The organism is Bordetella genomosp. 7 (assembly GCF_002261415.1).
Classification (GTDB): domain Bacteria; phylum Pseudomonadota; class Gammaproteobacteria; order Burkholderiales; family Burkholderiaceae_B; genus Bordetella_A.
On the sequence record NZ_NEVI01000014.1, the window covers coordinates 111,278 to 167,097 of the forward strand.

Annotated in this window: 55 protein-coding genes (2 of these 55 running past the window's edge); 26 read left to right on the top strand and 29 right to left on the bottom strand. The window is 66.9% G+C overall.

Annotated features, from left to right (window positions below; genetic code table 11):
- The 4 genes from CAL18_RS07465 to CAL18_RS07480 form a co-directional block, all read left to right on the top strand.
- Nucleotides 1-425, top strand: the 3' end of a protein-coding gene (locus CAL18_RS07465; RefSeq protein WP_026637910.1) for a TRAP transporter substrate-binding protein. It extends 700 nt beyond the left edge of the window; the window shows 425 of its 1,125 coding nt (coding positions 701-1,125); the start codon falls outside the window, past its left edge; its stop codon occupies nt 423-425.
- 124 nt (nt 426-549) lie between these two features.
- Complete coding sequence (locus CAL18_RS07470) at nt 550-1,173, top strand: TRAP transporter small permease subunit (protein WP_026637911.1); 624 nt, start codon at nt 550-552, stop codon at nt 1,171-1,173.
- Nucleotides 1,170-3,095 (top strand): TRAP transporter large permease, encoded by a 1,926-nt coding sequence (locus CAL18_RS07475; RefSeq protein ID WP_026637912.1) that lies wholly within the window; start codon nt 1,170-1,172, stop codon nt 3,093-3,095. Before CAL18_RS07470 ends, CAL18_RS07475 begins: the two co-directional genes overlap by 4 nt.
- A gap of 27 nt (nt 3,096-3,122) precedes the next feature.
- Nucleotides 3,123-3,917 (top strand): enoyl-CoA hydratase/isomerase family protein, encoded by a 795-nt coding sequence (locus CAL18_RS07480; RefSeq protein ID WP_094796604.1) that lies wholly within the window; start codon nt 3,123-3,125, stop codon nt 3,915-3,917.
- A 36-nt stretch (nt 3,918-3,953) separates the two neighbouring features.
- On the opposite strand, the gene CAL18_RS07485 is transcribed toward CAL18_RS07480, so the two are convergent.
- The 10 genes from CAL18_RS07485 to CAL18_RS07530 all read right to left on the bottom strand — a co-directional run bounded on the left by CAL18_RS07485 (nt 3,954) and on the right by CAL18_RS07530 (nt 13,058).
- Nucleotides 3,954-4,922: an LD-carboxypeptidase gene (locus CAL18_RS07485; RefSeq protein WP_026637914.1), complete on the bottom strand. Its 969-nt coding sequence runs from the start codon at nt 4,920-4,922 to the stop codon at nt 3,954-3,956.
- Nucleotides 4,919-5,368 (bottom strand): tRNA adenosine(34) deaminase TadA, encoded by a 450-nt coding sequence (tadA, locus tag CAL18_RS07490; RefSeq protein WP_051423596.1) that lies wholly within the window; start codon nt 5,366-5,368, stop codon nt 4,919-4,921. Before tadA ends, CAL18_RS07485 begins: the two co-directional genes overlap by 4 nt.
- A 46-nt stretch (nt 5,369-5,414) precedes the next feature.
- Nucleotides 5,415-6,263, bottom strand: a complete 849-nt coding sequence (locus CAL18_RS07495) for an HAD family hydrolase (protein ID WP_026637916.1) — start codon at nt 6,261-6,263, stop codon at nt 5,415-5,417.
- 85 nt (nt 6,264-6,348) lie between these two features.
- The gene (locus tag CAL18_RS19820; protein ID WP_094817627.1) at nt 6,349-6,972 is read right to left on the bottom strand and encodes a hypothetical protein; all 624 of its coding nucleotides are present in this window, start codon (nt 6,970-6,972) and stop codon (nt 6,349-6,351) included.
- An 85-nt stretch (nt 6,973-7,057) separates the two neighbouring features.
- Nucleotides 7,058-7,429 carry a monovalent cation/H(+) antiporter subunit G gene (gene mnhG / locus CAL18_RS07505; protein WP_026637918.1) on the bottom strand — a complete coding sequence of 124 codons (372 nt, stop codon included), beginning with the start codon at nt 7,427-7,429 and terminating at the stop codon, nt 7,058-7,060.
- Nucleotides 7,426-7,707 carry a K+/H+ antiporter subunit F gene (locus CAL18_RS07510; protein ID WP_026637919.1) on the bottom strand — a complete coding sequence of 94 codons (282 nt, stop codon included), beginning with the start codon at nt 7,705-7,707 and terminating at the stop codon, nt 7,426-7,428. Before CAL18_RS07510 ends, mnhG begins: the two co-directional genes overlap by 4 nt.
- Entirely contained in the window at nt 7,704-8,180 is a 477-nt protein-coding gene (locus CAL18_RS07515) for a Na+/H+ antiporter subunit E (protein WP_038851853.1), read from the bottom strand. The genes CAL18_RS07510 and CAL18_RS07515 overlap by 4 nt, the downstream gene beginning before the upstream one ends.
- Nucleotides 8,180-9,805 (bottom strand): monovalent cation/H+ antiporter subunit D, encoded by a 1,626-nt coding sequence (locus CAL18_RS07520; protein WP_026637921.1) that lies wholly within the window; start codon nt 9,803-9,805, stop codon nt 8,180-8,182. Before CAL18_RS07520 ends, CAL18_RS07515 begins: the two co-directional genes overlap by 1 nt.
- Entirely contained in the window at nt 9,802-10,146 is a 345-nt protein-coding gene (locus tag CAL18_RS07525; RefSeq protein WP_026637922.1) for a Na+/H+ antiporter subunit C, read from the bottom strand. The genes CAL18_RS07520 and CAL18_RS07525 overlap by 4 nt, the downstream gene beginning before the upstream one ends.
- Nucleotides 10,146-13,058 (bottom strand): monovalent cation/H+ antiporter subunit A, encoded by a 2,913-nt coding sequence (locus CAL18_RS07530; protein ID WP_094817628.1) that lies wholly within the window; start codon nt 13,056-13,058, stop codon nt 10,146-10,148. The genes CAL18_RS07525 and CAL18_RS07530 overlap by 1 nt, the downstream gene beginning before the upstream one ends.
- 272 nt (nt 13,059-13,330) lie before the next feature.
- Between CAL18_RS07530 and CAL18_RS07535 the strand changes: the two genes are divergently transcribed.
- Complete coding sequence (locus CAL18_RS07535) at nt 13,331-14,284, top strand: Bug family tripartite tricarboxylate transporter substrate binding protein (RefSeq protein WP_432759139.1); 954 nt, start codon at nt 13,331-13,333, stop codon at nt 14,282-14,284.
- 229 nt (nt 14,285-14,513) lie between these two features.
- Here the strand turns inward: CAL18_RS07535 and CAL18_RS07540 are convergent, their stop codons facing one another.
- From CAL18_RS07540 to CAL18_RS07550, 3 genes are all read right to left on the bottom strand, one after another.
- Nucleotides 14,514-17,138 carry an AAA family ATPase gene (locus CAL18_RS07540; protein ID WP_094817629.1) on the bottom strand — a complete coding sequence of 875 codons (2,625 nt, stop codon included), beginning with the start codon at nt 17,136-17,138 and terminating at the stop codon, nt 14,514-14,516.
- A complete protein-coding gene (locus CAL18_RS07545; RefSeq protein ID WP_026637926.1) occupies nt 17,135-18,253 on the bottom strand; it encodes a metallophosphoesterase family protein in 1,119 nt (372 codons plus the stop codon). The genes CAL18_RS07540 and CAL18_RS07545 overlap by 4 nt, the downstream gene beginning before the upstream one ends.
- Before the next feature lie 103 nt (nt 18,254-18,356).
- Nucleotides 18,357-19,661, bottom strand: a complete 1,305-nt coding sequence (locus CAL18_RS07550; protein WP_094817630.1) for a D-amino acid dehydrogenase — start codon at nt 19,659-19,661, stop codon at nt 18,357-18,359.
- A 138-nt stretch (nt 19,662-19,799) separates the two neighbouring features.
- Here CAL18_RS07550 and CAL18_RS07555 point away from each other — a divergent pair, with 138 nt between their 5' ends.
- From CAL18_RS07555 to CAL18_RS07570, 4 genes are all read left to right on the top strand, one after another.
- Complete coding sequence (locus CAL18_RS07555; RefSeq protein WP_026637928.1) at nt 19,800-20,270, top strand: winged helix-turn-helix transcriptional regulator; 471 nt, start codon at nt 19,800-19,802, stop codon at nt 20,268-20,270.
- A 10-nt stretch (nt 20,271-20,280) separates the two neighbouring features.
- Nucleotides 20,281-21,036, top strand: a complete 756-nt coding sequence (locus CAL18_RS07560; protein WP_432759137.1) for a DUF502 domain-containing protein — start codon at nt 20,281-20,283, stop codon at nt 21,034-21,036.
- A gap of 45 nt (nt 21,037-21,081) precedes the next feature.
- Nucleotides 21,082-21,675, top strand: coding sequence for a restriction endonuclease (locus CAL18_RS07565; RefSeq protein ID WP_026637930.1), 594 nt, complete (start codon nt 21,082-21,084; stop codon nt 21,673-21,675).
- 61 nt (nt 21,676-21,736) lie between these two features.
- A complete protein-coding gene (locus CAL18_RS07570; protein WP_231494509.1) occupies nt 21,737-22,888 on the top strand; it encodes a hypothetical protein in 1,152 nt (383 codons plus the stop codon).
- Between the two features lie 325 nt (nt 22,889-23,213).
- On the opposite strand, the gene CAL18_RS07575 is transcribed toward CAL18_RS07570, so the two are convergent.
- The 6 genes from CAL18_RS07575 to CAL18_RS07600 all read right to left on the bottom strand — a co-directional run bounded on the left by CAL18_RS07575 (nt 23,214) and on the right by CAL18_RS07600 (nt 29,214).
- Nucleotides 23,214-24,944, bottom strand: coding sequence for an ABC transporter substrate-binding protein (locus tag CAL18_RS07575; RefSeq protein WP_026637931.1), 1,731 nt, complete (start codon nt 24,942-24,944; stop codon nt 23,214-23,216).
- Between the two features lie 99 nt (nt 24,945-25,043).
- Nucleotides 25,044-25,352 (bottom strand): DUF2160 domain-containing protein, encoded by a 309-nt coding sequence (locus tag CAL18_RS07580; protein ID WP_026637932.1) that lies wholly within the window; start codon nt 25,350-25,352, stop codon nt 25,044-25,046.
- Nucleotides 25,353-25,369: 17 nt separating this feature from the next.
- Entirely contained in the window at nt 25,370-26,182 is an 813-nt protein-coding gene (locus CAL18_RS07585; protein ID WP_094796609.1) for a carbohydrate ABC transporter permease, read from the bottom strand.
- On the bottom strand, nt 26,175-27,056 hold the full coding sequence (locus tag CAL18_RS07590) for a carbohydrate ABC transporter permease (protein ID WP_026637934.1): 882 nt from the start codon (nt 27,054-27,056) through the stop codon (nt 26,175-26,177). Before CAL18_RS07590 ends, CAL18_RS07585 begins: the two co-directional genes overlap by 8 nt.
- The gene (locus tag CAL18_RS07595) at nt 27,053-28,138 is read right to left on the bottom strand and encodes an ABC transporter ATP-binding protein (RefSeq protein WP_094817632.1); all 1,086 of its coding nucleotides are present in this window, start codon (nt 28,136-28,138) and stop codon (nt 27,053-27,055) included. The genes CAL18_RS07590 and CAL18_RS07595 overlap by 4 nt, the downstream gene beginning before the upstream one ends.
- Nucleotides 28,138-29,214: an ABC transporter ATP-binding protein gene (locus CAL18_RS07600; RefSeq protein WP_094817633.1), complete on the bottom strand. Its 1,077-nt coding sequence runs from the start codon at nt 29,212-29,214 to the stop codon at nt 28,138-28,140. The genes CAL18_RS07595 and CAL18_RS07600 overlap by 1 nt, the downstream gene beginning before the upstream one ends.
- A gap of 136 nt (nt 29,215-29,350) precedes the next feature.
- Between CAL18_RS07600 and CAL18_RS07605 the strand changes: the two genes are divergently transcribed.
- From CAL18_RS07605 to CAL18_RS07645, 9 genes are all read left to right on the top strand, one after another.
- Nucleotides 29,351-30,166: a DeoR/GlpR family DNA-binding transcription regulator gene (locus CAL18_RS07605; RefSeq protein ID WP_170940301.1), complete on the top strand. Its 816-nt coding sequence runs from the start codon at nt 29,351-29,353 to the stop codon at nt 30,164-30,166.
- 37 nt (nt 30,167-30,203) lie between these two features.
- Nucleotides 30,204-31,802 (top strand): glycerol-3-phosphate dehydrogenase/oxidase, encoded by a 1,599-nt coding sequence (locus CAL18_RS07610; RefSeq protein ID WP_094817635.1) that lies wholly within the window; start codon nt 30,204-30,206, stop codon nt 31,800-31,802.
- Nucleotides 31,803-31,921: 119 nt separating this feature from the next.
- Nucleotides 31,922-32,623: a TetR/AcrR family transcriptional regulator gene (locus CAL18_RS07615; RefSeq protein WP_094817636.1), complete on the top strand. Its 702-nt coding sequence runs from the start codon at nt 31,922-31,924 to the stop codon at nt 32,621-32,623.
- Nucleotide 32,624: 1 nt separating this feature from the next.
- Nucleotides 32,625-33,617: an HlyD family secretion protein gene (locus CAL18_RS07620; protein ID WP_094796614.1), complete on the top strand. Its 993-nt coding sequence runs from the start codon at nt 32,625-32,627 to the stop codon at nt 33,615-33,617.
- On the top strand, nt 33,614-34,561 hold the full coding sequence (locus CAL18_RS07625) for an ABC transporter ATP-binding protein (protein ID WP_026637941.1): 948 nt from the start codon (nt 33,614-33,616) through the stop codon (nt 34,559-34,561). The genes CAL18_RS07620 and CAL18_RS07625 overlap by 4 nt, the downstream gene beginning before the upstream one ends.
- Nucleotides 34,558-35,703 (top strand): ABC transporter permease, encoded by a 1,146-nt coding sequence (locus CAL18_RS07630; RefSeq protein WP_026637942.1) that lies wholly within the window; start codon nt 34,558-34,560, stop codon nt 35,701-35,703. The genes CAL18_RS07625 and CAL18_RS07630 overlap by 4 nt, the downstream gene beginning before the upstream one ends.
- 33 nt (nt 35,704-35,736) lie before the next feature.
- On the top strand, nt 35,737-37,272 hold the full coding sequence (locus tag CAL18_RS07635) for an efflux transporter outer membrane subunit (protein ID WP_094817637.1): 1,536 nt from the start codon (nt 35,737-35,739) through the stop codon (nt 37,270-37,272).
- Between the two features lie 59 nt (nt 37,273-37,331).
- Nucleotides 37,332-38,108, top strand: a complete 777-nt coding sequence (locus tag CAL18_RS07640; RefSeq protein ID WP_094817638.1) for an NRDE family protein — start codon at nt 37,332-37,334, stop codon at nt 38,106-38,108.
- A gap of 181 nt (nt 38,109-38,289) precedes the next feature.
- Nucleotides 38,290-38,727 (top strand): carboxypeptidase-like regulatory domain-containing protein, encoded by a 438-nt coding sequence (locus CAL18_RS07645; protein ID WP_094796616.1) that lies wholly within the window; start codon nt 38,290-38,292, stop codon nt 38,725-38,727.
- 65 nt (nt 38,728-38,792) lie between these two features.
- Here CAL18_RS07645 and CAL18_RS07650 read toward each other — a convergent pair whose 3' ends face one another.
- Nucleotides 38,793-39,488, bottom strand: a complete 696-nt coding sequence (locus tag CAL18_RS07650) for a DUF2238 domain-containing protein (protein WP_094817639.1) — start codon at nt 39,486-39,488, stop codon at nt 38,793-38,795.
- A 36-nt stretch (nt 39,489-39,524) separates the two neighbouring features.
- Nucleotides 39,525-39,941 carry an alternative ribosome rescue aminoacyl-tRNA hydrolase ArfB gene (arfB, locus tag CAL18_RS07655; RefSeq protein ID WP_026637946.1) on the bottom strand — a complete coding sequence of 139 codons (417 nt, stop codon included), beginning with the start codon at nt 39,939-39,941 and terminating at the stop codon, nt 39,525-39,527.
- A gap of 101 nt (nt 39,942-40,042) precedes the next feature.
- On the opposite strand from arfB, the gene queE reads away from it, so the two are divergent.
- Nucleotides 40,043-40,675, top strand: coding sequence for a 7-carboxy-7-deazaguanine synthase (gene queE, locus CAL18_RS07660; protein ID WP_026637947.1), 633 nt, complete (start codon nt 40,043-40,045; stop codon nt 40,673-40,675).
- Between the two features lie 28 nt (nt 40,676-40,703).
- On the top strand, nt 40,704-41,147 hold the full coding sequence (gene queD / locus CAL18_RS07665) for a 6-carboxytetrahydropterin synthase QueD (protein ID WP_026637948.1): 444 nt from the start codon (nt 40,704-40,706) through the stop codon (nt 41,145-41,147).
- A 19-nt stretch (nt 41,148-41,166) separates the two neighbouring features.
- On the opposite strand, the gene CAL18_RS07670 is transcribed toward queD, so the two are convergent.
- Both CAL18_RS07670 and CAL18_RS07675 read right to left on the bottom strand, forming a co-directional pair.
- On the bottom strand, nt 41,167-42,252 hold the full coding sequence (locus CAL18_RS07670) for a TRAP transporter substrate-binding protein (protein ID WP_094817640.1): 1,086 nt from the start codon (nt 42,250-42,252) through the stop codon (nt 41,167-41,169).
- Nucleotides 42,253-42,264: 12 nt separating this feature from the next.
- Entirely contained in the window at nt 42,265-43,053 is a 789-nt protein-coding gene (locus CAL18_RS07675; RefSeq protein ID WP_094817641.1) for an aldolase, read from the bottom strand.
- A 199-nt stretch (nt 43,054-43,252) separates the two neighbouring features.
- Between CAL18_RS07675 and CAL18_RS07680 the strand changes: the two genes are divergently transcribed.
- Nucleotides 43,253-43,852 (top strand): helix-turn-helix domain-containing protein, encoded by a 600-nt coding sequence (locus tag CAL18_RS07680; RefSeq protein ID WP_094817642.1) that lies wholly within the window; start codon nt 43,253-43,255, stop codon nt 43,850-43,852.
- Between the two features lie 29 nt (nt 43,853-43,881).
- Here the strand turns inward: CAL18_RS07680 and ypfH are convergent, their stop codons facing one another.
- On the bottom strand, nt 43,882-44,580 hold the full coding sequence (ypfH, locus tag CAL18_RS07685; protein ID WP_094796620.1) for an esterase: 699 nt from the start codon (nt 44,578-44,580) through the stop codon (nt 43,882-43,884).
- Between the two features lie 137 nt (nt 44,581-44,717).
- On the opposite strand from ypfH, the gene imuA reads away from it, so the two are divergent.
- From imuA to CAL18_RS07700, 3 genes are read left to right on the top strand one after another with little or no spacing between them, the layout of a single operon-like run.
- On the top strand, nt 44,718-45,422 hold the full coding sequence (gene imuA, locus CAL18_RS07690) for a translesion DNA synthesis-associated protein ImuA (protein ID WP_094817643.1): 705 nt from the start codon (nt 44,718-44,720) through the stop codon (nt 45,420-45,422).
- Nucleotides 45,352-46,818 carry a Y-family DNA polymerase gene (locus tag CAL18_RS07695; protein WP_094817644.1) on the top strand — a complete coding sequence of 489 codons (1,467 nt, stop codon included), beginning with the start codon at nt 45,352-45,354 and terminating at the stop codon, nt 46,816-46,818. Before imuA ends, CAL18_RS07695 begins: the two co-directional genes overlap by 71 nt.
- Nucleotides 46,815-49,976 (top strand): error-prone DNA polymerase, encoded by a 3,162-nt coding sequence (locus CAL18_RS07700; protein ID WP_283163497.1) that lies wholly within the window; start codon nt 46,815-46,817, stop codon nt 49,974-49,976. Before CAL18_RS07695 ends, CAL18_RS07700 begins: the two co-directional genes overlap by 4 nt.
- Before the next feature lie 331 nt (nt 49,977-50,307).
- On the opposite strand, the gene CAL18_RS07705 is transcribed toward CAL18_RS07700, so the two are convergent.
- From CAL18_RS07705 to hmpA, 3 genes are all read right to left on the bottom strand, one after another.
- Entirely contained in the window at nt 50,308-51,555 is a 1,248-nt protein-coding gene (locus tag CAL18_RS07705) for a D-amino acid dehydrogenase (protein WP_094817645.1), read from the bottom strand.
- A 134-nt stretch (nt 51,556-51,689) separates the two neighbouring features.
- Nucleotides 51,690-52,127, bottom strand: coding sequence for an Rrf2 family transcriptional regulator (locus tag CAL18_RS07710; RefSeq protein WP_026637956.1), 438 nt, complete (start codon nt 52,125-52,127; stop codon nt 51,690-51,692).
- A 17-nt stretch (nt 52,128-52,144) separates the two neighbouring features.
- Entirely contained in the window at nt 52,145-53,362 is a 1,218-nt protein-coding gene (gene hmpA / locus CAL18_RS07715; protein ID WP_094817646.1) for an NO-inducible flavohemoprotein, read from the bottom strand.
- A 140-nt stretch (nt 53,363-53,502) separates the two neighbouring features.
- Here hmpA and CAL18_RS07720 point away from each other — a divergent pair, with 140 nt between their 5' ends.
- Nucleotides 53,503-53,964 (top strand): GatB/YqeY domain-containing protein, encoded by a 462-nt coding sequence (locus tag CAL18_RS07720; protein ID WP_026637958.1) that lies wholly within the window; start codon nt 53,503-53,505, stop codon nt 53,962-53,964.
- Here the strand turns inward: CAL18_RS07720 and dinB are convergent.
- Nucleotides 53,945-55,063, bottom strand: a complete 1,119-nt coding sequence (dinB, locus tag CAL18_RS07725) for a DNA polymerase IV (RefSeq protein WP_094817647.1) — start codon at nt 55,061-55,063, stop codon at nt 53,945-53,947. The two genes, CAL18_RS07720 and dinB, sit on opposite strands and share 20 nt — an antisense overlap.
- Nucleotides 55,064-55,182: 119 nt before the next feature.
- On the opposite strand from dinB, the gene CAL18_RS07730 reads away from it, so the two are divergent.
- On the top strand, nt 55,183-55,596 hold the full coding sequence (locus CAL18_RS07730) for a PaaI family thioesterase (RefSeq protein ID WP_026637960.1): 414 nt from the start codon (nt 55,183-55,185) through the stop codon (nt 55,594-55,596).
- A gap of 17 nt (nt 55,597-55,613) precedes the next feature.
- On the opposite strand, the gene CAL18_RS07735 is transcribed toward CAL18_RS07730, so the two are convergent.
- On the bottom strand, nt 55,614-55,820 hold the 3' portion of the coding sequence (locus tag CAL18_RS07735; protein WP_038851857.1) for a BPTD_2524 family lipoprotein. The gene runs 243 nt beyond the window's last position; only the last 207 of its 450 coding nucleotides appear in the window; its start codon lies off the right edge, out of view; it ends in the stop codon at nt 55,614-55,616.

Sequence of the window (55,820 nt, forward strand, 5' to 3'; positions counted from 1 at the left end):
AGGATGTGTCCAAGATCTGCATGTTGCAGAGCTTTCACCAGAGCGCCGAACAGTTCGAGGTGCTGTTCAATAAAAAGCGGTATGAAGCGCTGCCCCAGCACCTGAAGCACATCCTGGCATATGCCGCGCAGGCCGCCAGCGCCGATATGTCGTGGAAGGCGGCCGACCGCTATTCGTCCGACTACATCAAGCTGCAGAAGGATCACAACGTCAAGTTCTACAAAACGCCCGACGCGATCCTGCAACAGCAGCTCAAGATCTGGGACCAGATGATCGAGAAGCGGTCCGCCGAGAATCCGTTGTTCAAGAAGGTGCTGGACTCGCAACGCGCCTTTGCCGAACGCGCGGGGCGCTGGCACAACGACGTATCGGTCAACTTCAGGATGGCGTTCAACCATTACTTCGCTCGCAAGCCGGCCGCCTGAACTGCCGCGGGCTGATGGATCGCCGCGGCTGTGCACCCGCCCCTACCCGCGCCCCCGACATTGAGCGGCGCGGCGGGCGGGTGCGTTGTTTTGCACGCCCTGTTCACGACCTGGATGGCATTCGATGCTCAAGCTGATACGCATGGTAGACCGGCTGTCTACCTTCGTGGGCCAGGCCTTCGCCTGGCTCATCGTGGTACTGACCGTACATATATGCTGGGAAGTGACGGCCCGGTATGTGTTCAACACTCCCAGCGCCTGGGCATTCGACCTGCAGCTGATGTATTACGGTGTGCTGTTCATGATGGCCGGAGCCTACACACTGGCCAAGAACGGGCACGTGCGCGGAGACATCCTGTACGGCTTCCTGCCGCCGCGCGTACAGGCCACCCTGGATATCGTGCTGTACATCGCGTTTTTCATACCCGGCGTGGTGGCCCTGGTCTGGGCCGGGTGGTATTACGCGGGCGAGTCGATCGCCATACGCGAGCATTCGTCGCTGATGGCCGATGGCCCGCCCATCTATCCGTTCAAGGCGTTCATTCCCATTGCGGGGGCATTCCTGCTGTTGCAAGGGCTCGCGGAAATCGCCCGTTGCGCCCTGTGCCTGCGACAGGGCAAGTGGCCATCGCGCGAAGAAGATGTGGAGGAAGTCGACGTCGACAAGCTCAAGGAATTGGTGCAGGTCAAGGATGAGGATATTGCCGAGCTGGACCGATACGTTGTAGATGAGGAGAAGGCCAAATGAGAATCCACAAGGCACTGTGGTTTGGCCTGAGCTGCATAGGCATCGTTCTTGCGCTGATCGGTTTTCTGACACCCTGGTCGGACATCACCACCGGACACCTGGGGCTGCTGATGCTGGCCCTTATCGTGGTGGCCATCATGCTGGGCTTTCCCACGGCGTTCACCCTGATGGGCATGGGCGTCATCTTTACCTTCCTGGCCTATTTCCTGCAGAACCCCGACGCGCAATTGTCGTTGCGGCAGACCCTGGACCTGATGGTGCAGCGAACCTACGCCACCATGACCAACGACGCGCTGATCTCGGTGCCGTTGTTCGTGTTCATGGGCTACCTGGTCGAGCGCGGCAACCTGATCGAAAAACTGTTCCGCTCCATGCATCTGGCCCTGGCCCGGCTGCCCGGCGCGCTGGCGGTGGCCACGCTGGCCACCTGCGCCATCTTCGCGACAGCAACCGGTATCGTCGGCGCAGTGGTCACCTTGATGGGGCTGCTGGCCATGCCGGCCATGCTGAAGGCGGGTTACAGCGTGCGCCTGACGGCGGGGTCGATTACCGCGGGTGGCTGTCTGGGCATCCTGTTGCCGCCATCCGTGATGCTGATCGTGTACGGGGCCACGACGGGCGTATCGGTCGTGCAGTTGTACGCAGGCGCGTTCTTTCCCGGCCTGATGCTGACCGCCCTGTACGTGGGCTATGTGATGGTGGTGGCAAAGTTGCGGCCCGACATGGCGCCGCCACTTACGGCAGAAGAGCGGCGCCTGCCCCTGCCCGCCGACGCGGACACCCTGACGCGCCAGGGCTATACGCACGCCGTGACAGGCATGCTGGCGGCCATGTTCAAGGGGCGGCGCAACAGTTCGGTGTCGTTCGCCTTCCTGAGCCGCAATATGGCGGCAGCATTGTTGCCGCTGCTGGCATTCGCGGTGCTGACGGGCAGCGTATACCACGTCGTCACCAAGCCCCCGGTCGTGTACGAGATTCCTGACGAACTGCGGCTGGGCAGCGGTCAGGATTATGACTACGGGCTTGCCGAGCCCCCCATAGAGGGCGGCTCGCTGGCCGAACCGCCGGCCGATGGGGGCCTGAGCGAGCCGCCGGGCACCCCGTCCGCCGATGGCGCAGGCGCCGCTGCCCCGGACACGCCCCAGGCGGATGAAGGCCCCGCACGCCTGCCGGCGCCGGCCGGATACTGGATTTTCTTTGGCGTATGCCTGGCTTTGCTGGCGCTGTTCTACGCGCTGCTGACATGGGTGCGGCTGGAAGTCTTCAAGATGCTGCTGGGCTCGTTCTTTCCCCTTAGCATGCTGATCGCCGCCGTGCTGGGCACTATCACCTTTGGGCTGGCGACGCCCAGCGAGGCGGCCGCGATGGGCGCGATGGGCGGCGCGCTGCTGGCGCTGGCATACCGGCGCCTGAACATGCCGATGCTGAAAGAGTCGGTGTATCTGACCGCCAAGACATCCGCCATGGTGTGCTGGCTGTTCGTGGGGTCGTCGATCTTCTCGGCGGCCTTTGCCTTGCTGGGCGGACAGCGCCTGATCGAGGAATGGGTGCTGTCGATGGGCCTGACGCCCGTCGAGTTCATGCTGCTGGCCCAGATCATCATCTTCCTGCTGGGATGGCCCCTGGAATGGACGGAGATCATTGTTATCTTCATGCCGATTTTCGTGCCGCTGCTCGTCAGCTTCGATATCGACCCGCTGTTCTTCGGCCTGCTGGTGGCGCTGAACCTGCAAACCGCCTTCCTGTCGCCGCCCGTGGCCATGTCGGCGTTCTATTTGAAGGGTGTGTCGCCGCCGCACGTGACACTGAACCAGATCTTCCTGGGGATGATGCCCTTCATGGCCATACAGGTGGTTGCGATCTTCCTGTTGTACATGTTTCCGGGCATCGGCATGTGGTTGCCCACTGTGCTCTACCGTTGATTCACCGTCATTTGAAGGACGCTGCATATGCTGCAAACCGTGGAAGTTGCGTATGGCCCCCAGACTGCCGTGGTCTGGCTCAACCGGCCGGAGGTGCGCAACGCGCTGGATGCGCGGATGATCGCCGAGCTGACCGACGTGTTCGCGACGCTGGAACAGGACGCCGAAGTGCGCGCCATTGTGCTGGCCGCACGCGGCAAGGCCTTTTGCGCGGGCGCGGACCTGAACGCGATGCGCCAGAGCGCACAGGCGAGCCAGGACGAGAACCGCGCCGACGCCATGGGCCTGGCCAACTTGCTGCACAGCATCTACACGTGCTCCAAACCCACCATCGCGCGTGTCCACGGGCCCTGCATGGCTGGCGGCATGGGGCTGGTTACCGCGTGCGATATTGCCGTGGCCGGCCGCGAGGCGCGATTTGCGCTGACCGAGACACGGCTGGGCCTGATACCGGCAATGATCTCGCCCTATGTATTGCGCGCGATCGGCGCGCGCGCGGCCAGCCGCTGGTTCCTGACCGCCGAGACCTTCGATGCCGCCGAAGCGTGGCGCCTGGGCCTGGTGCAGGAACTATGCGAGACAGACGAACTGGACTCGCACATCAATGCCCTGCTGGGGGCCTTCATGTTCGCTTCGCCGCACGCCGTGGCGCAGTGCAAGCGGTTGATTCGCGACCTGGCTGGCCGCGCTATCGACGCCGACGCAATAGGCGACACGGCCGCCCGGCTGGCGGCGCAGCGCGCCAGCGACGATGGCCGCGAAGGCATTGCGGCATTTCTGGAAAAGCGCCGGCCGCGCTGGGCTCCGCCCGAAGCGTCGTAATGACGCCGAGCCGCGCCGAGCGGCAAACCGGTAAGGTCAATGGTGGTGTTCGTCGATCACCAGGTGCGCCATGCCCGGCTCGGTGGCCAGGCCCACCTTCTTGCCGATGGGCAGCGTGGCCTTTGTGTCGATGTGGCCGTAGGGCAAGCCGGTGACGACCGGAACCTTGACGGTGCGCCGCAGCCACTTCAGGACTTCCGGCATGTCGTACCCCGCGTCATGGGGCGCCAGCCTGTAATTGCTGAAATGCCCCAGCACGATGGCCTTCTGGCGCTGCAGGATGCCCGCCTGCCACAACTGCGCCAGCATGCGCTCGACCCGGTAGGGATGTTCGGCCACGTCTTCCAGGAACAGGATGCCGCCGCGTATCCTGGGCAGGTACGGCGTGCCCACCAGCGACACCAGCGTGGCCAGGTTGCCGCCCCACAGGATGCCCCGGCAATCGACCGGATCGGCGTCGGGCGTTTCGAAGCTGAGAATCTCGAGTTCGCCGCGCATGAGTTCGCCAAACAAGGCCGGCGTCAGGTCGTCGACCCGAGTGCCGCCGAAATCGGCCACGGCCGTGGCGCCGGTATAACTGACGGCCCCGGTTTGCGCCAGCAGCGCGAGGTTGAACGCCGTGAAATCGCTCATGCCCACGAAGCGCTTGCCGCTGTCGGCCATGGCGCGCCAATCGATGTCGGGCAGCAGCCGGCTCAGCCCATAGCCGCCGCGCGTGGCCATCACAATGGGATGCTTCTGGCGGATGGCGCGCGCCAGGCCAGCCAGGCGTTGCTTGTCGGTGCCGGCAAAGCGCTGGTGCACCGCCAGCGCGGCGCGGTCCACAGTGGTCTTGAAACCCTGTTGCGCGAGTCGCTGGCAGGCCCGCTGCAATGCGGCCGGATCGCCCACCGCCGACGATGGCGAGATAAGGTAAATGCCACCGGCCGGCGCCTGGTGGTGCTCGCAGCCGTCGGTGCAGGCGTGGTCATGATGCCCGTGAGGCGGGTGTTGGGCGGTACTCATGCAGTGGATTCCTTGGCGCGGCGTTCGCGAAAGAACCGGCGCAGCAGGTCGCCGCAAGGTTCAGCCAGGACGCCGCCGGTGATTGTGGTGTGGTGGTTCAACCGCTGGATAGCGGCAACATCGAGAACGCTGCCGCAGGCGCCGGTCTTGGGATCGGATGCGCCGTAGGCCACGCGCGCCAGCCGCGCGTGCAGCATGGCCCCGATGCACATGACGCACGGTTCGAGCGTGACATACAGCGTCAGGCCGGGCAGCCGGTAATTGCCCATATGCGTCGCGGCCGCGCGCAGGGCCACGATTTCGGCGTGGGCCGTGGGATCGCTATCGGTGATGGTGCGGTTGTAGCCGACCCCCAGCACCCTGCCCTGCGGATCGGCCACGACGGCCCCCACCGGCACCTCGCCGGCCTGCCATGCGGCCTGGGCCTGTTCGAGGGCCAGGGCCATCATGTCGGTGTCCAGGGAAGATGCGGCGCCTGTCGCCCCTGCGGGCTCAGCCACGGTACACCCGCGACTTCAGCGCGATGCGGCCGGCCAGGCTGACCACCGCTTCTTCCAGCCACTGATACAGTTCCGCTTGTTCGTCGTAGCGGGCCTGGTTCAGGTTCGAGACCCGCCCTTCCTCGATAAAACCCCATGCGCGGCTGCGCTTGTCGCGGTGCTTGGGATCCCACACGCCGAAGGCGAACCCGCCGGCGCGGCGTATCAGCGAAAAGCATGGAATATCGGTATAGCCATCGCCCACGAACACCATCTGGTCGAACGGCACGCGCAGGCGGTCTTCGGGCACCTTGCGGTTGACCTCAAAGGGTTTGTTGCGAAATTCGCGGCCAATGATGCCTTTCTGAATGTGGAACAAGTAGCGGGTCTTGTCGGTAAAGCTGACCAGGCGGCGGGGAAACACAATGCCCTGGTCCGGGCCATACACGAATTCCGATGCCCAGATCTCGGTAAATTCATGCGCAATGGGCGTGGCGCGCACGACATCGCCAATACCGCTGGAAATCAGGTAGAACTCGAGCTGCACTTGCGGATGTTCGGCGCGCACGGCCGCGCGCAGCCGCTGGAACAAGGTGTCGACCCCATCGTGCAGAGGCAGGCGGGCGCCCCAGTCGGCCAGCCTCTGCCGGGTGATGAGCCCGTTGGCGCCGCTGCGCGAGAGCTCGATCATCTGATACAGGTAGGCGGGCACCGGGTCCCAGTCTTGGTCGGAAAGCAGCGGCCCCACCTTGTCTTTCCAGAAGGCGGCCGTATCCACCCCAAGGCTGTCGAGGAAGCCGGACGTGCTGTCGGGAGCCAGCGTGTCGTCGAAGTCGAAAATCAGGGCAATGACGTCGGACATGAAAGCGGCGCAAAGTCGGCAATAGCCGACATTTTGCCTGATTGCGGCCCCGGGCGTGGCCGGGAACCGCAATCAGCACGCCGCGTTAACGCGCCGGCACGGGCGTGACGGGCGCCGGCGGCGGCGCGACAGTGCCCGGCGCGGCGCCCGGCGACACGGGAGCCGGCATGGGGGCCCCAGGCGCCGTGGCCGGCGGCAAGGGCGTTGCCGGAGCCGGCGTTGTCGTGCCAGGGATACCCGCGCCCGGCGTGACGACGCCCGGCGTACCGACGCCCGGCGTAACGACGCCCGGCGTGCTGGCGCCAGACGGCTGGGCGGGAACCTGGATCACCGTCTCGCGCAGCACCCCGCCGCTTTCCACGCTGCCTCTGACGCTGCTGGGCGAGGCCATCTGGCGCAGGCAATCTTCACGCTGGGTTGCTGGCAAGTTGTTGCAGCGCGCCGTGGCGTTGGCATCGAAGTTGGCGGACTGGTTGTTGTCCAACCGGTTGCGCGCGGCCTCTTCGCGGGCCGCTCCGGCCTCGCGCAGGCAGGTGGCGCGATCCTGGTGAGTCTGCCCCGTGTTGCACCGCTGTACATCGAGTTCATACTGGGACTGGATGGAGCCGGACGCCGCCGCGCCGGCTGCCAGGGCTGCTGGCGCACCGGCCAGGCCCGCTGCGCCCAGGGCCAGGGCGCAATACAGTTGCTGCATACGTCGCATGTTCATCTTTCGCTCCTTTTGCTGCGCCGCGCCAGGGCGCGGCCGTGCATTTAAGGTAAGGGAAAGCGCGTGCCCAAGCGGAATGCAGATGTTACAGATCCGTCCGCCCGTAACGTTCGCGGGGCGGCGCATCGGCGGGGTAGGCTTCGCCCCGTTTGCGGCGGCCGCGATAAATGGCGGCGCGCATCAGCAGCATGGCCGTGACCGGCGAGGACACGAACAGCAACAGTGTGATCAGGATTTCGTGCACCACGGGCCGGTGTTCAGTAGCGGAGAACACCAGCATCGAGGCCGCCAGTACGCACCCCGCGCCCATGGTGTTGCCCAGCGTGGGCGCGTGGATCCGGCAGAAAAAATTGTCAAAGCGCAGCAGGCCCAGCGAACCGACCAGCGCCAGCAAGCCGCCGGCCACCAAGAGGATCGCGGCAGGAATGCCCGCCCACAGGGGGATATCGGCGCTCATGGCTCGATGACCTCGCCGCGCAGCAGGAACTTGGCCATCGCCGTGGCGCCCACGAAGCCGAACAGGGCAATCAGCAGAGCCACGTCAAAGTACACGGCTGTGCCCGACCGGATGCCGAAGGTCAGGATGCCCAGCATGCCATTGACGTAAAAGGCGTCCAGGCCCAGCACGCGGTCTTGCGCCGTAGGGCCGCGCACCATGCGGACCGTGGCGCAAGCCATGCCCAGTACGAAGCACAGCAGCGCGAAGGAAGCTGCCCAGTACAGCACGGTGTTCATTCGAAGATCTCCTTCAGGGTCCGCTCGTAGCGCTGCTTGATCAGGTCGATCCAGGCCTGCTCGTTTTCGAGGTCGAGCACGTGCAGCGTCAGCGTGTTGTCGGACACATCCACCCACACGGTGCCGGGCGTGTAGGTGACGATGCACCCGAGCAGCGCCTGCGCGTGCGGATCGCGCAGGTCGAGCGGTATATGGACATAGCCCGGGTTGAATTCACGACGGTGGTCGATGATGAGCCGGCCCACGGCAATGTTGGACTTGGCAATATCGACCGCCACCCGCCACAGCAGGCCCGGAAACAGCCACAGGCGGTGCGGGCGGCTGCGCAGCGGCCGCAGCCGCGTGGACGCGTATCCCAGCCATAGCGCCAGCGCCGCGCCCAACGCGATCTGCCCAGCCGACAGAGACTGATTGAGCACCAGCCAGAGCGCCAGCAGCACCAGCGGCAACAGAAACCAGTACAGGCGCCGCATCACTTGCCCTCCAGGCTGCGCACCGTGTCGGCCGACAGCACGGCATCGATGTACTGCGCCGGCTGGTCGAGCGAACGCGCCGCCTCATCCAGGTAGGCCGAGACGGGCCCGGCCCCCGCGGCCAGCGCCACGCACAGCAGGATCAGCACCGCCACGGGGCCTGCCTCGATCACGCGCAGCCGCGGCGTGGTGCGCTCGTCGGCGCTCCAGAACACGCGCATGCCGGCGCGGCCGAATGCCACGATGCCGGCCAGGCCGGACGCCAGCACCGCCGCCACGAGAATCCAGGCATCGGCGGGTTGGGCCGACTCGTTGGCCGCGGTTACCGCAGCCGACAGCAACGAGAACTTGGCCACGAAGCCGGACAGCGGCGGCAGCCCCGTCACGAGCAAGGCGCAGGACACGAACGCCAGGCCCAGGAAGGCCATGGCGGCCGGGATCGCCACGCCCACCACGTCGTCGGACCGGTTGGGCGTCTCGGGATCGTCCAGGTCGAACATGTCCATGGTGACGGCGAGGACGTTGGCGCCGAAGGTGCGGGTGCGCTCGACGAGCTCGACCAACAGGAAAAAGGCCCCGGTGGTCAGCACCGAGCTCAGCAGGTAGAACAGCGCGGGCCCCGTCAGGGTGACGCCCGGCATGCCCAGCGCGGTCAGCAGCGTGCCGGCCGATATGATGACGCAGTAGCTCACCATCTGTTCGAGCTGCTGCGTGGCCAGCAGGCCTATCGCCCCGAACACCAGGGTGGCCAGGCCCGCGGCGAACATCCATTCGAGGCTGAAGGCCGCCGGCGCGCCGGTGGGCAGCAGCAGCGAACCGATGCGCAGCAACGCATAGATGCCGACTTTGGTCATGATGGAAAACACCGCCGCCACCGGCGCGCTGGCCGAACCGTAGCCGCGCACGAGCCACAGGTTGAGCGGCCATGCGCCCGCCTTCACCAGGAACGCCAGGCCCAGCACCGCGGCGCCTGCTTCGAACAGCAGGCGCTCGCTGCCGTCCAGCGTGCCCGCGCGCACCGCCAGGTCGGCCATGTTCAGGGTGCCGGTCACGCCGTAGATCAGGGCGATGCTGATCAGCAGCAGGAACGATGCCACCAGGTTCACGACAATGTAATGCAGCCCCGCGCTGACCCGCGCCACGCCGGAGCCGTGCAGCAGCAAGCCATAGGACGCCGCCAGCAGCACTTCGAAGAATACGAAGAGGTTGAACAGATCGCCGGTGAGGAAGGCTCCGTTCAGTCCCATCAGCAAGAACTGGAACAACGGATGGAAATGCACGCCCAGGCGGTCCCAGCGCGCCAGCGAGTAAATGAGCGCCATCAACCCCAGTACGGCATTGAGCGCGAGCATGATCGCAGCCAGGCGGTCGACCACCAGCACGATGCCGAACGGCGCGGGCCAGTCACCCGGCAGGTACACGCCGATTTCATTGGGCCAATAACCCCAGGCCCCGGCCGCGAGGGCCAGCAGCACCACCGCGGCGGCCAGCTGGGCCAGACTCGAAACCACGGCGATCGCGGCGCGCGCATTGCGGCTCGTGTCGGCCAGCAGCAGCATGGCTGCGCCGGCCACCAGCGGCACCGCAATGGGATAGATGGGAGCGTGTTGCAGCAGGTCGATCAAGATTCCGACTCCCTGCCATCAACATGGTCGGTGCCGGTGAGGCCGCGGGATGCAAGCAGCACGACCAGGAACAGCGCCGTCGTGGCAAAGCCGATGACAATGGCGGTGAGCACCAGCGCCTGGGGCAGCGGATCGGCCAGTGTGGAGGGATCGACAGCCCCGGTGGTTTCCAGCACGGGAGGCCGCCCCACCATCAGCCGGCCCATTCCGAAAATGAACAGGTTCACGGCATAGGAAACCAGCGTCAGGCCCATGATGACCTGAAATGTGCGCGGGCGCAGGATCAGCCACACGCCCGACCCTGCCATCACGCCTATCGCCGCCGCGTAAATGAGTTCCATCAGGCAGCGCTCCCCGATTCGATTGCCGCCTGGGCCTCGGCGGCTGCCTTGCGTTGCGCGCGCAGCGATTGGTGCGCCAGCGCGACCAAGATCAATAACGTGCCGCCCACAACCAGCATATAAACCCCAATATCGAACAACAGCACAGTTGAAACATGAATATGGCCAAGCAGCGGCACGGCCAGGTCCCAGGCCAGCGCCGACAGGAATGGACGAGACGCCAGTCCGGCGGCCAGCGCCGTCAGGCCGGCGCACAACAGCCCCAGCGCGATCCAGTGTTGCGGATTGAGGCGGCTGCGCGATTCCACCCAATACACGCCGCCCACCATGTATTGCAACAGAACGGCGGTTGCCATTACCAGGCCCCCCACGAACCCGCCGCCCGGCTGGTTATGGCCGCGCAGCAGCAGGTACGCCGACGCCATTGCCGCAATGGGCAGCAACAGGCGCACCAGCACAGCGGGCAGCGCGAGCGCGCCCGCAGGCAGCACCGCGTGAATATCGGGCGCGGCCGTGGGAGCGCTGGCCGGGTCTTGCTGCTGGTGCGGCAGGCCGGCGCTTTCGGGAGCCGGCCGGAAGCGGCGCAGCAGCGCATAGACCGTCAGGGCAACAATGCCCACCACGGTGATCTCGCCCAGCGTATCAAAGCCGCGGAAGTCGACCAGGATCACGTTTACCACATTGGTGCCGCCCCCTTCGGACAGCGCCTTGTCGACAAAGAACTCGGAGATTGTCTGTTGCGGACCGCGGGTCAGGACGGCATAGGCAAGCGCCGCCACCGACGTGCCCGCTACGGCAGCAATCACGAGATCGCGTGTGCGGCGCAATTGGGCGCGCGTTTCGTGGCGTTCGCCGTCCAGCCCGCCTTCGATACGGCGCGGCAGCCAGCGCAGGCCCGACAACAGCAGCACAACGGTCACCACTTCGACGGCCAGCTGCGTGAGCGCCAGGTCGGGCGCCGAGAACCAGACGAAGGTCATGCAGGTGGCCAGGCCTGCGCCCCCGGCAAGAATCAGGGCGGCAAGGCGGTGATACTTGGCCTGGAACGCTGTCCCTATTGCGCAAATGCCGCCCACGATCCAGAGCACGGCAAAGGCGGGGTCCAACGGCGTAAGGCCGGCGGGCGCGTCGTTCCAGTCGCCTGTGTGCAACGGCAGCCATGCCACCAGCAAGGCGCCCAGTACGATCAACAGCATCTGCACCTGCAGGCGGGGCGACGCCAACCGGGCCAGCAGCCAGCTGGCGGCCACGCTGGAATAGTCAAGCAGGAATTCGAACGAACGCCGGCCGTCGAAGCGGTAGATGAATGGCACACGGCCCGGATACTTGCGCTGGCGCGCGCGCAACGCCAGGTACAGCGCCACGCCGGCAACCATGGCGACGAAGCTCATCATCAAAGGCAGGTTCAGGCCGTGCCATACCGACAGGCTGTAGGCCGGCATGTCCGGGCCGAGCACGCTGCCCGCGGCCGTGTGCAGGAACGGGCCCACCGTCAGCCCCGGAATAATGCCCACCACCAGGCAGCACAGCACCAGCAGGCCGCTGGGCACCAGCATCCACCGCGGCGGCTCATGGGGCGCGCGCGGCAGGTCGTGCGCCGGCGGGCCGAAGAATACCTGCAGGATGAACCGCAGCGAGTACGCCACGCTGAACGCGCTGGCCAGCACGGCCATGGCCGGCAACCCATACTGCACAACCGAATCGCCGCTGACGAACGTGGTCTCGGCAAAGAACATCTCTTTGGAGATGAAGCCGTTGAGCAGCGGAACGCCGGCCATGGCAGCAGCCGCCACCATGGCCAGCGTGGCGGTAATGGGCATGGCGCGCCGCAGGCCGCTGAGCCGGGAAAGGTCGCGCGTGCCGGTTTCGTGGTCGACGATGCCGGCCGCCATGAACAGCGACGCCTTGAACGTGGCGTGATTGACCATGTGGAATATGGCGGCCACCAGCCCCAGCGGGCTGTTCATGCCCAGCAGCAAGGTGATCAGTCCAAGATGGCTGATGGTGGAATACGCCAGCACGCCTTTCATGTCCTGCTGGAAAATCGCCGCGTAGGCGCCCAGCACCAGCGAACACAGCCCTGCTCCTCCGATGATCCAGAACCATTCGTCGGTGCCGGCCAGCACCGGCCAGAAGCGGGCCAGCAAAAAGACCCCGGCCTTCACCATGGTGGCTGAATGCAGATACGCCGACACCGGGGTGGGCGCCGCCATGGCGTTGGGCAGCCAGAACTGGAACGGGAACTGGGCGCTCTTGGTCAGCGCCCCGAGAGCGACCAGGATGATTACGGCCGGATACCAGGGGTCGTTGCGAACCAGCTCGCCAGAAGCCAGCACCTGGTCGAGGTCGTAGCTGCCCACGATATGGCCCAGGATGAGCACCCCTGCCAGCAAGCACAGGCCGCCCGCCCCCGTGACCGTCAATGCCATGCGGGCGCCCCGCTTGGCGTCGAGCCGGTGATGCCAGTAAGCGATCAGCATGAACGAGGCCAGGCTGGTCATTTCCCAGAACAGCACGAGTTGTATCAGATTGCCCGACAGCACCACCCCGAGCATGGCCGCCATGAACGCCTGGAAAAACGAGAAAAAGCGCGGCACCGGATCTTCGGGCGACATGTAATACCGCGCATACAGCACGACCAGCGCCCCCATGGCCGACACGATCAGCGCGAACAGCCATGCAAACCCGTCCATGCGCAGCGTGAACTGCAGGCCCAGCGCGGGCGCCCATTCCAGATCGGCGCGGACGATGCCGCCATCGGCGACGTGCGGATACTGGAAGGCCACCAGCAAGGTACAGGCAAGCGCGATCAGGCCGGCCAGCCACGCTTCGGCATTGCGGGCATTGGAAGGCAGCAGCGCGGCGCATAGGCTGCCGATAAACGGCAGAGCGAGGATAAGAATCAGCGACATGTCGTTCCGGGAAGACCATCGGCGTCGCTCGCGGGCAAGAGCGGCGCCAATGGCCGGGCTGGCATTATTCGGAGACCCTGGCATGGCACGCCATTGCGGCGCCGCGGCCGCGACGCCTGCGCGTCAACGAAGCCGGCCGGGAATCCCCCCCGAAAAATATCAGATTCTAGTAAGGTTCGCACGGTGCAATAAAACCCCTTTTTACCGGCCAGTTGGCCAGCAAGCCCAGACGGAGACGTAAGTTGAAGAAGAAAACCGCCATCAAAACAGCAATTATCACCGCAGCAGCCGCGTGCTTCCTGGGAGGCGGCGCTGCCCATGCGCAAGCTTACCCCGAGCGCCCCGTGCGCCTGCTGGTGCCGTTTGCGGCCGGGGGCACCACCGACCTTGTGGCGCGCATCGTGGCCGATGGCCTGGGCCGTGAGCTGGGCCAGCCGGTGGTAGTAGAAAACCGCGGCGGAGGCGGCGGATCCATCGGCGCCGAAGCCCTGACCAACGCCGCGCCCGACGGTTACACGATAGGCGTGGCCACCGTCAGCACCATGGCGACCAACCCGGCCACCAATGCGCAGACGCCCTACGATCCGCTGAAGGACTTCGTGCCCATCATCAACCTGGTCAATGTGCCCAACGTATTGAGCGTCAACCCCAAGACGCCGGCCGGCAACCTGCAGGAGTTCATTGCGCTGCTCAAGGAGAACCCCGGCAAGTACAGTTACGCCTCGGCCGGCACAGGCAGTATTTCGCACCTGGATGGCGAGCTGTTCAAATCGTTGACCGGCACCGACATGATCCACGTGCCCTACCGGGGATCGGGTCCGGCCCTGAACGACACCCTGGCCGGGCAGGTAAGCGCGCAATTCGACAACCTGCCCTCTTCTATTGCGCACATCCAGGCGGGCAAGCTGCGCGCCCTGGCGGTGGCGTCCACGGCTCGCGTCGCCGGGCTGCCCGACGTGCCGACCTTTGCGGAAGCGGGCCTGCCCGCCATGGACAACATGGCCTGGTATGGCCTGGTGGCCCCGGCCGGCGTGTCGCCCGCCATCGTGGCTCGCGTGCACGACGCGGCCGCCAAGGCGTTGCAGGACCCGGCCATCCGCCAGCGCCTGCAAGACCGCGGCGCACTGGTCGACGGCGGCACGCCCGAGCAGTATGCGGCGCTGATCAAGCGCGAGCTTGAGCTGCGCAAGCGCATCGCCAACGAGCAGAACATCAAGCTGAACTGACGCGCCGCGCAGGCGCGCGGGTGGGTGTCTGACACCTTCGGAGTCAGACACCGCAGTACGTTGCCGCGCGTCGGACGCCGCAGTACCGTTGCCGAAACCGGTGTCTGACTCCGAAGGTGTCAGACACCGCCATACCGATGTTTGAACCGTCCTCGAAGGTGTCAGACACCGCCGTACCGACGCTTGCTCCGAAGGTGTCAGACACCGCCGTACCGATGCTTGAACCGTCCTACGCGGGAACAGACCGGATGCCCACGCCCATGTCCTGCCAGGCTTGGGGGTGGCAGGTAAAAAGCAGCACCTGGTGGCGCGATGCCGCGTCGTAGAGCGCGCGTTTCATCAATTCGCGGCGCTTTTCGTCCGCGTGCACCAGGGTGTCGTCCAGCACCAGCAAGGTAGGACGCCCGGCCTGCTGCAGCAGGTCGGCATATGCCAGGCGCGCCAGCACCCCCAGCTGTTCGCGCGTGCCGAAACTTAACGCATCGAGCGCATCTTCGCCGCCCCCGCGGGCCAGCGCCGCGGGCGTCAGCGTCTCATCCAGGCGCGATTGCGCACCGGGAAACAGCAGACCCACATAGTGCTGCAGCCGCCGCGCCAGCGGATCCAGAAGCCGCTGCGTGGCCGCCGCCCGCCCTTCTGCGAGCAAGCGCCAGAGCAGGTCCAGGGCCTGTGCGCGCGCGGCAAACTCGTCGCGACGCCTGGCCAAGCGCTGGGCATCGGCCTGCGCCTGCAGCAGCTGTTCGCCCAGCCCCTGGGCCTGCGCCTGCTCAAGCTTGCCCTGCAGCTGCAGCAGTTCGGCATGGCGACGCTCTTGTTCGGCGCGCGCCAGCACTGCCGACTGTTCGTAGCGTTGCACATCTTGCTGGATCAGTTCGGGCTGGTGCGCCTGCAGGGCGGCCTGCGCCTCGTGCACGCGACGCGCCAGCGTGTCCCGCCCCGCTCGCACTTCGACCAGCCTGGCGCTGCGCTGGTCACGCTGCTCGGCCCGCGTGGCGCTGTGGAACTCGCGCTGCTGCGCCATCCATTGGTCGTGCAGCACCTGTGCGCGCGCTCGCAGGGTATCCAGATAGGTGCGCGCATGCACCACGCCTTGCGCGGCCTGGTCGGCCTCGCCGGTTGCGTCACGCTGGGCCTGCTGCGCCTGCGCCAGATCCGCGACGGGCTGGCGGGGTTCGGGCAGGCGCTCGCGCAAGCCCTGCAGCTGCGCGCGCCGCTCCTGGGCTTGCGCACGGGCGGCATGCAGAGCGTCTGTGCCGTCCGGCGCCTGGATGCGCAGGTATTTGTCCGCCAGATCGAGATCGCGGCGTGCCTGCTCGTAGGCCGCGGCGCGCGATTCGGCAGCAGCAAGGTCGTCGGCCTGCAGGCGTGCGAGCAAGGCGCCGCGCTCGCCCAACGCCGTCTGCAACGCGGCCTGCACCGCAGGCAGGTCGCGCCCGCCCGGCTCGATGCGCAATGTACCGACGCCGGGGATGCGCAGCGCAACGGCCTCGACCAGCAGCGTGTCGCCGACTCCGGCCAGGGCGGCGCCGTCCAGATCGATTTGCTGGCCGCCTTGCAGGTCGTACTGCAGTCGCGTCGCGCCGGCGCGCTGCTGCGTCTGCAACTGGACAATGCGCTGTTCCAGTTCGCGCAACGCGCGCAAGGCCTGCATATCGATAGCCAGGCTTGCCACGGTGCGCTGCAACTGCTGTCGCTGCTCCTGGATCTGCGCGGCCTGCGCAATGGCGTCATCCAGCCTGCGCAGGTCGTCATCGAGCCGGCTCAGTTGCGCGTCGCAATCCTGCCGTTGCGCCGCCTGGTGCGCCGCGGCAACTTGCGCCTGGCACTGCGCCAGGCGCTCGCCGGCCTGCTGCTGCAATTGCTGGGCGCGCTCGAGCGCCGCGCCGGCCGGCTCGATTTCGGCGGCTGCCGCCTCGGCCTTGGCCTGCAGCTCGCGCAGCACCTCGCCGTCGCGCTGGTCGCGCTGGACCTGGTCGTGCAGCAGCGACAGCGTGTCGTCGGCTTGCGCGAGCTCGCGCTGCAAACCGGCCAGCGCCTCGCGCTCGCGGCTGATCTCGGCAAGCCGTGCGCGCGCCTGCGCGGCCCGCTGCTCGAGCTCGAGCCATGGCTGTTCTTGCTGTGCCTTGTCGTAGTCGCGCCGCAGTTCGGCAAGCCGGTCGACATCGGCGTCCAGCGCGCCCTTGGCGGCAGCGAGCGCCTCGGCTTTCTGCATCGCCTGCAGGAAGGCGTCTTCTGCGTCGCGATAAGCCCCCTTGGGCCGGCCGCTGCGCGCGTCGCGCAACGCGGCGCGTTCGGCTTCGACGCGCTCGTACAGGTAATCGCCGTCGGCGCCGGCAAGCTCGCCTGTCAGTCGCGTCAGGGCGTCGCGCAAATGCGCCTGCGCATGCGCGGCCGGCTCGGCCAGGTTCTGCCCTTCGCCTTGCGCGATCCACAGCAAGCCCGGTATGCCGCCATGTTCGGGGCGACTGCTCCCCTTGGCCGGAAATTCGAACCCCAGCAGGCTGGCCAGCGCGGTTTCGGCGGCCTCGCCTTCGTGGCGCTCGGCGCCGCCGTCGACCAGCAGCTCGCAGCGCGCGCGGCTGAGAAACGATTTGCGCAGCAGGTAGCGACGGCCGGCGTGCTCGAAATCGATCTCGATGGACGGCCGGGCGCCCTGCATGCCCCACGGAGCCAGGTCGGCCACCTTGGTGGTCTTGTAGCGTTCCAGAAACGCCGCCCGGATCGCCGCCACGAACGTGCTCTTGCCCGCCTCGTTGGGGCCGGCAATGACGTTCAGCCCGTCGGCCAGATCGTCCAGCGCCGCGCCGCTGCGAAATCTGCGGAACTCTTCAATGGCTATGCGGCGCAGTTTCATGGCGTCTGCTCCCGCTCGCGCTGGAACTGCACCAGCAGGCGCAGCGCCTGCCGGGCCGGCGCAGCCTGCGTGGGGTCATCCTGCAACGCCTGCAATTGCGCCGCGACTTCGGCCACGTAGCCGCTCGCACCCAGCGCGGCCAGATCCTGCATGTGGGGCGTCAGGGATACCTGCTCGGCGTCCAGCAGCAAGGCCCGCGCACGGGCCGTGGCGCGCGCAATGGCGTCCTGCAGTGCATCCCAGGCGTCCAGAGGCAGCTGGCCGGACAGTTCCACGCGCAGCACATCGTCCGGGCCCACGGCCTGCAGCCGGTGCGCGAGCGCTTCGGCGTCCGACGGCAACACCAGCGATTCGGCCCATTGCTGCCAGCGATACCGGGCCACCGGCAACTGCTCGACCACGGGCACTGCGCCGGGCCCGGGTATGCGCACGTCCAGCACGCAGCCGGAGGCATTGGCCCGGAACCGGTCGGGCTCCGGCGTGCCCGAATACCAGGTTCGCGCATCGATCTGCAGACATCCGTGCCAATCGCCCAGGGCCAGGTAGTCCAGGCCAGCGCGGCTGGCCCGGTCGGCGGCGACCGGGTTGGCGGAATCCACGGCATCCGGCAGCCGGCCGGCGACGCTGCCGTGCGCAAGCCCCACCCGTATGCGCCCCGCCTCGGCGGCCAGCGTATCGAATACGGCGGTGGTGTCATCGTAGGTGTGGCGTTGCGTGAGCGGCGCGGCCAGCACGGCCAGGTTCAGGTCCGGGAAATCGACCAGGGCGGGCCGCAGGGGGATATGTACGTTGGGCCTGACGCAGCCCAGCTGACGCGCCCGCGTCCAGACACTGTCGGCGAGCGCCGCGTCGTGGTTCCCGGCAATCAGCACCCACGGACCGGAATACGCGTCCAGTGCGTCGAACAGCCTGCGGATGCTGCGGTCGGACACGGCCTGGGTATCGAACACGTCGCCGGCCACCAGCACCGCATCGACCCGCCGCTGGGCAGCCAATGCCGCAATGCGGCCAACTGCCTCGTAGCGGGCCTCGGCCAGCATGGCGGCATCATCGTTATCGAACTGGCCGTACTGCCGGCCGATCTGCCAGTCGGCGGTATGTAGAAGGTGGATCACGCGTCGTTACCCGGGTAGTGCCTGCGCCTGACGGCGGCCATGCGCGATTGTGGCACAAGGCCGGCGCAGATCGCGCCGGCCGGGGAAGTTGCGTGGCGGCGCGCTACGCCGCCGAACGCGCGCCCAGCGGTTCGCGGCCCGCCCGCAGGCGCGAGGCCCCGTAGCGCGACAGGTCGAGGTCGTCGGCGCGTATGGCGGGCTGGTGCCCGGTGACCAGGTCGGCCACCAGCTTGCCGGATCCGCAGGCCATGGTCCAGCCCAGCGTGCCATGCCCCGTATTGAGAAACAGGTTGGCATAGCGCGTGGGGCCCACGATGGGCGTGCTGTCGGGCGTCATGGGGCGCAGCCCGGTCCAGAATTCCGCCTGGGACACGTCGCCGCACCCGGGATACAGGTCGGTGACCACGCGTTCGAGCGTACGACGGCGTGCCGGCTTGAGGCTCAAGTCGAACCCTGCGAGCTCGGCCATGCCGCCGACGCGGATACGGTTGTCGAAACGAGTAATGGCCACTTTGTAGGTTTCATCCAGCACCGTGGACACCGGCGCGGCATCGGCCTGGGCCAGGGGCACCGTAAGGGAATATCCCTTGACCGGGTAGACCGGCAGATCCAGCCCCAGCGGCGCCAGAAAACCCCGGGTATAGCTGCCGAACGCCGCGACATAGCGGTCGGCCGACAGCAGTTCGCCATCCACCTGCACGCCCTGCACCTGAGCGCCGGCCGTTTGCAGGCCCTGCACTTGCTGGCCATGGCGGAACTCGACGCCCAGGTCGGCCGCCATCTGCGCGAGCCGGCGCGTGAACAGACGGCAGTCGCCGGTTTCGTCGTTGGGCAGACGCAAACCGCCCGCCAGCTTATGGGCGCTGCGGGCCAGGGCCGGCTCGGCTGTCTGCAGGCGTGCGCGGTCGAGCAGCTCGTAGGGCACGCCGCAGCGCTCGAGCACCTGGATGTCACGCTGCGCGGCGGCAAACTGGGCGGGGGTGCGGAACAGCTGCAGCGTGCCCAAAGCGCGTTGTTCGTACTGGATGCCGGTCTCGGTCCGCAGTTCGCGCAGGCAATCACGGCTGTATTCGGCCAGGCGCAGCATGCGCTCTTTATTGACGGCATAGCGGCTGGCGGAACAATTGGCCAGCATCGCCGCCATCCAGCGCCACTGGTACAGGGTGCCGTCGGGCCGTATGGCCAGCGGCGCGTCTTTCTGGAACAACCATTTCAGGGCCTTGAGCGGAATGCCCGGCGCCGCCCAGGGGGTGGAATAGCCGGGCGAGACCTGGCCGGCATTGGCGTAGCTGGTTTCGCTGGCGGCCTCGGGCTGGCGATCCAGCACCGTTACCCTGGCGCCGTGCCGCGCGAGGTAGTAAGCGGTTGTCACGCCGATGACGCCGGCGCCCAGGACGATGACATGCATAAGAAATTCCGTTTTAGACAGGCCACACTGATAAACAAATAGTCTAGGAGCGATGCGGCAGTGAAAAGCACTAAAATCGGCGGCCCCGATTCAATTTTTTACTGGCGGCATGGCCTTTAAGCGCCCTGCAAGAGTGAAATGCGCGAACTCGACCGTACCGACCTGAAAATTCTCGATATCCTGCAGCGCGACGGGCGGATGTCCATTACCGACCTGGCCGAGCGCGTCAACCTGTCGGCCACGCCATGTTCCGAGCGCGTCAAGCGCCTGGAACGCGAAGGCGTCATCTCGGGCTATTACGCTCGCGTCAATCCGGCGGCCCTGGGTCGCAATTTGCTGGTGTTCCTGGAAATCAAGCTGTCGGCCAAGTCGGGCGACATGTTCGACCGCGTCAAGCAGGAACTGCTTTACGTGCCCGAAGTCATGGAATGCCACCTGGTGTCGGGCGATTTCGACTATCTGGTAAAGGCCCGGCTGACCGAAATGAACGAATACCGGCGGCTGTTGGGCGAGATCCTGAAGCGCCTGCCGGCCTCGGCCGAGTCGCGCAGCTATGTCGTGATGGAAGAAATCAAGGAAACTCTGTTCCTGCCGACCTACAGCCACTGAGGATCGCGACATGCCCGCCCCTAAGCCTTACCGGAAACTCATTTCCATGACACGCCTGTCCCGATACTTTTTTCGCGGTCTGATTACCTTATTGCCGATCGCACTGACGATCTACGTTCTGTATATCCTGCTTTCCTGGACCGAACGTGTGGCCATGGCGCTGCTCAGCCCGTTCATCGGCAGTTTCTACATACCCGGCATGGGCCTGGGCCTGGGCATACTGGGCATCCTGCTGGTGGGGTACCTGGTCTCGAAGGAACGCGTGCAGCGTGTGTTCCTGCTGGTGGAAATGCCGTTCACCAACATACCGGTGGTCAAGAGCATCTATTCGTCGCTCAAGAGCTTTGCCGACTATTTCTCGCCCAGCGCCAAGACCGACACTCAGCACGTGGTGGTGTTGCGCATCCCCGGGCAGCCCCTGGAACTGGTCGGGCTGATTACACGCCGCGGCACGGCCGGGCTGCCGGAAGGTTTTTTACCGGGCGAGCGCGTGGCGGTGTATCTGCCCATGGGATACATGATCGGCGGCTACACGGTGTTCGTGCCCACCGAATGGGTCAACCCCATCGACATGTCGGTCGAAGAAGCCATGCGCGCCTCGCTGATCGCATGGATGGCGCGCGCCCCGGACGGGTCGGCAAGTGCGGCGCCCCAACCGGCCGCTCCCGCGGGCACGCCGACGCCTGCCGCCGCCCCGGCCGAACCCGCTGAACCCGCCGCGCCGGCCCCGGGGCCGGCCGCCTCGTCGGACGCGCCTCGCCCGTGACGGGTCGGCGCCGCAGTCAACCGGAACACTGAATAGGAACATTGCATGAAGTTCATGGCCAGGAATTCGCTGTTCGGTATCTTGCTGCGCTCGCCGTGGTGGATCAGCCTAGTGATCGCGACCGCGCTGGTGGTGGTTGCGGTGGCGGCAGTGCCGCCGGCGTACGCGGCATTTCCGGCATTCGGCGCCATTCCGTTCCTTGTGATCGCCGGGATCGCCGCCTGGAAGCAACGCGGCAAACCGTCGGCGGCGCGCGTCGAGCAGACCGCCGCGACCTTGGCCGCCCTGCCCTGGCCGGCCTTTGCCGACGTGCTCGAAGCCGCCCTGCGCCGCGACGGCTGCGAGGTCACCCGGCTGGACGGCAAGGCCGCCGATTTCGCGCTGACCCGCGCCGGCGGCGCCCGGGCGCTGCTTTCCGCGCGGCGCTGGAAGGCTGCGCACACGGGCGTCGAACCTCTGCAACGCCTGCACGCCGCACTGGCGGCCGCCGGCGCCGGGGAAGGCATTTACGTATCCCTGGGTACGCCATCGGCCCCCGCGCGGGAGTTCGCGGCACGGCACAGCATCCGCTTCATGGATGCCGAGTCGCTGGCGCGCCTGTTGCCGCGGGGGATACCGCAAGTTTCCGCTCAACGGTAGAATCTGGCGCCACACGGCGCCGCCATCAGCCCCCCACTGCGCCGGCAAGCGGAGCCGACGCATGCCCCACACCGACACGCCCCCCGACATCGCCGCGCGGCAAGGCATACGCATCGAGACTGCCCACGAGCGAGCCCTGCCTGCCGAACGCGACGCCGCGCTTGCCATGTTGCGCGCATGGGGCTTGCACCCGTACTTCGTGGCGCTGCCCGACGGGCCCTGCGCCGTGCAGTTCGAGCCCGCGCCCGCCCTGCTGAAACTGGCGCCGCAACGCGATACCACCGGCCTTTGCACGGCGCTGGGCCTGGACACGAATGGCAATGCCGACGACCTGGCGCGCGAAATCGTGCTGGCGATGCTGCTGGGACCTGAGCCGTTTCCGTTTCCCGGGGCGGCAGAAATGCGCAGCGCGGTGCGGATACGCCAGCATATTGTCCAGGCCGCCCGCAAGACGGCCCTGGCGTTCGACACCGAACACGCCGAGCGCCCGGCGGGGTACTGGCGCTACGACGACGCGCGCGGTTTCACGATCGAACCCGGCGTGTCACTGATCGACGCGCTGCGCAAGGCCACGCAGCCGGAAGCGTCGGGCAAGTTGTATTCGTTTTCGTGCTACCGGGCCACAGAATACGTGACGCTGCTGGGCATTGCGCTTGAACTGCAGGCAGCGCACCCGGCGCTGTACGAGCGCCTGCAGAAGCAGTGGGAAACGCGGGCCATCATGTCTGGGCAGTTCCACGAGGTGTTCCTGCGCGAGTACGGCTCGATGCAGCACCCGTTGCCGTCCAGGTATTACGTGCCGGGCGATCGCCTGTGGTTCCGCAACCCCGACGCGCATTCATCCAATGTCGAGGGCTACGAAGGGTCTTGGGTGTTTTACCTGGGCGGCGGGTTGTTCAACAACTTCTGGAAGCGCGACCGGCCGTATACGCTGGCCGCGAAATGCGTCGAAATCTACCATTGGCGTGACGCGGCGCAGCGGGATGCGCAGGGCCGGCTCATGCTCGACGAAGCCATTGTCGAAGAACACGCGGCACGCACCTTGGGCGACCCGGCTGCATTGGACAGCGTACTGGCGCGCATGCTGCGGCGGCGCGATCCGCAGGGCGTGTACGCGGACGGCGGCTGTATCGACGCCACCCGCGAATGCGCGCTATGGGTGCTGCCCGGCACGGCCCGGATCGCACTGCCGGATGTGGGGGAAGGTGTCTGACACCCTACGGGAGTCAGACACCGGCGTGGCAGAGGTGGGGCGTACTGCCGGCCGGGTATTCATGCCGCGATACGAGGGTACCTGGCCTCCTTGGATATGGTGGTGTCTGACACCCTTCGCGGATGTGGGGGAAGGTGTCTGACACCCTACGGGAATCAGACACCGGAGGGGCAGTGGAAGGCAGTCAGACGCCGCAGGCGGAGAGAAAAGGTGTCTGACTCCCGTAGGGTGTCAGACACCTTCCGCGCGAGAGACACCCTGGGTGCGCGAGACACCTTCCGTGCAAAAGACCCCCTGGGTGCGCGAGACGCCTTCCACGCGCGGATCAACGCACTTTGCCGGCCTTCCAGGCTTGCAGCAGCTGGTCGTACGGAATGGTCTGGCCTTGCGGTTTCTCGTTGGCCAGTTTCTTCCAGGGTGCGTGCTCATCGGACAGCCACTTCGACGGGTCGCTCTTCTTGTTGAGCTTGGGCGCGCACTGGGCCATGCCGGCGCGCTCAAGACGGGCCATCACGCGGTCCATTTCGTCGGCAAGGTTATCCATGGCCTGCTGCGGGGTCTGTTCGCCCGTGACCGCCGTGGCGACATTCTTCCACCACAATTGCGCCAGCTTGGGATAGTCGGGCACGTTGTTGCCCGTGGGGGTCCAGGCCACGCGCGCCGGGCTGCGATAGAACTCTATCAGCCCGCCGTAGCGGTCGGCATTTTCCGTAAAGTAATCGCTGTTGATGTCGCTGTCTCGAATGAAAGTCAGCCCGGTTATCGATTTTTTCAGCGACACGGTCTTGGACGTGACGAACTGCGCATACAGCCACGCGGCGGCCAGCCGGTCAGGATCGGTGGACTTGAAGAAGGTCCACGACCCCACGTCCTGGTAGCCGTTCTGCATGCCCTCTTTCCAGTAGGGCCCGTAAGGCGACGGCGCCATGCGCCACTTGGGCGTGCCGTCTTCGTTGACGACCGGCAGGCCTTTCTTGGTCATGTCCGCGGTAAAGGCGGTGTACCAGAAGATCTGCTGGGCGATCTGGCCCTGCGCCGGCACGGGACCGGACTCGGAGAAGGTCATGCCCATGGCCTGCGGCGGCGCGTATTTCTTCATCCAGTCGACGTACTTGGTCAGCGCATACACCGCGGCCGGACTGTTGGTGGCCCCGCCGCGCGCCACAGACGCGCCCACCGGCGTGCATTTATCGTCGGCCACGCGTATGCCCCATTCGTCGACCGGCATGCCGTTGGGCAGCCCTTTGTCGGCCGCGCCTGCCATCGACAGCCAGGCGTCGGTAAAGCGCCACCCCAGCGACGGATCTTTCTTGCCGTAGTCCATGTGGCCATAGACCTTCTTGCCATCGAGTTCCTTTACATCGTTGGTAAAGAAGTCGGCAATGTCTTCGTAGGCCGACCAGTTGGTCGGCACGCCCAGGTCATATCCGTACTTGGCCTTGAACTTCTCGCGCAGGTCCGGACGCGCGAACCAGTCGGCGCGGAACCAGTACACATTGGCGAACTGCTGGTCCGGCAGCTGATACAGCTTGCCGTCGGGCGCGGTGGTGAACTTCGTGCCGATGAAGTCGTTCAAGTCCAGGCCCGGGTTCGTCCACTCTTTGCCCGCGCCGGCGATATAGTCCGACAGCGGCAGGATCGCGCCATAGCGATAATGCGTGCCGATCAGGTCCGAGTCGGAGATCCAGCCGTCGTAGATCGACTTGCCCGACTGCATCGACGTCTGCAGCTTCTCGACCACGTCGCCTTCCTGGATGAGATCGTGGTTGACCTTGATGCCGGTGATCTCGGTGAAAGCCCGCGCCAGCGTCTTGGATTCGTACTCGTGGGTCGTGATGGTCTCGGACACCACATTGACCTCGTTGACGCCCTTGGCCTTGAGCTTGGCGGCCGCTTCGATGAACCATTGCATTTCGGCCAGCTGCTGATCCTTTGATAACGTCGACGGCTGAAATTCGGCGTCCACCCATTTCTGGGCCTCGGGCATTGCTGCCCATGCGGCCGAGCACCCCATCAGGGCGATGCTTGCCGCCACGGCTTGCCTGCGCAGTTTCATGACCTTGCTCCTCGATGTACCTTCCCCTTTTGCTGCGGACCGGGCCTGGGAAGACATGGCCGACGGTCGTCTCACAACTCGTTATCGGAACGGCAACAGCTATCCTTTGCGCATGATCCACGCCAGCACCAGCATCGACACCGCGAAACTGATCCAGACCGTGGGCGGGTCGTCGAGCCCGAACCAATCCATCAGGTGCTCGCCCAGGCCCACATAGGCCAGGTTCACCCACGCCGCCGCCATCAGCCCGATGAACAGGCGATCGCCACGCGTGGTAGCAATAGGCAGGAACCCCTTGCGCAGCCGTGTGGGCGATTTGAGTTCCCACACCGTCATGCCGGCCAGCATCAGCACGATGCAGGCAAAAAACACTGCCACCGGCGTTGTCCATACCATCCAGTCGAACATGCCCGTCCTCCGCGTCGCTATACCCGGCCCATCGCAAAACCCTTGGCGATGTAGTGCCGGACGAACCAGATCACGATGCCCCCGGGCACGATCGTCAGCACGCCCGCCGCCGCCAGCACGCCCCAGTCCATGCCGGATGCCGACACGGTGCGCGTCATGGTGGCCACGATGGGCTTGGCGTTGACCGAGGTCAGCGTGCGGGCCAGCAGCAGCTCGACCCAGCTGAACATGAAGCAGAAAAAGGCGGCGACTCCCACGCCCGATTTGATCAGCGGCAGGAAGATCGTCAGGAAGAAACGCGGGAACGAATAACCGTCGACGTACGCGGTTTCATCGATCTCGCGCGGGACGCCCGACATGAAGCCTTCGAGTATCCATACGGCCAGGGGCACGTTGAACACCAGGTGCGCCAATGCGACCGCCAGGTGCGTGTCCATCAACCCCAGCGAGCTGTACAGCTGGAAGAACGGCAGCAAGAACACCGCGGGCGGCGTCATGCGATTGGTAAGCAGCCAGAAAAACACATGCTTGTCGCCGATGAAGCGGTAGCGCGAAAACGCATACGCCGCGGGCAGCGCCACCGCCAGCGACACGACGGTGTTGATGGCCACATAGATCAGCGAGTTGATATACCCCGAATACCAGGCCGGATCCGTGAAGATGGTGCGGTAGTGGTCCAGGGTGAAATTGCGCGGCCAGAACGTAAGCGTGCTGACGATCTCGGTATTGGTCTTGAACGACATGTTCAACATCCAATACAGCGGCAGGATGGCGAACACCAGGTACAACACCAGGAACGCCGCGCGCCCGACGGTGAATCGATCACTCATGTCCGGTCTCCTCGGCTGCGGTGCCGGCCCGCAACATCCAGTTGTACAGGATGAAGCACAGCAGCAGGATAATCAGGAAATACACAATAGAGAACGCCGCCGCAGGCCCCAGGTCGAACTGTCCCACGGCCTTCTGCGTCAGGTACTGCGACAGGAAGGTCGTGGCGTTGCCTGGCCCGCCGCCAGTCAGCACGAAAGGCTCGGTGTAGATCATGAAGCTGTCCATGAAGCGCAGCAGCACCGCGATCATGAGCACGCCGCGCAGTTTCGGCAGCTGGATGTAGCGGAACACGGCCACGCGCGACGCGCCATCGATGCGCGCGGCCTGGTAATAGGCTTCGGGGATGGCGCGCAAGCCGGCATAGCACAGCAGCGCGACCAGCGGCGTCCAATGCCAGACGTCCATGGCCAGCACGGTCAGCCAGGCATCCAGAGGATGGCCGGTGTAGTGATAATCGACGCCCAGCCAGGTGAGCGCCGCGCCCATCAGCCCGATATCGGTGCGGCCGAATACCTGCCAGATGGTGCCCACCACGTTCCACGGAATCAGCAGCGACAGCGCAATGATCACCAGCACGGCCGATGCGCGCCAGCCCGATGCGGGCATGCACAGCGCCAGCAGGATTCCAAGCGGGACTTCGATCGCCAGCACGGCCAGCGAAAACCCGATCTGCCGCAGCAAGGCCCCGTGCAGTTCCTCGTCCTGCAGCACCATGGCATACCATTCGGTGCCGACAAAGACCCGGCGATCCGGCGCGATGATGTCCTGCACCGAATAGTTCACGATGGTCATCAGCGGCAGGATCGCCGAGAAGGCCACGCAGATCACCACCGGCAGCACCAGCAGCCAGGCGCGTTGATTGATGGGCTTCATGTCAGGCGCTCCTCGTTGCGGTAGAAGCAGGTATGCGGATTCACCAGCGGCAGCCACGCCGTATCGCCGACGGCGGGAGCGTGGCCCGCCGCGGCGCGCGCCCGCAGCACGGCGCCCTGGAAATCGCCGGTAAGCAGCAAATAGGTGCCCAGGTCCTGCACGCGCGTGATGCGCACCGGCACCGCGCCCTGCGCATGCGGTTCGCAAGGCTGCAGGTATTCGGGCCGCACACCCAGCTGCAGCGTGTCGGCGCCCGCCAGTACATCGGCCTGGCCGGGCGACAGGCCGGCAAGGCGGTATCCGCCGACTTCCAGGGCGCCCTCGCGCCACTGCGCCGGCAGGAAGTTCATGCCGGGCGAGCCGATGAAATGTCCCACGAAAGTATGCGCGGGCCGCTCGAACAAGTCGCCCGGCGTGCCGATCTGCACCGCCTTGCCGCGCGACATCACCACCACATGTTCGGCAAACGTCAGCGCCTCGGTCTGATCGTGCGTCACATAAATCAGCGTCAGCTTGAGCTCTTGGTGGATCTCTTTCAGCTTGCGCCGCAGCTGCCACTTGAGGTGGGGATCGATGACGGTGAGCGGCTCGTCAAACAGCACGGCGGACACGTCGCTGCGCACCAGCCCGCGTCCCAGCGAAATTTTCTGCTTGGCGTCGGCCGCCAGTCCGCTGGCGCGGCGGTCCAGCAGCGCGGACAGTTCCAGCATTTCGGCGATGCGGCCCACGCGCTCGCGGATATGCGCCGGCGGCATGCCGCGGTTGCGCAACGGAAACGCCAGATTCTGCGCCACCGTCATGGTGTCGTACACCACCGGAAACTGGAATACCTGGGCGATATTGCGCTGCTGGGGGGTCAGACCGGTGACGTCACGCCCGTCGAACAATATGCGGCCCTGCGACGGGCGCAACAGCCCCGACACGCAGTTCAGCAGCGTTGTCTTCCCGCAGCCCGACGGCCCGAGCAGCGCGTACGCTCCGCCGTCCCGGAAGGTGAAATGCAATGGCAGCAAAGCGTAATCGTCGTCGCTGCGCGGGTTGCGCACATACGAATGCGCCAGGTCGAGTTCAATGGCCGCCATCAGCCTGCCTCCCCGGGGCCGCCGGCAGCCAGCAAGCGGCCATCGGCATCGAAGGCATACAGGCTGGCGGGGTCGAAGTACAGGGTCAACGCATCGTCCAACCCATGGTGGTGCACCCCGGGCAGCTGGGCCACCACGGCGCCGGCCGCCGTTTCCGCATGCAGGTAGGTGTCGGAACCGGATATCTCGGCCAGTTTCACCACGCCCGGCAAGGCCACCCGTCCCGGCGCGGGCTGCAGATGGAAGGCTCCGGCGCGCAACCCCGCCGTCAGCGTGTCCGACTCCACGCCCTGGGCCAGGCGCCGCGCGGCGGCCACGCCGCCAGGCAGCATGATGGCGTCGGCGGTGCGCTGCGCCGCGAACAGATTCATGGGCGGGTCGCTGTAGGCCAGGGCCACCCGCAGCGAGGCCGGCCGGTGAAACACCTGCGCGGCCGGACCGTACTGCAGCAGCTCCCCCGCATCGAGCACGGCCGTATAACCGCCCAGCAGCAAGGCTTCGGCGGGCTCCGTGGTGGCGTACACGACGGTGGACGCGCCGTCGGCAAACAACGCCGCCAGCTCATCGCGCAGGGCTTCGCGCAGCTTGTAGTCCAGGTTCACCAGCGGCTCGTCCAGCAGGATCAACGGCGCGTCTTTGGCCAGGGCGCGCGCCAGGGCGACCCGCTGTTGCTGTCCGCCCGACAGTTCGGCGGGATAGCGCTGCAGCAAATGCTCGATATGCAGCCGTTCGGCCATGGCCTGCACGCGGCGGGCGATGTCGGGCGCGCCGCTGAGCTTCAGCGGCGACGCGATGTTGTCGTACACCGTCATCGACGGATAGTTGATGAACTGCTGGTACACCATCGCCACGTTGCGCCTCCGCACGGGAACCCCGGTGACGTCGGCGCCGTCGACCAGCACCCTGCCCTGTGTCGGGCGATCCAGGCCTGCCATGATGCGCATCAGGCTCGTCTTGCCCGCCTGCGTGGCGCCCAGCAGCACCGTCATCGCGCCGGGCACGGGGGCCAGGCTCATGGGATACAGGTGGGTCTGCGAGCCCGCCTGCAGGGCAATCTGGTCCAGCGTCAACTGCATCGTTCTCCTCCGGGGTGGGCTGATGCACTTCGCTTTCGTTGTTTTTTTGCTTTTTTGCGTTTTACCCAACAAGCGAACGAAAAACAATCTTGCAGCGCGTCATTATTTTTCGCTTTTGTTGCTTTATGATTCGAATATGACACTGAACCCGCGCCAAAGCGCCCTGGTGGAGCTGGTCCGCTCCCAGGGGTCCGCCACCATCGAAGCCCTGGCCCGCCACTTCGGCGTCACGCTGCAAACGGTGCGGCGCGACGTCAACCTGTTGGCCGAGGCCGGGCTGCTGTCGCGCTTTCACGGCGGTGTGCGCATCGAGGCCTCCACCATCGAGAACATTGCGTACCGCAAGCGGCAAGGCCTGCACGCCGACGCCAAGCAGCGTATCGCAGATGCCGTCGCGCAAGCCGTGCCCGACGGCTGTTCGCTGATCCTGAACATCGGCACCACCACCGAAGCCATTGCGCGCGCCCTGCTGCACCACCGCGGCCTGCGAGTCATCACCAACAACCTGCACGTGGCGGACATCCTGTCGGACAACCCCGACTGCGAAGTCATTATCGCCGGCGGCGTCGTGCGGCCGCGCGACCGCGGCATCGTGGGCGAAGCCACCATCGACTTCATCCGCCAGTTCAAGGTCGACATCGGCCTGATCGGCATTTCGGGCATCGAAGCCGACGGCACGCTGCGCGACTACGACTTCCGCGAAGTGCGCGTGGCGCGCTGCATCATCGAACAGTCCCGCGAAGTCTGGCTGGCCGCCGACAGCAGCAAGTTCCAGAGACAGGCCATGGTCGAACTGGCGCACATTTCGCAGATCGACCGCTTCTTTACCGACGCATGGCCGCAAGAACCCCTTGCCCAGGCATTGCAGGAAGCCGGCGTGCGCTGCGAAATCGCCGCCGCCGGCGACCAAGCCGACGCCCCGCCCGCCATGACCGCGCACCCCGGCTCTTGAACCTTTATCCACGCCATATGCCGACCGTCTTTCCCTTATGAATCCCACCCCTGCTTCCCAGCCCATGCCGAGCCGCCCCACCCTGCTCGAAACCTTGAACGACCCGGCCGCCTGGGACGTCATCGTGATCGGCGGCGGCGCCACCGGGCTGGGCACCGCCGTGGACGCCGCAGCGCGCGGATACCGCACATTGCTGATCGAAGCGGCCGACTTCGCCAAAGGCACATCCAGCAAGGCCACTAAGCTCGTGCACGGCGGCGTGCGTTACCTGGCCCAGGGCAATATCAGCCTGGTGCGCGAGGCCCTGCACGAGCGCGGCCTGCTCAACCGCAACGCCCCCCACCTGGTGTGGCCGCTGGGCTTCGTGGTGCCCGCCTACGGCCTGTTCGACCAGCCGTTCTACGGCGCCGGCCTGAAAATGTATGACATGCTGGCCGGCAAGCTGAACCTGGCGCCCAGCCGCTGGCTGTCGCGCACCGAAACCCTGGCCCAGGCGTCCACCGTGGCGCAATCCGTGGGCGGGCGCAGGCTGCGCGGCGGCGTGCTGTATTACGACGGCCAGTTCGACGATGCGCGGCTGGCCATGGCCCTGATGCGTACGCTGTACGACCTGGGCGGCACCGCCATCAACTACGTGCGGGCCGGCGGCCTGACGCGCAACCGGCAGGGCGCCATCGACGGAGTGGTCGTGCAGGACGTACTGGGCGATACGCAATACACGCTGCGCGCCCGCTGCGTGATCAACGCCACCGGGGTGTGGGTCGACAGCGTGCGCCGCATGGACGACCCGCAGGCGCAAACCATGGTGGCGCCCAGCCAGGGCGTGCACCTGACACTGCCGCGCGACTTCCTGCCGGGCGACAAGGCCGTTCTCATTCCCAAGACCGACGACGGCCGGGTGCTGTTCGTGGTGCCCTGGAACGGTCACACCATTGTCGGCACCACCGATGCGCCGCGCGACGACCTGCCGCTGGAACCGCCGGCCAGGGACGACGAAATCACCTTTATCCTGCAGACGGCCGCCCGCTACCTGAGCCGGCAGCCCACCCGCGCCGACGTCACCAGCGTCTGGGCCGGCCTGCGTCCGCTGGTGAAAGCCACCGGAGAAGCCTCTACCAAGAGCCTGTCGCGCGAGCACACCATCGTGGTGTCGCGCGCCGGCCTGGTGACGGTAACCGGCGGCAAATGGACCACCTATCGCAAGATGGCGCAGGATGTGATCGACACCGCCATCCAGCACCAGTTGCTGCCCCAGGCGTTCTGCCGCACCGCCGAATTGCCGCTGCACGGCGCCGGCGCGCTGCCCGATGGCGTGCACTACGGCACGCCCGACAGCTACTACGGCACCGACCTGCCGGCGCTACGCGCGCTGCCGGGCCTGGATCATGTGCTGGTCAAGGCCAGCGGCCTGACCGAAGCGCACGTGCGGTTCGCCGCGCGGCACGAGCTTGCGCGCAGCGCCGAAGACGTGCTGGCGCGGCGCAATCGGGCATTGTTCCTGGACAGCCAGGCCGCCATGCTGGCCGCCCCCGAAGTCGCCCGCATCCTGGCCGAAGAATTGGGCCACGACGCGGCCTGGCAACGCGGCACGGTCGAAGACTTCGCGCGCACCGCCGCGCATTACCGCCTGGACTGACGCTGCGGCCCAGCGCAGCACCGCTGCCTGGGCCTCTTCCTGCCGCCATCGAACGGTTCGTGCCTGGCCGCGTATGCCTGCCTCTTTTAATTAACTAATTAGTTAATTAAAATGCCGCCATGACCGATGCTGCCCGCTCCCCACCTCGCAAGCCCGGCCGTCCGCGGCGCGCCGATGGCCGCGACGCCTTGCTCGATGCCGCCACGACGCTGTTCGCCTCGAAAGGGGTGGCCGGCACCACGCTTGCCCACATCGCGGTGCACGCAGGCGTCACTCCAGCCATGGTGCATTACTACTTCAAGAACCGGGATCAACTGCTCGACGTCGTGGTGGCCGAACGCCTGGGGCCCCTCATCGCTTATGTGTGGGCCCCCGCCGCCGCCGCGCAAAGCGCCGCCCCCGATCTGCGCGCCATGGCCACCCAGATCGTGACGCGCATCGTGCAATGCGCCAGCGAACGCCCGTGGCTGCCCCCGCTGTGGATGCGCGAAGTCGTCAACGAAGGCGGCATGCTGCGGGAAAGAGTATTCAGCCGTTTGCCTGTCGACCGCCTGCACGGGTTCGCCCACGCTATCCGCGCCGGGCAGGCGGCCGGCATCGTGAACCCGGGGATCGAGCCGCGCCTGGTGTTTTTGTCGATTCTGGGCATCACGATGCTGCCCATGGCCACGGCCGCGTTGTCGCAGCGCCTGTGGAAAGACGCGGACAACGCCGCGCCCGATGCCGGCACGATTATTGCCCACGCGCTCGCCTTGTTGTCCGGAGGACTGTTCACGGCTTCTGCCGCGCCACCCTCCGCCGCCTCTCATCCTGGAGCCTGATATGCCCGCCCGATCGCGCCCGCTCGCGAATCGCCGTAATCTGCGGCTGCGCCACGTTCTGGCCGCTGCCTGCCTGCCCCTGCTGCTGGCCGCCTGCGATGACAACCGCCAGGCCTTCTATCAAGGTTACGTGGAAGGCGAATTCGTCTACATGGCGCCCGAGCGCCCCGGGCGCTTGCAGGCATTGCACGTTGCGCGAGGCGACGAGGTTGCCGCCGGGGCCCCGCTTTTTTCGCTGGACGCCACGCCGGAAGCCCAGGCGCGGCGCGAAGCACGCGCCCGGCTGGACGCCGCGCGGGCGCGGCGCCTGGACCTGGACAGCGGCAAGCGCCCTCAGGAAGTCGAGGTCGTGCGCGCGCAGCTCGCGCAGGCCGACGCCGAAGCCGGCCGCGCCGCGGCGCAGTACAAGCGCGATCGCGCCCAATTCGCGGCCGGCGGCATCGCGCAAGCCCAGCTCGATGACAGCCGCGCCCAGGCGCAAGCCAGCGCCGCCCGCGCGCGCGAATTGCGCGCGCAGCTGCAGGTCGCGGAACTGCCGGGCCGGCGCGAACAATTGAAGGCGCAGGACGCCCAGGTCGAGGCGGCAAGCGCCGCGCTGGCCCAGGCTGAATGGGCCCTGGCGCAAAAGCAGGTTGCCGCCGCCCAGGCCGCACGCGTGTACGACACCATGTTCCGCCCCGGAGAATGGGTGGCGGCCGGCAACCCCGTGGTGCGCCTGCTGCCGCCGGACAACATCAAACTGCGGTTCTTCGTGCCCGAAGCGGCGCTGGGCGCGCTGCGCATCGGCCAGCGCGTGGACGTGCATTGCGACGGTTGCGGCCAGGCGATACCCGCGGCCATCACTTACGTGTCGCAGCAAGCCGAATACACCCCGCCGGTGATCTACAGCCGCGACAGCCGCGGCAAACTCGTCTACATGATCGAAGCGCACCCCGAACCGCAGGCCGCGGCGCGCCTGCATCCGGGCCAGCCCGTGGAGGTCACGCTGCAATGAGCGCAACTGCCGACAGCGAACTGGTGATCGATGTGCAGGGCCTGAGCAAGCGGTTCGGCGACAAGCAAGTGGTCAACGACGTGTCGCTGCAGGTGCGCCGGGGCGAGATCTTCGGGTTCCTGGGCCCGAACGGCAGCGGCAAGACAACCTGCATACGGCTCATGTGCGGCCTGCTTACGCCCGATTCGGGCAGCGGCACCTGCCTGGGCTACGACATCCTGACCCAAAGCGCCGACATCAAGCGCCACGTGGGATACATGACGCAGAAGTTCTCGTACTGGGAAGACCTGACCATACGCGAGAACCTCGACTTCGTCGCGCGCATGTACGAAATGCCCAACCGCCGCGACGCCGTCGACCAGGCGCTCGAAAACCTGGGCCTGCAGAGCCGCGCCAACCAGCTTACCGGCGCACTGTCGGGCGGATGGAAGCAGCGCCTGGCCCTGGCGGCCTGCCTGCTGCACGAGCCCCGGCTCCTGCTGCTGGACGAACCCACCGCGGGGGTCGACCCCACGGCGCGCCGCGACTTCTGGGAAGAGCTCCACATGCTGGCCGCGCGCGGCATTTCCGTGCTGGTCAGCACGCACTACATGGACGAAGCCGAACGCTGCCATAAGCTGGCGTACCTGGCCTATGGCCGGCTGCTGACCCAGGGCACGGCCGCCAGCGTCACCGCCGAACAGGGATTGGCGACCTGGGCCATCCACGGGCAGGATCTGGTTTCGCTGGGCCAGCGCCTGCGCAGCAGCCCCGGCGTGGACCAGACCGTTGCCTTCGGCGCGGCGCTGCACGTCAGCGGCGCCGACCACGACACGCTTGAACGCACCGTGCGCGCGGCCATCCAGGGCAGCGACCTGCGCGCCGAGCCCGTCGACACCAGCCTGGAAGACGTGTTCATCTACCTGATGAACCGCTCCACCGACAACTACGGCGGGCGGCCATGAGCGCGCGCGAGCGGCGGTTTTCGTGGCTGCGGTGGTGGAGCATGGTGCTCAAGGAATTCCTGCAGCTGCGCCGCGACCGCCTTACCTTCGGCATGATCGTGGGCATACCCATCATGGAACTGGCGCTGTTCGGATATGCCATCAACACGGACCCCAAGCAGATGCCCACGGCGGTCATCGCATCCGACCACAGCGAGTTCACGCGCACCTTCGTGTCGGCCATGAAGGCATCGGACTACTTCAATATCGTCGAAGAACTGCCCAACGAAGAGGCGGGCCGCGCAGCGCTGGCGCAGGGGCGTGTCCTGTTCGTGCTGACCATTCCGCCCGATTTCACGCGCAGTCTGCTGCGCGGCGAACGGCCCGCGCTGCTGATCGAGGCCGACGCAACCGACCCTACCGCCACGGGCATGGCGGTGGCCGCGGCCACGCAGCTGAGCCAGGCCGTGGCGCGCAAAGACCTTACCGGCCCGCTGGCGCACCTGGCCGGCGGCGAGCCGCCATTCGACGTGCGCGTGCACCGCCTGTACAACGAAGAGCAGATCGCCCAATACAACACCGTGCCCGGCCTGATGGGCGTGATATTGAGCATGACGCTGGTGATGATGACGGGCCTGGCCATGACCCGCGAACGCGAACGCGGCACCATGGAAAACCTGCTGGCCACGCCGGTGCATCCGCTGGAAGTCATGACCGGCAAGATCGTGCCCTACATTTTCATCGGGCTTGCGCAGGCCACCATCATCCTGCTGGCCGCCCGCTACGTGTTCCACGTGCCCTTCATGGGCAGCCTGGTGGCGGCATACCTGGCGGCCTCGCTGTTCGTGGCAGCCAACCTGACCGTGGGCATCACCCTGTCTTCGCTGGCGCAGAACCAGCTGCAAGCCATGCAGCTGACCACGTTCTATTTCCTGCCCAACATCCTGCTGTCGGGGTTCATGTTTCCGTTTCACGGCATGCCCATCTGGGCGCAGCACGTGGGCAACCTGCTGCCGCTGACATACTTCAACCGGCTGATCCGCGGCATCCTGCTCAAGGGCAGCGGCTGGGCCGACCTGTGGCCGCATGTATGGCCGCTGCTGCTGTTCACGGTCCTGGTCATGGCACTGGCGGTGAAGTTCTATCGCCGCACCCTGGATTGACGCATGAGCCCTTATCTTCTCGTTTCGCGATTGATGCGGCGGCCCGGCGTGGCCTGGGCCGGCGGCATCCTGGCTGCGGCCCTGTCCGGCTGCGCCGTCGGCCCCGATTTCGAGCGTCCGGCCCCGCCGGACGTACAGCGCTACGCGGCAGCGCCCGCCGCGGCGTCGACATCCGGCAACGAGTCGGTTCCCGCACAACGCCTGCATGCGGGCACGGACATCCCGGCTCAATGGTGGACGCTGTTCCGCTCGCCCGCCCTGGACCAGCTGGTGCGCCAGGCCCTGGAACACAGCCCCACACTGCAACAGGCGCGCGCACGCCTGTTGCAGGCGCAGGAAGAACTGCGCGCGCAAGCCGGCGCGCGCACCCTGCCTTCGGTTGACGCGGAAGCGTCAGGCGCGCGCCAGAAAGTCGACCCCTCGGCCTATGGCATTCCCGTCACCGAACTGCCGCCCCCCTTCACGCTGTACAACGCCTCTATCGAAGTGTCGTACACGCTGGATGTGTTCGGCGCCGAACGTCGCGCGATAGAAGGGCTGCAGGCGCAGGCCGACCACCAGCAATACGAGTTGCAGGCGGCCCGCATGATGCTCGCCGGCAACGTGGTGACAACCGCGATCCGCCAGGCCGGCCTGCAAGAGCGCCTGGACGCCCATCGCGAATTACTGGCCGCGCAGACACGCCAGCTGGCCATCCTGCGCCAGCGCCACCATGCAGGCGGCGTGTCGGCCCTGGATGTGCGGCGCCAGGAATCGCTGGTGGCGCAGGCGCGCGCCGAGCTGCCGCCCCTGGAACAAGAGCTGGATCGCGCGCGCCACCAGCTCGCGGTGTACCTGGGGCGGTTGCCGTCGCAGGCTGAGCTGCCGGCGTTGTCGCTGGCCGACCTGCAACTGCCGCTGGACGTGCCGCTGGGCGTACCGTCGCAGCTGGCGCGGCAGCGGCCGGACATCCTCGCAGCCGAATCCCTGTGGCGGCGCGCCACCGCCGACGCGGGCGTGGCCGCGGCAAACCGCTACCCCCGTTTTACGCTGACAGGCAGTTTCGGATCACAACGCACCCGGGCCGGCGACATGGCCGACGGTGTCAATGTCTGGAACCTGGCATTGGGGCTGACCCAGCCGCTGTTTCGCGGCGGCGAATTGCTGGCCCGCCAGCGCGCGGCCGAGGCGGCTTTGCAGGGCGCTGCGGCGGCTTATCGCGACACCGTGCTGCAGGGCTTCCAGCAAGTGGCCGATGCCTTGCGCGCGGTGCATGCGGATGCCGCGACCCTGCAGGCGGCCACCGAAGCCGACCAACAGGCCGAGCAGGCATATCGCATTACCGAGCGGCTTTACCAGGCGGGGGGCGTCAGTCAGCTGGCGTTGCTGGACGCCCGGCGCGAGCAATGGCGCACGCGAGCGGCGCGCGTGCAGGCCCAGGCCGACCGCTACGCAGACACCGCCGCATTGCTGCAGGCCCTGGGCGGCGGGTGGTGGAACGAGGCAGAAAGCGTATCATCCCCGCATCCGGACGCTTCGTCGTCCAATTGCCATGAATGTGCTCCCGCGTATGCCGGCCCGGCCAACTGAATCACGCCGCGCCGCGGCGCCAGCCGCAACGCAGGCGGGCACCCGACAGGAAACGTGTTATGTGTCTGGCCGTGCTGGCCCTGCATGCCGTCACCGGCATCCCGGTCTTGATCGCCGCCAATCGCGATGAATTCCATGCGCGCCCCACCCAGCCCGCGGCCGCCTGGCCGGCCCGCCCCGTCATCTATGGCGGGCGCGACCTGCGAGCCGGCGGCGCATGGATGGCCGCGAATGAGCGCGGACGCTATGCGCTCGTCACCAACTTCCGCGACCCCGCCAACGTGTTGCCCGACGCGCCGACGCGCGGCGCGCTGGTCGAAGACTATCTGCACGGCGAGGCTTCGCCCGCCGACTACGCCGCCGCGGTGCACGAGCGCGGCGGCCGGTACAACGGATTCAACCTGATCGTGGGCGATGCGGCCGTCTGCTGGTATGTCAGCAACCGCAATGGCGCGCCACGCCAGTTGACGCCCGGCATCTACGCCGTATCCAACCACCTGCTCGACACCCCGTGGCCCAAGCTGGCGCGCGTCAAGGCCGCCTTCCGGCGTGTACTGCGCGCCACGCCGCAACCCGATCTCGCGGCGTTGTACGACGCCTTGCGCGACGACACGCCGGCCGACGACGCCAGCCTGCCCGACACCGGCATCGGCCTGGCGCGCGAGCGGCTGCTGAGCAGCCCGTTCATCATCAGCCCCGATTACGGCACGCGCGGATCCACGGTGCTGGCGCTGCACGCCGGCGGGCGCGGCGAGCTGCACGAGCGCCGCTACGGCCCCGATGGCCAGCCGCAGGGCGACAGCGACCTGTTGTTCGCGTGGCGCGCCGCCCCGTGACGCGCCGGTCACACGCGCCGTAAACCGCCCGGAAACGGGACACTTGCGGAAACACCGGTTGCAACCTGTGGCGTGACGAACTCGCCGCCCGCAATATCATCTAAATGGTTACGCCCGGCGGGCCGGGCGCCCGCGAGCCCGGCCGCGGCTGGCGCCGGGCCTTTCCTATCGGAGAATGCCCATGAACCCACGCCATACTCCTTCGCGCCTGGCCGCCGCGCTGGCGGCCGGGTGCCTGGCACTGGCCGCCGGATCGGCCGGCGCGCAAACCGCCGGCGTCCTGCCGCCGGTGCAGCAGCAAGGCCAGGTGCAATATCTGACCGGGGGATTCGGTTATGACGAGTCCGAGGCCATCAAGGCCGCCAGCAGCCAGTATCCGCTGGCACTGACATTCGCGTCGTCGCAAGGCGGCGCCTACCTGGCCGACGTGCGGGTCAAGATCACCGACGCGCAAGGCGCCACGGTGCTCGATACCACTGCCAACGGCCCCTATCTGCTGGTGAAGCTGCCGGCCGGGCGCTACCACGTATCGGCCAGCTTCAAGGACGATGAAAAAACCCGGCAGATCTCCGTGCCGCAGAGCGGCACGGCGCGGGCCACATTCACCTGGAATGCCTGACCCGGCAGGCCGGGACGCAAAGCGTCGGCCGGCGCCCGGCGCCCCACGCGGCGCACCGCAGGTCGCTATGCGCCGCGTGCGGACGGGCGCGCTGCCGGCTTGAGGCTGTCGGCCCATTCGCGCGCCAGGTCGCGATGCGCGCGCCAGTTAGCCAACGCGGTCACCAGCATCGCAATGCAGGCGCCTGCGGCGGCCAGGGCCATGTCTTTCTGGGCGTCCCAGATATCGCCCTGGGTACCCAGATAGGCTGTTCCCAGGTCGCCGCCGAACATCACGGCGGCGCCCCATTCGACCAGTTCATAAAGCGCCGAGGTAGACAGCGCCACGTCCAGCGGCAGCAGGTACCCCCAGAAGCCCCGCACCTCGACCACGCGCAGGAAGATTTCGCGGATGGGATAGGCAAACAGCAGGCCATACGAAAAGTGCACCAGGCGGTCGAAATGGTTGCGCTGCCAGCCAAGCGCCTCGTTCAGGCTGTGCCCGGTCAGGGCGCGCCACCAGTCGTCGTAGGGCACCAGCGAATAGGTGTAGTGCGAGCCGACGGCATGCAGGCACATGAACAGGAAGATCAAGGTGTACGACACGCGCGAAAACGCGAACCAGCGCCGCGTGAACACCAGCGCCGCCCCAAACAGCAGCACCAGCGCGTTTTCCAGCAGCCATGCCGGACGGTCATGCGGATCAATGGCCAGTATCAGCCACCATATCGCGTACAGCGTGGCCAGCAGGCAAAGATAGGCGTGGCGAGGGGGCGCTTTCATGTGTGGGTGTCGTGGTTGGGCAAATGGGGCCGCGCTTCAGTCATCGCTGATCTTGCCCCGCAGGCGCTTGATCTCGCCGCGCAGCACTTTGCGCTGCACCCGGCGGCGCTGCGAGGCGCGCGTGGGCCGGGTGGGATGGCGCGGCTTGGCCGGCCGGGCGGCCAGCCGCACCATATCGGCCAGCCGCTCGAGCGCCTCGGCGCGGTTTTTTTCCTGGCTGCGGGAGCTCTGCGCCTTGATCACGATGACGCCTTCGCCGGACACCCGGCGGTCGGGCAGCGCGCACAGCGCTTCCTTGATGTGCGCCGGCAGGCCGGATGCGCGCACATCGAAGCGCAGATGGACGGCGCTGGATACCTTGTTGACGTTCTGGCCGCCGGCGCCCTGCGCGCGGATCATGCCGAACTCGATATCGCGTTCGTCCAGGTACAGGTCATCTTGAACGTGGTACATGGCAGGCCGTCAGTCTACGCCAGCCTGCCCGCCGCCGCGACTGGCGCCGTGCCGCTAAAATGGCGGTTTGGACAGGGCCGGCCATGTGCCGCCTGCATGGCATGACATACTCCACCAAAGAAATCTTCAAGACACTGCAGGGCGAAGGCGCCCAGGCAGGCCGCGCCGCGGTATTCTGCCGCTTTGCCGGCTGCAACCTGTGGTCGGGGCGCGAATCCGACCGTGCGGCGGCGGCCTGCACGTTCTGCGACACCGACTTCGTGGGCACCGACGGCCCGGGCGGCGGCAAGTTCGCCAGCGCGGCCCTGCTGGCCGACGCAATCGCCGCGGCATGGGGGCCGGATACGCGCGACCGCTACGTGGTGTTCACGGGCGGCGAACCCCTGCTGCAGCTCGACGCCCCCTTGCTGCACGAAGTGCACGCCCGCGGCTTTACCGTGGCCATTGAAACCAACGGCACGCTGCCCGCGCCCGACGGCGTCGACTGGATCTGTGTCAGCCCCAAGGGCAGCGCGGAAGTGGTGATCGAACGCGGGCACGAGCTCAAGCTGGTCTATCCGCAACCCGACGCGCGGCCCGAAGCGTTTGCGCACCTGGACTTCCAGCATTTCTTCCTGCAGCCCATGGATGGCCCCCGGCGCGCGGCCCACACCGAGCAGGCGGTGCAGTATTGCCTGCAGCACCCTCAATGGCGGCTCAGCCTGCAAACCCACAAATACATAGGCATTCCATGAACTGTTCACGTGCCTGGCGGAGCCACGCATGATCTCGGTGACCCGCAAACTCGAATTCGACGCCGGCCACCGCATTCCCGACCATCGCAGCCAGTGCCGAAACCTGCACGGGCATCGCTATGTTCTTGAAATCACGTTGCAGGGCGACGTGGTCGATGCGCCCGGCCAGTCCGACAACGGCATGCTGATGGACTTCTCGGAAATCAAGGCCATCGCCAAGCGTCATATCGTCGACCCCTGGGACCACGCGTTCCTGGTCTATCGCGGCGACACGGCGGTGCGCGAGTTTCTCGACAGCCTGCCCGGCCACAAGACCGTGGTGCTCGACTGCATACCCACTGCCGAAAACCTGGCGCAGGTGGTTTTCGCCACCCTGGCGCCGCACTATCACAGCCACTATGGCGCGCAACTGCGCCTGGCGCGCGTACGCCTGTACGAGACCCCCAACTGCTGGGCCGACTGCACGGGCTAGCGGCCAGGCGACCAGCTCGCTATAGGCCCTGCTGGCGGGTCGCCATCAGGTAGTTCTCGGCGGCGCCGTCGTTGACGCTGGCCCACAGCAGCTGGTCATTGCGGAAGGCTCGCCACGAGGTCAGCACTTTCGCAAAGGCTGGATTCTTGCCGGCGTATTCCTCCAGCACCTCGCGCGTGGCGCGCTGCATGGCGTGCATGACCTCGGGCGGCCACGACTTCAGCTTGACGCCCTGCCCCACCAGGCGCTTGAGCGCCCCGATATTGTTGGCGTCGTATTTGGCGAGGAGGTCATCGGCCGCGAGTGCGCTGGCCGCACGCAGGGCCTCCTGGTAGCGGGGCGGGAGCCTGGCCCAGCTGTCGCGGTTGACGGTGACGCACAGATTGGCGCCCAGCTCCATGACGCCGGGGCCGTAGTAATACTGGGCCACCTTGGCAAAGCCCAGCTTCTCGTCATCGTAGGGGCCCACGAATTCCACGGCATCGAGCGCGCCTTTCTCCAGGGCGGGGTAGATATCGCTGCCGGCCACCTGCTGTGGAATGGCGCCCAGCTTCTGGTACACCATGCTGAGCAGCCCGGGCGTACGGATTCGCAAGCCCTTGAAATCGGCGGGAGTGTTGATTTCCTTGCGGAACCAGCCGCCCATCTGCGCGCCCGTGTTGCCGCACGGAATCGCCAGGGCGTTGAAGCCGGCATACAGCTCATCGATCAACTGCGCGCCGCCGCCATACAGCAGCCACGCATTGTGCTGACGCGGGGTCAACCCGAACGGCACGCCCGTGTCGAACACCAGCGCAGGCTCTTTGCCCACGTAATAAAAACCCGCCGTGTGGCCGCATTCGGTGGTGCCATTCTGCACCGCATCCAGCACCTGCAGCGGCGGCACCAGTTCTCCCGCCGAAAACGGCCGGATGCTGAACTTGCCATCGGTCAGCGCAGCCACGCGCGCGCACAGGAACTCCGCCGCTCCCCACACGGTATCGAGCGATCGCGGAAAGCTGCTGGGCATGCGCCACTGGATCACGGGCGCATCCTGCGCCACTGCCGGCGCAGCCAGCGCGGCGCCACCGGCGCCGGCGAGAGTCAGAAAACGACGTCGTTGCATGGCACGGATTCCTTAATCGATGCAATCGGGCGCCTCGCGCAGGGCGCGGCGGGCGAAATAGGCGAACGTCAGGCCCAGGATCTTGGGCTTGACCAGGAAATCATGGGCCTCGCGAGCGCGTTCGGCGGGCACCGGCTTGACCGGCCCTATTGCGCGGGCCCGCAATTGCAACGCCGCCACTTGCTCCAGCCACAAGGCCATCACCGTGGCCTCTTCGATTGACTTGCCGGCGGTCAGCATGCCGTGGTTGGCCAGCAGAATGGCGCGCTTGTCGCCCAACGCGCTCGAAATGATCTGGCCCTCGTCGTCACCGATGGGCAGGCCCGGCCATTCGGCCAGGTAGGCGCAATCATCGAAGAAAGGCGTGGCGTCCATGTGGGCTACCACCAGCGGCTCGCCCACCATCGACAGCGCAGACACCGCGGGTGGATGCGTATGCACAATGCACTGCACGTCGGGCCGGTGCCGGTAGATCCACGCGTGAAAACGGTTGGCGGGGTTGGGCAGCGACTTGCCGTCCAGCGGGTTGATGTCTTCATCGATGAGGATCAACTCGCTGGCGCGGGCCTCGTCGGCGCCCAGGCCGAACGGCAAGGTCCAGATCGTGCCCGGCTGGTCGCCGCGCGCGGTGATCTGGCCGGCCAAGCCACCGTGCCAATGGCCTTGCGCGGCCAGCATGCGGCAGGCCAGCGCCATTTTCTGGGCGGAGGTCCAGTCGGCCTGCTGCGTCGCGCGTTCTTCGATCTCGCGATCGACACGGCGGCGCAGCGCGTCCTTGTCTTGGGAAGCGTAATCAGACATCAATCATCATCCTGGTAAATGCCGGCTGGCGCGAAGGCCTGCCTGATGTAGTTTTTGTGGTTGCCTTTTAGGCAACTTGTTGTCTAACGTACAAACAATTGCCTGATTCCTCAACAAGGGGAAACCCGCAGGGCGCCCCTGCCACACAATCACAAAAGTGGCATCATGCAGCCTTCGCCGTCCTGACTGCCCTTCATCCATGCCGCCGAAACGCCGCACACTCGCCGCCGCCACCGCCCCCGATGCCCAGCAGGTGGGATTGCGGATACGGGCGATGCGCCGCCAGCGCAAGTTGACACTGGCGGGGTTGTCCGAACTGACCCAGCTCGACAAAGGCTTCCTGTCGCGCCTGGAGCGCGGCGAGAAATTCGCGTCGGTGGGGTCGTTGCACACCGTGGCGGTGGCCCTGGGTACGTCGCTGTCGGCGCTGCTGGGCGAAACCGATCCGCAGGATGAAATCCACGTCGTGCGCGCCGACGAACGGCACAGGGTGGCGACGGCGCCCGGCGATCCGGGCGAGCACGCCTACGAAGCCATTACGATGGGCGCGCCCAACAGCGGTCTGTCGGTAATGGTGGTGCAGGTAGGCACGCATGGCCAACAGAGCGTGGCGCGCCACAACGGAGACGAACTGATCTTCGTGCTGGAAGGCCGGGTGCGGGTGCATTTCGGCGAACATACCGTCGTGCTCGAACGCGACGACAGCGTGCGCTTTCCGGGATACCTGCCCCACAGCCTGAGCGCCGAGGGCCGCAAGACCGCCCGTGCGCTGGTCATCATCGCCAGCGGCCAGGCCTGAAGCCGCGGCGGCCGGAAGGCGGGAACAAGCTAATGCAGGGTCGTGCCCTGGGGCGGTGTCTGGGACAGACCCAGGGCCGCTTCCCAGCTGCGCAGCGGCACACAGGTTTGCAGGCGTTCAATGGCCCGTTGCACCAGGGCCGGATGCAACGAGTGGCCGACGCGGCTGGCAACGTCTATCGTGGCATCGCCATGCAGCGCCTGCAGCCGCGCCTGCGCGGCCTGCGTATGCCCCACGGCCATCACCGGATCATCGGCGCCATGCAGCAGGTGGATGGTGGTGTATTGCGGCGCTGCCTTGGGCAGCTGGGCATACCGGCCGGAAAACGCCAACACGCGCCCGGCCAACCCATCGTGGGCCTGCACGGCTTCGAGCGCCATGATCGCGCCTTGTGAAAACCCCGCCAGTGCGGTGTCGGATTGCAGCAGGCCGAACCGCGCCTGCGCCCCGCGAACGTAATCGACCAGGGCCGGCATGGCACGGGCCACGCGTTCGGGGCGGTTGTCGTCGGTGACGCCGCTGACCGAGAACCACTGCCGGCCGGCAGCGGCGCCGTCATAGGGTTCGAAGCCGGCCGGGACCAGGATCGCGGCCTGCGGGAACGCCCCGCGCAGGGCCTGCGCCAGCGGCTGCATGTCCTGGGGCGTGCCCCCCACGCCGTGCAGCAGGATGAACAACTGCCTGATATCGGCGGCAGGCAGGGATTCGTAGGCGTCGGCGTGGGACATGAGAGGAACGGGGCGCGGCTGTGGATGTGGCGTTGGATCATTGTAGACCTGGGGGCACGACGGTGATGCGGCGCGAATAGGCCAGCCCACTTCCTCGGACAAATACTGTATATTTGTACAGTAAATACGTTTTTGCCATGCAGCCCGAACACATCCACCCCGCCCTGTGGCGCGCCACGCAATTGGCGCGCAGCGCCGCCCGCGGCGTGCCCACCGGCCATGCCGCACTGTCTGCGCAGTTGCCCGCGGGCGGGTGGCCGCAGGGCGCGCTGGTCGAACTGCTGGCCCCCCATCCCGGCATTGGCGAAATCCGCCTGTTGCAGCCGGCGCTGGCCCAACTCGACCGCCGCCATGTCATCGCGCTGGTGCAGCCTCCTCATGTCCCGCATCTGGCCTGCTGGCAAGGCTGGCGGCTGGATCCCCGGCAACTGCTCTGGGTGGCGCCCGAACGTCCTGCCGACGCCCTGTGGGCTGCCGAGCAAATCCTGAAACACGGCACTTGCGGGGCCTTGATGTGCTGGCTGCCCCGGGCGCGGCCCGAGGCATTGCGCCGGCTGCACCTGGCGGCCCAGGGCCACGACACGCTGTGCTTCATCCTGCGTCCGGCTACGGCGGCCCAGCAGGCTTCGCCTGCGCCGCTGCGCCTGGCCCTGGCCCCCGCCCCCGGCGGGCTGTCGGTTCATATCCTGAAGCGGCGCGGGCCGGCCTGCGCCGAACCCCTGCATATCCTTTTCGAGCCCGCTTCGGCGCCGGCTTACGCCCCCACTCGCCATGCCCCTCTGGATCGCCGTCTTCCTGCGCTGCCTGCCGCTGGACGCCGCACGCCCTCAGTGGTCTCCTGATGCGGCGTTTGCGGTGCTGGACCACGAACGCATCGCCGCCCTGACGCCGGCAGCGGCCGCCGCCGGGTTGCGGGCCGGCATGCGCCGCGCGGGCGCGGCCGCCATGGCGCCCGATATTCCGCTGCTGGATCGCGATGCGCCTGCCGAAAACACGCTGCTGCACGAAGCCTCGCTGGCCCTGCTGCAGTACACGCCCGACATCGCCCTGGCCGGCCCGGATACCGTGTTGCTGCAAGTGGGCGCCAGCCTGACGTATTTCGGCGGGCCGCGCGCCCTGCACCGGCGCGTGGCCGCCACCTTGCGCGCCATGAGCCTGCATGCCCGGCTGGGCATGGCCCCTACCGCCCAGGGCGCCTGGCTGCTGGCACACCACGCGGCGGCCCGCACACCGCGCCGGGCATTGCAGGCGGCAACCCTGGCGCGGCGCCTCGATGCCCTGCCCTGCGCCCTGCTGCCGGGCGCCAGGCCCCGCCTGGAATGGCTGGGCGACCTGGGCTGCCATACGCTGGGCGCCTTGCGCCGCCTGCCCCGCGCCGGTCTGCAGCGGCGCTGCGGTACCACGCTCACCCAAGAGCTCGATGCCGCCTACGGCACGCAACCCGAATGCCACGCCTGGATCCAGCCGCCCGCGCGCTTCCGGCAACGGCTGGAACTGCCCGATTATCTCCAGCACGCCGACGCCCTGCTGGCCTGGACGCGCCGCCTGCTCGAACCCCTGTGCGGCTGGCTGGCTGCACGGCGGCGCGCCGTGCAGCACCTGAACCTGATCCTCGAACACGAACGCGGCCGGCACGCCCGGGCCCCTATCGAATTGCCCCTGAGCCTGGCCCAGCCGGCATGGCAACAGTCGCACCTGCTGGATCTGCTGCGCGAAAAACTCGACCGCCTGCAACTCCAGGCCCCGGTCATCGCCCTGGTGCTCAGCGTGACCGACACCGTGGAACAGCCCGCCGCCAGCGCCTGCCTGTTTCCCGAACCCGGCGGCACTCCCGCCGAACATGCCCGGCTGATCGACCTGCTCAGCGCCCGGCTGGGCCGCCATCGGGTATTGCATGCCCAGCCCGTGGCCGATCATCGCCCTGAAGTCGCCAACGGCTGGCAAGCCGCGCAAGACGGCCCGGCCGGCATGGCCGCCCATCCCGGGCCGCTGGACCGGCCCTTCTGGCTGCTTGATCCGCCCCTGCAACTGACAGAAGCGGGACATCGTCCCGTTTATGCCGGACAGGCCTTGCGACTGGTGCGCGGCCCCGAGCGCATCGAAAGCGGCTGGTGGGACGCGCCCCTGACGGTGCGCGACTACTTCGTGGCCGAAGATGCCGCCACAGTGCGCTACTGGATCTACCGCGAGCGCGATACCGAGCACGCGCGCTGGTTTCTGCACGGACGCTACGCATGATGCAGTCTGCCTTGCCCGGCCTGCTGCCGGCCTATGCCGAATTGCAGTGCCTGTCGAATTTTTCTTTCCTGCAAGGCGCCTCGCATCCCGGCGAGCTGGTGGAACAGGCCGCGCAGCTGGGCTACGCCGCGCTGGCCATCACCGACGAGTGCTCGCTGGCGGGCGTGGTGCGGGCGCACGTGGCGGCCAAGGCATGCAACCTGTCGCTCATCATCGGCAGCACCCTGGTCTTGCAGCAAGGCCCCGATACGCCGCCATTGACGCTGGTACTGCTGGCGCAGAACCGTGAAGGCTACGGCAACCTGTCCGAACTGATCACCTGGGCGCGCTCGCGCGCGCCCAAGGGCGAATACCGCCTGTATGCCGATGACATCGCCGCACCCGCGCCCGCCCACGCACACCTGCGCGGCATGCCCGATTGCCTGGCCATCCTGGCGCCGCCGGCCGGCATCGATGCCGACACCCTGGCCGCGCAGGCCTGCTGGGTGGCGCGGCATTTCGCCGGCCGCGCGTGGGTGGGCCTGACCCTGCTGCACCACGCCCGCGACGACCTGCATCGCGCGGCCGTGCAGCACGCCGCACAGGCCAGCGGGCTGCCGGTGGTGGCCGTGGGTTGCGTGCAGATGCACCTGCGCTCACGCAAGCCGCTGCACGATACCCTGGCAGCCATACGCACCCGGCGCAGCGTGGCGCAATGCGGCTACAGCCTGCAGGCCAACGCCGAACAGCACTTGCGCACCCGCCTGCGGCTCGCGTCGCTGTACCCGCCCGAAACCCTGGCCCAGACCCTGGCCATCGCGCAACGCTGCGCCTTTTCGCTTGATCAGCTGCGTTACGAATATCCCGATGAAATCGTGCCCCCCGGCGCCACGCCCGCAAGCTATCTGCGCCAGGAAGTCTATGCGGGCATGCGCCGCCGCTACCCGGGCGAGATTCCCGCCACCGTGGTGGCGCTGGTCGAAAAAGAACTGGCCTTGATTTCCGAACTGAAGTACGAACCCTACTTCCTCACGGTGTACGACATCGTGCAATATGCGCGCCGCAACAACATCCTGTGCCAGGGGCGCGGCTCGGCCGCCAATTCGGCGGTGTGCTATTGCCTGGGCATTACCGCGGTGCCGCCAGACAAAAGCCAGGCGCTGTTCGAACGCTTCATCAGCAAAGAACGCAACGAGCCGCCTGATATCGATGTGGACTTCGAACACCAGCGGCGCGAAGAAGTCATTCAATACATCTACACAAAATACGGGCGGCACCGCGCCGCGCTGACGGGCGTGGTGATTTCATACCGCCCGCGCAGCGTGCTGCGCGATACCGGCCGCGCGCTGGGCATCGACCCGGGCATCATCGACGCGGTGGCGCGCGCGCACCAATGGTGGGACGGCAAGCATGCCATGCTGAACACGCTGGGCAATTGCGGGCTGGATCCGGCATCGCGCGAGGCGCGGCATTGGGCCGCGCTGGCCGAGACGCTGATGGGCTTTCCCCGCCACCTGTCGCAGCACCCCGGTGGCTTTGTCATCGCGCGCGACAACCTGGCCCGCCTGGTGCCCATCGAAAACGCCGCCATGCCCGACCGCAGCGTCGTGCAATGGGACAAGGACGACCTCGACGCCCTGGGCCTGCTCAAGGTCGACATCCTGGCGCTGGGCATGCTGTCTGTCCTGCATCGCGCCCTGGACCTGGCCGCCCGGCGGCGCGGCCAGCCCCTGGCGCTGCAGGATATTCCGCAAGACGACCCGGCCACCTACGACATGATCTGCGCCGCCGACACCGTGGGCGTTTTCCAGATCGAATCGCGTGCGCAAATGAGCATGCTGCCGCGCCTGCAGCCGCGCGAATACTACGACCTGGTGGTGCAGGTGGCCATCGTGCGGCCGGGTCCGATACAGGGCGGCATGGTGCATCCGTACTTGCGCCGGCGCCAGAAGCAGGAACGCGTGACCTATCCCAGCAAGGCCGTGGAAACCGTGCTGTCGCGCACGCTGGGCGTACCGATCTTCCAGGAACAGGTCATGCAGATCGCCATGGTGGCGGCCGATTTCACTCCAGGCGAAGCCGACGAACTGCGGCGTTCGATGGCAGCCTGGAAACGCAAGGGCGGCATCGACCGCTTCAACAAGAAGCTGGTGCAGGGTTTGCTCAAGAACGGCTACAGCATGGCATTCGCCGAGGCCATCATCCGCCAGATCGAAGGGTTCGGCGAATATGGTTTCCCCGAAAGCCACGCGGCCAGTTTCGCACTGCTGGCCTACGCGAGCTCCTGGCTCAAGTGTCACGAGCCGGAGGCGTTCCTGGCCGCCTTGCTCAATTCGCAGCCCATGGGGTTTTATGCGCCCGCGCAACTGGTGCAGGATGCCCGCCGGCACGGCGTCACCGTACTGCCCGCAGACGTCTCATCCAGCGGATGGGAAGCCGGCCTGGAAGGCCTGCCCGACGCGCCAGGCCGTCCGGCTGTGCGCCTGGGCCTGAACCAGGTGCAGGGGCTTGCGGAAGCCGCCGCACGGCGTATTGAGCAGGCGCGCGCGCAAGCGCCGTTTTCGGACACGCGCGACCTGGGCCGCCGCGCGGCGCTGACGCGGCGTGATCTGGATGCGCTGGCCGCGGCCGATGCGTTGAACAGCCTGGCCGGCCACCGCCGCCTGGCCAGTTGGGAAGCCAGCGCCAGCGTGGCCCATCGCGATTTGCTGCGCGATGCGGATAGCGCCGATACCGATGCGCCCGTGTTGCCCGACCCTACCGAGGGGCAATCGGTTTCGGCTGACTATCGCAGCCTGCGCCTGACGCTGCGCAGCCATCCGCTGGCGTTGCTGCGGTCTCGTCTGGGAGCGTTGCGATTCGAGCCCGCCGAGGTGCTCAATACCTATCCCGACCGGCGCCTGGCGCGGGCCTGCGGGCTGGTTACGGTGCGCCAGCGGCCTCAGACGGCCAAGGGAACGATTTTCGTGACACTGGAAGACGAAACCGGGCCCGTCAATGTGGTGGTGCGCACGGAGCTTATCGAGCGCCAGCGCCGCGAATTGCTGGGGGCGACGCTGCTTGGGGTGTACGGGGTGTGGCAGAACGTCGGCGGCGTGCGGCACCTGATCGCACGGCGGCTGGTGGATTTATCGGGTTTGCTGGGAAATCTGCAGGCGCGGAGCCGGAATTTTCATTGATCCGGTCTTTGTGGTTCTTTCCGGGCGCGGGAAATTTTCAGGGCGATAAAGTGGATGGTTGCCGGGGGGTGCGTTTTCTTGGGCCGTCCTGCCCGGTCTGCGCGGGCGGGCGGTGCACGTGCGTCGGGCTCGGGTGCATACAGGCACCCTCGGCCGGCTGCGCCGGCTGCCCCGCCGCCCAACGCACCGCCCGCCCGCGCAGACCGGGCAGGACTATGCCTGGATTCAACGAAGCGTCAGCGTTCCCGTTGTATCGCCCCTTCGTGGCAACCCGTGGACGCGCACGGCAAGGCGACTCAAGAACTCAAAGCATCTACAGCAAGCCGTCCGCCTACGGCCGAAACGGCAGCGCATCGATAGGCAGTTCCAGCCCCGACATCTGCGCGGTCAGCAGCGCCGCGCTGCCGCACGCCAGCGTAAAGCCCAGTGCGCCATGGCCGATGTTCAGCCACAGATTGTCGGCCACCCGCGCGGCGCCGATTTGCGGCTTGCCGGTGGGCGTGGCCGGACGCAAGCCGGCCCACGCTTCGGCCTTGCTCAAGTCCAGGTTCGGGAAAATCTCGTGCACCTGCCGCTTGAGCAGGGCAATGCGCGCGGGATCGATATCGGCGTCGGCACTGCCTATGTCTACCATCGCGGCGATGCGCAGCACGCCACCGACGCGCGCATACACGATGCGCCGCTCGTAATCGGTGACGCTGATGGCCGGTGCGGTGGTGTCACCCGGTTCCAGCGGCACGGTCAGGCTATAGCCCTTCAGCGGATACAGCGGCAAGTCCTGGCCCAGCGGCTTGATGAGCGCGCGCGCGCCCATGCCGGCCGCCAGCACCACGGCGTCGGCGGCTATGTCGCCCGTTGCGGTTTCCACCGCCACGATCTTGCGGCCTTCGCGCCGCAACCGGTGCACGGGGCTGGCCATGCGGCATTCGACATTGCCCAGCGCCTGCAGGCGCTTGAACAGGCCTTCGGTGAACTGGCGGCAATCGCCTGCTTCTTCGCTCGGCGTATATACCGCCCCCGCGAGGCTTGCGCCCAGCCCGGCCAGGGCGGGTTCGAGTTCCAGTGTTTCTACCGCATCCAGGACGCGCTGCTCGGCGCCCAGCGAAGCCTGGTAGGCCACGAGCTTGCGGGCCTTCTCGAGCAGCTCAGGGCTGCGGTAGGCAATCAGCTTGCCGTTGCGCACGTGGCCGAATTCCAGATTTTCTTCGGCCAGCAACCGGTGCAGCACGTCACGGCTCAGGTACGACAGCGATTGCAGTTGCGCCGTGGAAACCTGCGCCACCGACGCGCGGCAAGCCAGCGCGAAGCGCAGGCTCCACAGCCATTGGTGAGGGTCCAGGCGCGGCCGGAAGCGCAACGGAGAATCGGCCCGCAGCAGCCACGCCGGCACATTGGGCAACACGCCGGGGCCCGCCAGCGGCGCCACATAGCTGTAGCTGAGCTGCCCGCCGTTGGCATAGCTGGACACCGTCGCCGGATTGGCGCGGCTGTCGACCAGGACAACCTCGTGACCCTGCCGGGCAAGAAAATAGGCCGAGGTGACTCCCACCACCCCGGCGCCGATTACGCAGATTTTCATGGCAAACCTTGAACAATCATTCCAAGGTCATTGTGGGACGCGGGGGCGCGTGGCACAAATGCCAATGCGGCGGGCACCCATAACCTAAGGTTTGCTCCGCGAAAAACGCGGGAAATTCCGCCATGGCAGGCCGTTCAGGCCGCCCGGTACAACTGCACAATGGCCTCGCCGGTGGGCGCGCGCACCAGATCGGCCAGGGTGTGCCGGTTCAGCGTGTCGAAAAAGACCTGCAGGCCGTCGGCCAACAGGCCCGACAAGCGGCACATGCCATTGAGCGCGCACGGGGGCTGCGCGCAGTTGATGAGCTGGCCCTGGCGCTCGAGGGTGTGCACCAGGTCGCCCAGGCGGTACGCCGTGGGCGGGTGGGCCAGCCGCAGGCCGCCGCCCTTGCCCCGCGTGGTGGCCACCCAGCCCTGCTGGCCCAGGAAGTGCACCACCTTGACCATATGATTGCGCGATACCGCGAAACGCTCGGCGATCTCGGGAATCGTCACGGGCGTCTCGCGCGCCCCCGCCTGCGTCAGGTACATCAGTACGCGCAGGCCGAAGTCGGTGTATCGGGTCAGTTGCATGGGGCCAGACTATACCGCTATGCGCCCGGCCCGCCCGTGCCGAATACTTCGGCATGGATGCGCTGGGGCGGCACGCCCAGTTCAGACAGCGCGCGGCGCTGTTCGTCCATGAACGGCAGCGGCCCGCACAAGTAGTAATCGGCGTCCGGCAGCACCGCCACATCGCGTATGGCGTGCAGATCGACCCGGCCGGAATAGTCGTAATCGATGCCGGGCTGGTCTTCGGCGCCCACCGTTTCGTAGTAAACGATCTTGCGCACGTTGGGCCGCTCTTGCGCCACGGCGTTGACGTGCTGTTTCATGGCATGCACCGAGCGGTCGCGGCAAGCATGCACGAAACGGATCTGGCGGCCGTCGTCGCGCGCCACCAGGTAGTTCAGCATCGACACCATGGGAGTCAGCCCCACGCCGCCGCTGAGCAGCACCACGGGCGCGGCGCGCTGGTCGTCGAGCGTGAAATCGCCCTGCGGCGGCGCCAGGTCGAGCACATCGCCTTCGTTGATGTGGTTATGCAAAACGTTCGATACGCTGCCGGCGGGCGCCCCGCCCCGGCCGCCTTCGCGCTTGACGGAGATGCGCAGGCGGCCCTGGCCCGGCGCGTCGGACAGGCTGTATTGGCGCGGCTGCATCAACCCCAGTTCGGGCACATAGACCCGTAGCGAGATGTACTGGCCCGGCAGGTATCCGGGCACCGGGCCGCCGTCGGCGGGCGCCAGGTAAAACGAGGTGATCTCGGCACTTTCGGGCACCTTGCGTTCCACCCGGAAGGCGCGCCAGCCCGTCCAGCCGCCCTCTTTGCTGGCCGACTGCGCATACAGGCGCGCTTCTTCGGCGATCAGCAGGTCGGCCAATTGGCCGTAGGCGGCCGCCCAGGCGGCGACGAGTTCGTCCGTGGCGGCCTCGCCCAGCACTTCGCGGATGGACGCCAGCAAGTGCTTGCCCACAATGGCGTAGTGCTCGGGGCGTATGCCCAGGCTGACATGCTTGTGCACGATGCGCGTGATGACCGGCGCCAGCACCGACGGATCGTCAATGTGTTCCGCGTAGGCAGCCACGGCCGCCGCCAACGCCTGCTGCTGCTGCCCGCCTTCCTGGTGGCCCTGGTTGAAAACCTGCTTCAGTTCCGGGTTGTGCTGGAACATGCGCGCATAGAAATGGCAGGTAAGCGCCTCGCCATGGGTTTTCAGAACAGGCGCCGTGGACTTCACCAGCGTGCGGACTTCCTGGCTCAACATGTGTACTGCTCCTTTCACGATAAAACTTGAACATGTATTTATTTTACATGTTTAAACGACCGCGCGCCGCGCGCGTTTGCGCAGCGCCCGCGCGCCCGGTTAAAACATGGGTTCAGCCGTATCCCATTAAAGGTATTTTCATGAGCAGCAACTCGCTCAAGACCCGCTTGTCCGATGCCATCAAAGACGCCATGCGCGCGCGCGACTCGCAGCGCCTTGCTACCCTGAGGTTCCTGTCCGCCGCCATCAAGCAGAAAGAAGTCGACGACCGCCACGAACTGAGCGATGCCGACATCACGGCCGTCATCGAAAAACAGGTCAAGCAGCGACGCGAATCCATCACGGCATACGAAAAAGCCGGCCGCCTGGAAACCGCCGCCCAGGAAACCGCCGAACTCGATGTGCTGCGCGAATTCCTGCCGCAGGCCGCCACCCCGGAAGAAATCGACGCGGCCATCAGCGCCGCGCTGGCAGCGGTGGCCGCGCAAGGCGTCAGCGGCGGCCCGGCCATGGGCAAGGTCATGGCCATCCTGAAACCCGCCCTTGCGGGCCGCGCCGACATGACGCTGGTATCTCAGCAGGTCAAACAGCGCCTGGTGTAGCAGCGGGCGCAGGCGCCTCGTGGCCGAACAGGTCCAGCCGGGCCTGGCGGCCCGGCACGGCGCCCTCGTCGAAATTGCTCATCCCCACGCCGGCCAGCCTGTAGCGCGTGGCGGGCGGCAGATCCACCCGCGTGCACAACTGGCGCGCCGCCTCGGCCAGCATGGCCGCCGATTCCACGGGCCGCGCCAGCGTCAGCGTGCGCGTCAGGATGCGGAAGCGGTCTGTCTTGAGCTTGAGCACCACGGTGCGTCCGATAGCTCCCTTGCGCGTGCCCTGCTCCCATACCTTGGCCGCCAGGCGCGCAAGCGTTTCGTCCAGCGCGTCCAGCCGCAAATCGGTGGCAAAGGTGGTTTCCGCCGAAATCTGCTGCAACGGCGCATCCGGCTGCACCGGGCGCGTGTCCACGCCGCGCGACAGCTCGTGCAGCCGCAACCCATAGCGGCCGAAATGATGCTCCAGCTCTGCCGCGCTGAAACGCGCCAGGTCGCCCACCGTCTGCACGCCCAGCGCCGCCAGGCGCGACTGCATCACCTTGCCCACCCCGGGCACCTTGCGCACCGGCAAGGGCTGCAGAAACGCAAGCACCTGCGAGGGCTTGATGACGAACAGGCCATCGGGCTTGTTCCAATCGGACGCGATCTTGGCCAGGAACTTGTTGGGCGCCACCCCGGCCGAAGCGGTCAACTGCGTGGCCTGCCGGATTTCATGCCGGATCGCGCGCGCGACATCGGTGGCCGACGCCAGGCCCTGCTTGTTGGCGGTGACGTCCAGATACGCCTCGTCGAGCGACAATGGCTCGACCAGGTCGGTATGGCGCATGAAAATCTGCCGCACCTGGCGCGACACGTCGCGGTATCGGTTGAAATCGGGCGGCACATAAAGCGCCTGCGGGCACAGGCGCTGCGCGCGGGCCACCGACATCGCCGAATGCACGCCGTAGCGGCGCGCCTCGTAAGAAGCCGCACAGACCACCGAGCGCGGCCCTTCCCAGGCCACCACTACCGGCAGCCCGCGCAGCGACGGGTTATCGCGCTGTTCGACAGACGCGTAGAACGCGTCCATGTCGATGTGTACGATCTTGCGCATGGGCGAAGGCATGACAGGCAACTTGCAGTACGAAGGCCGCGGGCGCACCGGCGCAACGGCGCACCGGCGCACCGGCGGAAATCGGCATATTATGACGCGCTGTCAAGCACTACCTGGAAGCTGCCGTACCCATGACCACGCCCGCGACGACCGACTATTTTGGCCTGACCATCCCGCTGATGAGCCTGCTGGGCCTGGTGCCCGAGCGCGTCGGGCCCGACCAGGCCCGCACCGTCCTGCCCTGGCGCGCCGACCTGACCAACAGCCGGGGCGACATCCATGGCGGCACCATGATGGCAGTGCTGGACTTCACGCTGAGCGCTGCGGCGCGGGGCGGCGAGCCCGGCCTGGGCATGGCCACGATAGACATGACCACCAGTTTCATGGCGCCCGGCACCACCGATCTGGTCATTGAAGCGCGTTGCCTGCGGCGCGGCGCGTCGATCGCCTTTTGCGAGGGCGAAGTGCGCGGCGCCGACGGCGAACTGGTGGCCAAGGCCTCGGCCACGTTCAAGATCATCAGGCGCCGTCCGGGCGGCGATTGAACGGCCGCCGCAGGCGCCTAGCGCGGCTGCGGCAGGGGCGCGTTGTCCTGGGGACGCGGATCGCCCGGCATGTACGCCACACAAGACGGCAATCCGTAGATGATGGCTTCGCGCATGGCGCGCACGGCGTCCTCGTTCCAGATGCCGCGGCCCCACATGGCAATGTCCACCTTCGACTGGCGCTCGCCGGTGGCGGCGATCTGCACGCGGGTCACGTCATCGCC

Bases quoted from the DNA above. Each gene is read 5' to 3' on its own strand.
- CAL18_RS07470 (WP_026637911.1), top strand. From the start codon at position 550: ATGCTCAAGCTGATACGCATGGTAGACCGGCTGTCTACCTTCGTGGGC.
- CAL18_RS07475 (WP_026637912.1), top strand. From the start codon at position 1,170: ATGAGAATCCACAAGGCACTGTGGTTTGGCCTGAGCTGCATAGGCATC.
- CAL18_RS07480 (WP_094796604.1), top strand. From the start codon at position 3,123: ATGCTGCAAACCGTGGAAGTTGCGTATGGCCCCCAGACTGCCGTGGTC.
- CAL18_RS07485 (WP_026637914.1), bottom strand. From the start codon at position 4,922: ATGAGTACCGCCCAACACCCGCCTCACGGGCATCATGACCACGCCTGC.
- tadA (WP_051423596.1), bottom strand. From the start codon at position 5,368: ATGGCCCTGGCCCTCGAACAGGCCCAGGCCGCATGGCAGGCCGGCGAG.
- CAL18_RS07495 (WP_026637916.1), bottom strand. From the start codon at position 6,263: ATGTCCGACGTCATTGCCCTGATTTTCGACTTCGACGACACGCTGGCT.
- CAL18_RS19820 (WP_094817627.1), bottom strand. From the start codon at position 6,972: ATGAACATGCGACGTATGCAGCAACTGTATTGCGCCCTGGCCCTGGGC.
- mnhG (WP_026637918.1), bottom strand. From the start codon at position 7,429: ATGAGCGCCGATATCCCCCTGTGGGCGGGCATTCCTGCCGCGATCCTC.
- CAL18_RS07510 (WP_026637919.1), bottom strand. From the start codon at position 7,707: ATGAACACCGTGCTGTACTGGGCAGCTTCCTTCGCGCTGCTGTGCTTC.
- CAL18_RS07515 (WP_038851853.1), bottom strand. From the start codon at position 8,180: ATGCGGCGCCTGTACTGGTTTCTGTTGCCGCTGGTGCTGCTGGCGCTC.
- CAL18_RS07525 (WP_026637922.1), bottom strand. From the start codon at position 10,146: ATGGAACTCATTTACGCGGCGGCGATAGGCGTGATGGCAGGGTCGGGC.
- CAL18_RS07530 (WP_094817628.1), bottom strand. From the start codon at position 13,058: ATGTCGCTGATTCTTATCCTCGCTCTGCCGTTTATCGGCAGCCTATGC.
- CAL18_RS07540 (WP_094817629.1), bottom strand. From the start codon at position 17,138: ATGAAACTGCGCCGCATAGCCATTGAAGAGTTCCGCAGATTTCGCAGC.
- CAL18_RS07550 (WP_094817630.1), bottom strand. From the start codon at position 19,661: ATGCATGTCATCGTCCTGGGCGCCGGCGTCATCGGCGTGACAACCGCT.
- CAL18_RS07555 (WP_026637928.1), top strand. From the start codon at position 19,800: ATGCGCGAACTCGACCGTACCGACCTGAAAATTCTCGATATCCTGCAG.
- CAL18_RS07560 (WP_432759137.1), top strand. From the start codon at position 20,281: ATGCCCGCCCCTAAGCCTTACCGGAAACTCATTTCCATGACACGCCTG.
- CAL18_RS07565 (WP_026637930.1), top strand. From the start codon at position 21,082: ATGAAGTTCATGGCCAGGAATTCGCTGTTCGGTATCTTGCTGCGCTCG.
- CAL18_RS07570 (WP_231494509.1), top strand. From the start codon at position 21,737: ATGCCCCACACCGACACGCCCCCCGACATCGCCGCGCGGCAAGGCATA.
- CAL18_RS07575 (WP_026637931.1), bottom strand. From the start codon at position 24,944: ATGAAACTGCGCAGGCAAGCCGTGGCGGCAAGCATCGCCCTGATGGGG.
- CAL18_RS07580 (WP_026637932.1), bottom strand. From the start codon at position 25,352: ATGTTCGACTGGATGGTATGGACAACGCCGGTGGCAGTGTTTTTTGCC.
- CAL18_RS07585 (WP_094796609.1), bottom strand. From the start codon at position 26,182: ATGAGTGATCGATTCACCGTCGGGCGCGCGGCGTTCCTGGTGTTGTAC.
- CAL18_RS07590 (WP_026637934.1), bottom strand. From the start codon at position 27,056: ATGAAGCCCATCAATCAACGCGCCTGGCTGCTGGTGCTGCCGGTGGTG.
- CAL18_RS07595 (WP_094817632.1), bottom strand. From the start codon at position 28,138: ATGGCGGCCATTGAACTCGACCTGGCGCATTCGTATGTGCGCAACCCG.
- CAL18_RS07600 (WP_094817633.1), bottom strand. From the start codon at position 29,214: ATGCAGTTGACGCTGGACCAGATTGCCCTGCAGGCGGGCTCGCAGACC.
- CAL18_RS07605 (WP_170940301.1), top strand. From the start codon at position 29,351: ATGACACTGAACCCGCGCCAAAGCGCCCTGGTGGAGCTGGTCCGCTCC.
- CAL18_RS07610 (WP_094817635.1), top strand. From the start codon at position 30,204: ATGAATCCCACCCCTGCTTCCCAGCCCATGCCGAGCCGCCCCACCCTG.
- CAL18_RS07615 (WP_094817636.1), top strand. From the start codon at position 31,922: ATGACCGATGCTGCCCGCTCCCCACCTCGCAAGCCCGGCCGTCCGCGG.
- CAL18_RS07620 (WP_094796614.1), top strand. From the start codon at position 32,625: ATGCCCGCCCGATCGCGCCCGCTCGCGAATCGCCGTAATCTGCGGCTG.
- CAL18_RS07625 (WP_026637941.1), top strand. From the start codon at position 33,614: ATGAGCGCAACTGCCGACAGCGAACTGGTGATCGATGTGCAGGGCCTG.
- CAL18_RS07630 (WP_026637942.1), top strand. From the start codon at position 34,558: ATGAGCGCGCGCGAGCGGCGGTTTTCGTGGCTGCGGTGGTGGAGCATG.
- CAL18_RS07635 (WP_094817637.1), top strand. From the start codon at position 35,737: ATGCGGCGGCCCGGCGTGGCCTGGGCCGGCGGCATCCTGGCTGCGGCC.
- CAL18_RS07640 (WP_094817638.1), top strand. From the start codon at position 37,332: ATGTGTCTGGCCGTGCTGGCCCTGCATGCCGTCACCGGCATCCCGGTC.
- CAL18_RS07645 (WP_094796616.1), top strand. From the start codon at position 38,290: ATGAACCCACGCCATACTCCTTCGCGCCTGGCCGCCGCGCTGGCGGCC.
- CAL18_RS07650 (WP_094817639.1), bottom strand. From the start codon at position 39,488: ATGAAAGCGCCCCCTCGCCACGCCTATCTTTGCCTGCTGGCCACGCTG.
- arfB (WP_026637946.1), bottom strand. From the start codon at position 39,941: ATGTACCACGTTCAAGATGACCTGTACCTGGACGAACGCGATATCGAG.
- queE (WP_026637947.1), top strand. From the start codon at position 40,043: ATGACATACTCCACCAAAGAAATCTTCAAGACACTGCAGGGCGAAGGC.
- queD (WP_026637948.1), top strand. From the start codon at position 40,704: ATGATCTCGGTGACCCGCAAACTCGAATTCGACGCCGGCCACCGCATT.
- CAL18_RS07670 (WP_094817640.1), bottom strand. From the start codon at position 42,252: ATGCAACGACGTCGTTTTCTGACTCTCGCCGGCGCCGGTGGCGCCGCG.
- CAL18_RS07675 (WP_094817641.1), bottom strand. From the start codon at position 43,053: ATGTCTGATTACGCTTCCCAAGACAAGGACGCGCTGCGCCGCCGTGTC.
- CAL18_RS07680 (WP_094817642.1), top strand. From the start codon at position 43,253: ATGCCGCCGAAACGCCGCACACTCGCCGCCGCCACCGCCCCCGATGCC.
- ypfH (WP_094796620.1), bottom strand. From the start codon at position 44,580: ATGTCCCACGCCGACGCCTACGAATCCCTGCCTGCCGCCGATATCAGG.
- imuA (WP_094817643.1), top strand. From the start codon at position 44,718: ATGCAGCCCGAACACATCCACCCCGCCCTGTGGCGCGCCACGCAATTG.
- CAL18_RS07695 (WP_094817644.1), top strand. From the start codon at position 45,352: ATGCCCCTCTGGATCGCCGTCTTCCTGCGCTGCCTGCCGCTGGACGCC.
- CAL18_RS07700 (WP_283163497.1), top strand. From the start codon at position 46,815: ATGATGCAGTCTGCCTTGCCCGGCCTGCTGCCGGCCTATGCCGAATTG.
- CAL18_RS07705 (WP_094817645.1), bottom strand. From the start codon at position 51,555: ATGAAAATCTGCGTAATCGGCGCCGGGGTGGTGGGAGTCACCTCGGCC.
- CAL18_RS07710 (WP_026637956.1), bottom strand. From the start codon at position 52,127: ATGCAACTGACCCGATACACCGACTTCGGCCTGCGCGTACTGATGTAC.
- hmpA (WP_094817646.1), bottom strand. From the start codon at position 53,362: ATGTTGAGCCAGGAAGTCCGCACGCTGGTGAAGTCCACGGCGCCTGTT.
- CAL18_RS07720 (WP_026637958.1), top strand. From the start codon at position 53,503: ATGAGCAGCAACTCGCTCAAGACCCGCTTGTCCGATGCCATCAAAGAC.
- dinB (WP_094817647.1), bottom strand. From the start codon at position 55,063: ATGCCTTCGCCCATGCGCAAGATCGTACACATCGACATGGACGCGTTC.
- CAL18_RS07730 (WP_026637960.1), top strand. From the start codon at position 55,183: ATGACCACGCCCGCGACGACCGACTATTTTGGCCTGACCATCCCGCTG.